The organism is Clostridium sp. MCC344 (assembly GCF_018785365.1).
In the GTDB taxonomy this organism is placed as follows: Bacteria; Bacillota; Clostridia; order Lachnospirales; family Lachnospiraceae; genus Pilosibacter.
On the sequence record NZ_WQPQ01000001.1, the window covers coordinates 1 to 54,883 of the forward strand.

66 protein-coding genes and 10 tRNA genes are annotated in these 54,883 nt (G+C 48.5%); 70 read left to right on the plus strand and 6 right to left on the minus strand.

Annotated features, from left to right (window positions below):
• Positions 1 to 478: 478 nt before the first annotated feature.
• Positions 479 to 1,066 carry an HD domain-containing protein gene (locus tag GPK90_RS00005; RefSeq protein WP_118532433.1) on the minus strand — a complete coding sequence of 196 codons (588 nt, stop codon included), beginning with the start codon at positions 1,064 to 1,066 and terminating at the stop codon, positions 479 to 481.
• A 403-nt stretch (positions 1,067 to 1,469) separates the two neighbouring features.
• On the opposite strand from GPK90_RS00005, the gene GPK90_RS00010 reads away from it, so the two are divergent.
• From GPK90_RS00010 to GPK90_RS00040, 7 genes are all read left to right on the plus strand, one after another.
• Positions 1,470 to 1,542, plus strand: a tRNA-Asn gene (locus GPK90_RS00010).
• Between the two features lie 53 nt (positions 1,543 to 1,595).
• A tRNA-Glu gene (locus tag GPK90_RS00015) sits at positions 1,596 to 1,667 on the plus strand.
• A 7-nt stretch (positions 1,668 to 1,674) separates the two neighbouring features.
• Positions 1,675 to 1,747 (plus strand) — tRNA-Thr (locus GPK90_RS00020).
• Positions 1,748 to 1,764: 17 nt separating this feature from the next.
• Positions 1,765 to 1,838: transfer RNA gene (locus tag GPK90_RS00025), tRNA-Ile, on the plus strand.
• A 42-nt stretch (positions 1,839 to 1,880) separates the two neighbouring features.
• A tRNA-Asp gene (locus tag GPK90_RS00030) sits at positions 1,881 to 1,954 on the plus strand.
• 35 nt (positions 1,955 to 1,989) lie between these two features.
• Positions 1,990 to 2,062: transfer RNA gene (locus GPK90_RS00035), tRNA-Val, on the plus strand.
• Between the two features lie 37 nt (positions 2,063 to 2,099).
• Positions 2,100 to 2,183, plus strand: a tRNA-Leu gene (locus GPK90_RS00040).
• Positions 2,184 to 2,329: 146 nt separating this feature from the next.
• Here GPK90_RS00040 and GPK90_RS00045 read toward each other — a convergent pair.
• Positions 2,330 to 2,566, minus strand: coding sequence for a hypothetical protein (locus GPK90_RS00045; RefSeq protein ID WP_215701811.1), 237 nt, complete (start codon positions 2,564 to 2,566; stop codon positions 2,330 to 2,332).
• Positions 2,567 to 2,574: 8 nt separating this feature from the next.
• Here GPK90_RS00045 and GPK90_RS00050 point away from each other — a divergent pair, with 8 nt between their 5' ends.
• The 55 genes from GPK90_RS00050 to GPK90_RS00320 all read left to right on the plus strand — a co-directional run bounded on the left by GPK90_RS00050 (position 2,575) and on the right by GPK90_RS00320 (position 42,171).
• A complete protein-coding gene (locus GPK90_RS00050) occupies positions 2,575 to 3,144 on the plus strand; it encodes a LysR family transcriptional regulator substrate-binding protein (protein WP_252197309.1) in 570 nt (189 codons plus the stop codon).
• A gap of 129 nt (positions 3,145 to 3,273) precedes the next feature.
• A complete protein-coding gene (locus tag GPK90_RS00055) occupies positions 3,274 to 3,966 on the plus strand; it encodes an AzlC family ABC transporter permease (RefSeq protein WP_215701812.1) in 693 nt (230 codons plus the stop codon).
• Between the two features lie 117 nt (positions 3,967 to 4,083).
• Complete coding sequence (locus GPK90_RS00060) at positions 4,084 to 4,410, plus strand: branched-chain amino acid transporter permease (RefSeq protein ID WP_215701813.1); 327 nt, start codon at positions 4,084 to 4,086, stop codon at positions 4,408 to 4,410.
• A 160-nt stretch (positions 4,411 to 4,570) separates the two neighbouring features.
• Positions 4,571 to 5,053, plus strand: a complete 483-nt coding sequence (locus GPK90_RS00065) for a pyridoxamine 5'-phosphate oxidase family protein (protein ID WP_182426835.1) — start codon at positions 4,571 to 4,573, stop codon at positions 5,051 to 5,053.
• A 181-nt stretch (positions 5,054 to 5,234) separates the two neighbouring features.
• Positions 5,235 to 6,671 (plus strand): M20 family metallopeptidase, encoded by a 1,437-nt coding sequence (locus tag GPK90_RS00070; RefSeq protein ID WP_215701814.1) that lies wholly within the window; start codon positions 5,235 to 5,237, stop codon positions 6,669 to 6,671.
• 203 nt (positions 6,672 to 6,874) lie between these two features.
• A tRNA-Arg gene (locus GPK90_RS00075) sits at positions 6,875 to 6,948 on the plus strand.
• 56 nt (positions 6,949 to 7,004) lie between these two features.
• Positions 7,005 to 7,553 carry a M48 family metallopeptidase gene (locus tag GPK90_RS00080; protein ID WP_215701815.1) on the plus strand — a complete coding sequence of 183 codons (549 nt, stop codon included), beginning with the start codon at positions 7,005 to 7,007 and terminating at the stop codon, positions 7,551 to 7,553.
• 51 nt (positions 7,554 to 7,604) lie between these two features.
• Entirely contained in the window at positions 7,605 to 9,383 is a 1,779-nt protein-coding gene (gene recJ / locus GPK90_RS00085; RefSeq protein ID WP_215701816.1) for a single-stranded-DNA-specific exonuclease RecJ, read from the plus strand.
• Positions 9,384 to 9,456: 73 nt separating this feature from the next.
• Positions 9,457 to 12,162, plus strand: coding sequence for a cation-translocating P-type ATPase (locus tag GPK90_RS00090; RefSeq protein ID WP_215701817.1), 2,706 nt, complete (start codon positions 9,457 to 9,459; stop codon positions 12,160 to 12,162).
• Between the two features lie 199 nt (positions 12,163 to 12,361).
• Complete coding sequence (mscL, locus tag GPK90_RS00095) at positions 12,362 to 12,820, plus strand: large conductance mechanosensitive channel protein MscL (RefSeq protein WP_118532453.1); 459 nt, start codon at positions 12,362 to 12,364, stop codon at positions 12,818 to 12,820.
• Between the two features lie 130 nt (positions 12,821 to 12,950).
• Positions 12,951 to 13,718 carry a tRNA pseudouridine(38-40) synthase TruA gene (gene truA, locus GPK90_RS00100; protein WP_215701818.1) on the plus strand — a complete coding sequence of 256 codons (768 nt, stop codon included), beginning with the start codon at positions 12,951 to 12,953 and terminating at the stop codon, positions 13,716 to 13,718.
• Positions 13,715 to 15,019 (plus strand): anti-sigma-I factor RsgI family protein, encoded by a 1,305-nt coding sequence (locus tag GPK90_RS00105; RefSeq protein ID WP_215701819.1) that lies wholly within the window; start codon positions 13,715 to 13,717, stop codon positions 15,017 to 15,019. The genes truA and GPK90_RS00105 overlap by 4 nt, the downstream gene beginning before the upstream one ends.
• A 148-nt stretch (positions 15,020 to 15,167) precedes the next feature.
• Positions 15,168 to 15,240: transfer RNA gene (locus GPK90_RS00110), tRNA-Gln, on the plus strand.
• 46 nt (positions 15,241 to 15,286) lie between these two features.
• Positions 15,287 to 15,359, plus strand: a tRNA-Gln gene (locus tag GPK90_RS00115).
• Between the two features lie 327 nt (positions 15,360 to 15,686).
• Positions 15,687 to 16,397, plus strand: a complete 711-nt coding sequence (locus tag GPK90_RS00120; RefSeq protein ID WP_215701820.1) for an acyl-[acyl-carrier-protein] thioesterase — start codon at positions 15,687 to 15,689, stop codon at positions 16,395 to 16,397.
• Between the two features lie 132 nt (positions 16,398 to 16,529).
• Entirely contained in the window at positions 16,530 to 17,372 is an 843-nt protein-coding gene (locus GPK90_RS00125; protein WP_118298678.1) for a CvfB family protein, read from the plus strand.
• 21 nt (positions 17,373 to 17,393) lie between these two features.
• Complete coding sequence (locus tag GPK90_RS00130) at positions 17,394 to 17,768, plus strand: RidA family protein (RefSeq protein ID WP_215701821.1); 375 nt, start codon at positions 17,394 to 17,396, stop codon at positions 17,766 to 17,768.
• 343 nt (positions 17,769 to 18,111) lie between these two features.
• Positions 18,112 to 19,209 carry an ABC transporter ATP-binding protein gene (locus GPK90_RS00135; protein ID WP_215701822.1) on the plus strand — a complete coding sequence of 366 codons (1,098 nt, stop codon included), beginning with the start codon at positions 18,112 to 18,114 and terminating at the stop codon, positions 19,207 to 19,209.
• A 221-nt stretch (positions 19,210 to 19,430) separates the two neighbouring features.
• Positions 19,431 to 20,519 (plus strand): PucR family transcriptional regulator, encoded by a 1,089-nt coding sequence (locus tag GPK90_RS00140; RefSeq protein ID WP_215701823.1) that lies wholly within the window; start codon positions 19,431 to 19,433, stop codon positions 20,517 to 20,519.
• Between the two features lie 3 nt (positions 20,520 to 20,522).
• Positions 20,523 to 21,209 (plus strand): cell division ATP-binding protein FtsE, encoded by a 687-nt coding sequence (gene ftsE, locus GPK90_RS00145; protein WP_215701824.1) that lies wholly within the window; start codon positions 20,523 to 20,525, stop codon positions 21,207 to 21,209.
• A complete protein-coding gene (locus GPK90_RS00150; protein WP_215701825.1) occupies positions 21,199 to 22,113 on the plus strand; it encodes a cell division protein FtsX in 915 nt (304 codons plus the stop codon). The genes ftsE and GPK90_RS00150 overlap by 11 nt, the downstream gene beginning before the upstream one ends.
• 13 nt (positions 22,114 to 22,126) lie before the next feature.
• Positions 22,127 to 23,359 (plus strand): murein hydrolase activator EnvC family protein, encoded by a 1,233-nt coding sequence (locus GPK90_RS00155; protein ID WP_215701826.1) that lies wholly within the window; start codon positions 22,127 to 22,129, stop codon positions 23,357 to 23,359.
• Positions 23,360 to 23,500: 141 nt separating this feature from the next.
• Positions 23,501 to 24,898 carry a S41 family peptidase gene (locus GPK90_RS00160; protein ID WP_252197308.1) on the plus strand — a complete coding sequence of 466 codons (1,398 nt, stop codon included), beginning with the start codon at positions 23,501 to 23,503 and terminating at the stop codon, positions 24,896 to 24,898.
• A 503-nt stretch (positions 24,899 to 25,401) separates the two neighbouring features.
• Positions 25,402 to 25,719, plus strand: coding sequence for a 30S ribosomal protein S10 (gene rpsJ, locus GPK90_RS00165; protein WP_015553845.1), 318 nt, complete (start codon positions 25,402 to 25,404; stop codon positions 25,717 to 25,719).
• A gap of 222 nt (positions 25,720 to 25,941) precedes the next feature.
• Positions 25,942 to 26,577 (plus strand): 50S ribosomal protein L3, encoded by a 636-nt coding sequence (gene rplC / locus GPK90_RS00170; protein ID WP_117503172.1) that lies wholly within the window; start codon positions 25,942 to 25,944, stop codon positions 26,575 to 26,577.
• A 27-nt stretch (positions 26,578 to 26,604) separates the two neighbouring features.
• Entirely contained in the window at positions 26,605 to 27,225 is a 621-nt protein-coding gene (rplD, locus tag GPK90_RS00175) for a 50S ribosomal protein L4 (RefSeq protein ID WP_117470152.1), read from the plus strand.
• On the plus strand, positions 27,225 to 27,524 hold the full coding sequence (gene rplW, locus GPK90_RS00180; protein ID WP_117470153.1) for a 50S ribosomal protein L23: 300 nt from the start codon (positions 27,225 to 27,227) through the stop codon (positions 27,522 to 27,524). The genes rplD and rplW overlap by 1 nt, the downstream gene beginning before the upstream one ends.
• A 75-nt stretch (positions 27,525 to 27,599) precedes the next feature.
• Positions 27,600 to 28,445 carry a 50S ribosomal protein L2 gene (gene rplB, locus GPK90_RS00185; RefSeq protein WP_117470154.1) on the plus strand — a complete coding sequence of 282 codons (846 nt, stop codon included), beginning with the start codon at positions 27,600 to 27,602 and terminating at the stop codon, positions 28,443 to 28,445.
• Between the two features lie 18 nt (positions 28,446 to 28,463).
• Positions 28,464 to 28,745 carry a 30S ribosomal protein S19 gene (gene rpsS / locus GPK90_RS00190; RefSeq protein ID WP_015553840.1) on the plus strand — a complete coding sequence of 94 codons (282 nt, stop codon included), beginning with the start codon at positions 28,464 to 28,466 and terminating at the stop codon, positions 28,743 to 28,745.
• Positions 28,746 to 28,774: 29 nt separating this feature from the next.
• Positions 28,775 to 29,161, plus strand: coding sequence for a 50S ribosomal protein L22 (gene rplV, locus GPK90_RS00195; protein ID WP_015553839.1), 387 nt, complete (start codon positions 28,775 to 28,777; stop codon positions 29,159 to 29,161).
• 12 nt (positions 29,162 to 29,173) lie between these two features.
• Positions 29,174 to 29,830: a 30S ribosomal protein S3 gene (rpsC, locus tag GPK90_RS00200; protein WP_015553838.1), complete on the plus strand. Its 657-nt coding sequence runs from the start codon at positions 29,174 to 29,176 to the stop codon at positions 29,828 to 29,830.
• On the plus strand, positions 29,830 to 30,267 hold the full coding sequence (gene rplP, locus GPK90_RS00205) for a 50S ribosomal protein L16 (RefSeq protein ID WP_015553837.1): 438 nt from the start codon (positions 29,830 to 29,832) through the stop codon (positions 30,265 to 30,267). The genes rpsC and rplP overlap by 1 nt, the downstream gene beginning before the upstream one ends.
• The gene (rpmC, locus tag GPK90_RS00210; RefSeq protein WP_021905521.1) at positions 30,257 to 30,466 is read left to right on the plus strand and encodes a 50S ribosomal protein L29; all 210 of its coding nucleotides are present in this window, start codon (positions 30,257 to 30,259) and stop codon (positions 30,464 to 30,466) included. The genes rplP and rpmC overlap by 11 nt, the downstream gene beginning before the upstream one ends.
• A gap of 81 nt (positions 30,467 to 30,547) precedes the next feature.
• Entirely contained in the window at positions 30,548 to 30,829 is a 282-nt protein-coding gene (gene rpsQ / locus GPK90_RS00215; protein WP_330579573.1) for a 30S ribosomal protein S17, read from the plus strand.
• A 25-nt stretch (positions 30,830 to 30,854) separates the two neighbouring features.
• Positions 30,855 to 31,223: a 50S ribosomal protein L14 gene (gene rplN, locus GPK90_RS00220; protein ID WP_118532547.1), complete on the plus strand. Its 369-nt coding sequence runs from the start codon at positions 30,855 to 30,857 to the stop codon at positions 31,221 to 31,223.
• Between the two features lie 14 nt (positions 31,224 to 31,237).
• Entirely contained in the window at positions 31,238 to 31,543 is a 306-nt protein-coding gene (rplX, locus tag GPK90_RS00225) for a 50S ribosomal protein L24 (protein WP_215701828.1), read from the plus strand.
• A gap of 23 nt (positions 31,544 to 31,566) precedes the next feature.
• Positions 31,567 to 32,106: a 50S ribosomal protein L5 gene (rplE, locus tag GPK90_RS00230; RefSeq protein WP_118532551.1), complete on the plus strand. Its 540-nt coding sequence runs from the start codon at positions 31,567 to 31,569 to the stop codon at positions 32,104 to 32,106.
• 15 nt (positions 32,107 to 32,121) lie between these two features.
• Positions 32,122 to 32,307 carry a type Z 30S ribosomal protein S14 gene (locus tag GPK90_RS00235; RefSeq protein ID WP_008396318.1) on the plus strand — a complete coding sequence of 62 codons (186 nt, stop codon included), beginning with the start codon at positions 32,122 to 32,124 and terminating at the stop codon, positions 32,305 to 32,307.
• A 251-nt stretch (positions 32,308 to 32,558) separates the two neighbouring features.
• A complete protein-coding gene (rpsH, locus tag GPK90_RS00240; protein WP_015553834.1) occupies positions 32,559 to 32,960 on the plus strand; it encodes a 30S ribosomal protein S8 in 402 nt (133 codons plus the stop codon).
• Between the two features lie 160 nt (positions 32,961 to 33,120).
• Complete coding sequence (gene rplF, locus GPK90_RS00245; RefSeq protein WP_015553833.1) at positions 33,121 to 33,663, plus strand: 50S ribosomal protein L6; 543 nt, start codon at positions 33,121 to 33,123, stop codon at positions 33,661 to 33,663.
• Between the two features lie 18 nt (positions 33,664 to 33,681).
• A complete protein-coding gene (gene rplR, locus GPK90_RS00250) occupies positions 33,682 to 34,050 on the plus strand; it encodes a 50S ribosomal protein L18 (protein ID WP_015553832.1) in 369 nt (122 codons plus the stop codon).
• A gap of 18 nt (positions 34,051 to 34,068) precedes the next feature.
• On the plus strand, positions 34,069 to 34,578 hold the full coding sequence (rpsE, locus tag GPK90_RS00255) for a 30S ribosomal protein S5 (RefSeq protein ID WP_118321375.1): 510 nt from the start codon (positions 34,069 to 34,071) through the stop codon (positions 34,576 to 34,578).
• A gap of 15 nt (positions 34,579 to 34,593) precedes the next feature.
• Positions 34,594 to 34,776, plus strand: a complete 183-nt coding sequence (gene rpmD, locus GPK90_RS00260; RefSeq protein ID WP_015553830.1) for a 50S ribosomal protein L30 — start codon at positions 34,594 to 34,596, stop codon at positions 34,774 to 34,776.
• Positions 34,777 to 34,801: 25 nt separating this feature from the next.
• A complete protein-coding gene (rplO, locus tag GPK90_RS00265) occupies positions 34,802 to 35,242 on the plus strand; it encodes a 50S ribosomal protein L15 (RefSeq protein WP_118298693.1) in 441 nt (146 codons plus the stop codon).
• Position 35,243: 1 nt separating this feature from the next.
• The gene (gene secY, locus GPK90_RS00270; protein WP_215701829.1) at positions 35,244 to 36,566 is read left to right on the plus strand and encodes a preprotein translocase subunit SecY; all 1,323 of its coding nucleotides are present in this window, start codon (positions 35,244 to 35,246) and stop codon (positions 36,564 to 36,566) included.
• Between the two features lie 107 nt (positions 36,567 to 36,673).
• Complete coding sequence (locus GPK90_RS00275) at positions 36,674 to 37,318, plus strand: adenylate kinase (protein WP_215701830.1); 645 nt, start codon at positions 36,674 to 36,676, stop codon at positions 37,316 to 37,318.
• A 4-nt stretch (positions 37,319 to 37,322) separates the two neighbouring features.
• A complete protein-coding gene (gene map, locus GPK90_RS00280; protein ID WP_118532557.1) occupies positions 37,323 to 38,087 on the plus strand; it encodes a type I methionyl aminopeptidase in 765 nt (254 codons plus the stop codon).
• Positions 38,088 to 38,097: 10 nt separating this feature from the next.
• Positions 38,098 to 38,271, plus strand: a complete 174-nt coding sequence (locus tag GPK90_RS00285; protein WP_182426560.1) for a KOW domain-containing RNA-binding protein — start codon at positions 38,098 to 38,100, stop codon at positions 38,269 to 38,271.
• 5 nt (positions 38,272 to 38,276) lie between these two features.
• Entirely contained in the window at positions 38,277 to 38,495 is a 219-nt protein-coding gene (gene infA, locus GPK90_RS00290) for a translation initiation factor IF-1 (RefSeq protein ID WP_015553825.1), read from the plus strand.
• Positions 38,496 to 38,727: 232 nt separating this feature from the next.
• Positions 38,728 to 38,841: a 50S ribosomal protein L36 gene (gene rpmJ, locus GPK90_RS00295; RefSeq protein ID WP_003022746.1), complete on the plus strand. Its 114-nt coding sequence runs from the start codon at positions 38,728 to 38,730 to the stop codon at positions 38,839 to 38,841.
• A gap of 109 nt (positions 38,842 to 38,950) precedes the next feature.
• Positions 38,951 to 39,319 carry a 30S ribosomal protein S13 gene (gene rpsM, locus GPK90_RS00300; RefSeq protein WP_015553824.1) on the plus strand — a complete coding sequence of 123 codons (369 nt, stop codon included), beginning with the start codon at positions 38,951 to 38,953 and terminating at the stop codon, positions 39,317 to 39,319.
• 87 nt (positions 39,320 to 39,406) lie between these two features.
• Complete coding sequence (gene rpsK, locus GPK90_RS00305) at positions 39,407 to 39,808, plus strand: 30S ribosomal protein S11 (RefSeq protein ID WP_015553823.1); 402 nt, start codon at positions 39,407 to 39,409, stop codon at positions 39,806 to 39,808.
• A 15-nt stretch (positions 39,809 to 39,823) separates the two neighbouring features.
• Positions 39,824 to 40,417: a 30S ribosomal protein S4 gene (gene rpsD / locus GPK90_RS00310; protein WP_015553822.1), complete on the plus strand. Its 594-nt coding sequence runs from the start codon at positions 39,824 to 39,826 to the stop codon at positions 40,415 to 40,417.
• A 110-nt stretch (positions 40,418 to 40,527) separates the two neighbouring features.
• Complete coding sequence (locus GPK90_RS00315) at positions 40,528 to 41,490, plus strand: DNA-directed RNA polymerase subunit alpha (protein WP_118298697.1); 963 nt, start codon at positions 40,528 to 40,530, stop codon at positions 41,488 to 41,490.
• A 144-nt stretch (positions 41,491 to 41,634) separates the two neighbouring features.
• Positions 41,635 to 42,171 (plus strand): bL17 family ribosomal protein, encoded by a 537-nt coding sequence (locus tag GPK90_RS00320; RefSeq protein WP_118532559.1) that lies wholly within the window; start codon positions 41,635 to 41,637, stop codon positions 42,169 to 42,171.
• Between the two features lie 199 nt (positions 42,172 to 42,370).
• Here GPK90_RS00320 and GPK90_RS00325 read toward each other — a convergent pair whose 3' ends face one another.
• Positions 42,371 to 43,114, minus strand: a complete 744-nt coding sequence (locus GPK90_RS00325) for a DUF4190 domain-containing protein (RefSeq protein ID WP_215701831.1) — start codon at positions 43,112 to 43,114, stop codon at positions 42,371 to 42,373.
• Positions 43,115 to 43,310: 196 nt separating this feature from the next.
• Between GPK90_RS00325 and GPK90_RS00330 the strand changes: the two genes are divergently transcribed.
• The 6 genes from GPK90_RS00330 to fliB all read left to right on the plus strand — a co-directional run bounded on the left by GPK90_RS00330 (position 43,311) and on the right by fliB (position 49,750).
• Positions 43,311 to 45,461, plus strand: a complete 2,151-nt coding sequence (locus GPK90_RS00330; protein WP_215701832.1) for a Tex family protein — start codon at positions 43,311 to 43,313, stop codon at positions 45,459 to 45,461.
• Between the two features lie 191 nt (positions 45,462 to 45,652).
• Entirely contained in the window at positions 45,653 to 46,843 is a 1,191-nt protein-coding gene (locus tag GPK90_RS00335) for a MalY/PatB family protein (RefSeq protein ID WP_215701833.1), read from the plus strand.
• The gene (locus tag GPK90_RS00340) at positions 46,840 to 47,334 is read left to right on the plus strand and encodes a YcxB family protein (RefSeq protein WP_021905509.1); all 495 of its coding nucleotides are present in this window, start codon (positions 46,840 to 46,842) and stop codon (positions 47,332 to 47,334) included. Before GPK90_RS00335 ends, GPK90_RS00340 begins: the two co-directional genes overlap by 4 nt.
• On the plus strand, positions 47,331 to 47,756 hold the full coding sequence (gene tsaE / locus GPK90_RS00345; protein ID WP_021905508.1) for a tRNA (adenosine(37)-N6)-threonylcarbamoyltransferase complex ATPase subunit type 1 TsaE: 426 nt from the start codon (positions 47,331 to 47,333) through the stop codon (positions 47,754 to 47,756). Before GPK90_RS00340 ends, tsaE begins: the two co-directional genes overlap by 4 nt.
• Positions 47,757 to 48,464: a tRNA (adenosine(37)-N6)-threonylcarbamoyltransferase complex dimerization subunit type 1 TsaB gene (tsaB, locus tag GPK90_RS00350; RefSeq protein ID WP_215701834.1), complete on the plus strand. Its 708-nt coding sequence runs from the start codon at positions 47,757 to 47,759 to the stop codon at positions 48,462 to 48,464.
• Positions 48,461 to 49,750, plus strand: coding sequence for a flagellin lysine-N-methylase (fliB, locus tag GPK90_RS00355; protein WP_215701835.1), 1,290 nt, complete (start codon positions 48,461 to 48,463; stop codon positions 49,748 to 49,750). The genes tsaB and fliB overlap by 4 nt, the downstream gene beginning before the upstream one ends.
• A 56-nt stretch (positions 49,751 to 49,806) precedes the next feature.
• Here the strand turns inward: fliB and GPK90_RS00360 are convergent, their stop codons facing one another.
• Positions 49,807 to 50,580 carry an IclR family transcriptional regulator gene (locus GPK90_RS00360; RefSeq protein WP_215701836.1) on the minus strand — a complete coding sequence of 258 codons (774 nt, stop codon included), beginning with the start codon at positions 50,578 to 50,580 and terminating at the stop codon, positions 49,807 to 49,809.
• A 190-nt stretch (positions 50,581 to 50,770) separates the two neighbouring features.
• Between GPK90_RS00360 and GPK90_RS00365 the strand changes: the two genes are divergently transcribed.
• The gene (locus GPK90_RS00365) at positions 50,771 to 52,138 is read left to right on the plus strand and encodes a sodium/glutamate symporter family protein (RefSeq protein ID WP_215701837.1); all 1,368 of its coding nucleotides are present in this window, start codon (positions 50,771 to 50,773) and stop codon (positions 52,136 to 52,138) included.
• Between the two features lie 15 nt (positions 52,139 to 52,153).
• The gene (locus GPK90_RS00370) at positions 52,154 to 53,098 is read left to right on the plus strand and encodes an arginase family protein (RefSeq protein ID WP_118298704.1); all 945 of its coding nucleotides are present in this window, start codon (positions 52,154 to 52,156) and stop codon (positions 53,096 to 53,098) included.
• A 30-nt stretch (positions 53,099 to 53,128) separates the two neighbouring features.
• Here GPK90_RS00370 and ymfI read toward each other — a convergent pair whose 3' ends face one another.
• Together ymfI and GPK90_RS00380 are read right to left on the minus strand one after the other, a co-directional pair.
• On the minus strand, positions 53,129 to 53,857 hold the full coding sequence (gene ymfI, locus GPK90_RS00375; protein ID WP_215701838.1) for an elongation factor P 5-aminopentanone reductase: 729 nt from the start codon (positions 53,855 to 53,857) through the stop codon (positions 53,129 to 53,131).
• Positions 53,858 to 54,041: 184 nt separating this feature from the next.
• On the minus strand, positions 54,042 to 54,710 hold the full coding sequence (locus GPK90_RS00380; protein ID WP_118532579.1) for an RraA family protein: 669 nt from the start codon (positions 54,708 to 54,710) through the stop codon (positions 54,042 to 54,044).
• Positions 54,711 to 54,883: the final 173 nt, after the last annotated feature.

The following is a 54,883-nucleotide window of genomic DNA, read 5'->3' on the forward strand; positions in this document are numbered from 1 at the left end:
GTGGAAGTGCAGTAATGCATGGAGCTGACTGTTACTAATCGGTCGAGGGCTTATCCAGGAAGGTCAAGTGAAGATTCGAAAGTTGATGGAATTCAATATGTGGTTTTGAAGGTATGTGTGAGTAGACCAGGCAGAGATGTCTGGTCTTTTTATTTTGCGCGAACAACGAGCTAAAGTCCGCGCCTACGCGAGGCCTTGGCGACTGTCGCGATATGACAAGAGGAAGCTTGCAAAGTGTGTTTTCATTTTTTTATCAGGAAGGTCTTCGATACTTTCTGTTAAATAAAAAAAGCACGATGTGCTAGTGATGTGCACTCGTGCAAAAATGAAGTTTGTCGGAAAAATGAAGATTATTGGAATCGACCGTGTGAGGCATCCATGAGATCAGCGGCATCAATAGACATCCGACAGCAGCAAAAACCACAGAGGCAGAGGGGATGCACTGAGCAGATTTACATGCTGTCTGGATATCTGGAAATTATTTCTGGATAAATCCTTTTTGGATCGCATCCTGGATCATCTGATCGGCAAGCTCGTACAGGCGCTCAGAGCCGAGTTTTGTCTTTGCATGGCGGCCATAAACCTGTGCGGAAGTGGTCTGGTGCTGCTTCCAGTCATCGCCGTTGTTACTGTGGTTTAGGAGGAGCGGCTGGATATTATCCATGGCGTGAGCGTATCTGGACTCTGGAGTTTCGCAGTATTCAAACTCATCAAAGAGTGCGGTGAGATCCTTTTTCTGGTCGTCCGGCAGAATAGAAAAGATCCGTTCCTTTGCGGCATCTTCGCGGGCTTTTTGGGACTTTAATCCTTCTTCGTCGTATGCGAAAGTATCTCCCGCATCGATCTCGACGATATCGTGGATCAGGCACATCAGCATGACTTTTGCAATATCAACGGGTTCATTTGCATATTCGCGCAAAAGATATGCCATGATCGCCATATGCCAGGCATGTTCAGCATCATTTTCACGTCGGCCGTGACCGGAAAGATGCGTCTGGCGGAAAATATTTTTCTCCTTATCGATCTCCAGTGTAAAGTCGAGCTGCTGCTTTAAACGTTCATCCATGATTGATCTCCTCCATATATGTATATAGAATTGCTGTTGGGAATGACCGGTAAACCTGCAATGCTTACCGGTAAGTTCCTTTTATGATATCAGCATATCCGAAAAATGTACAGCATGAAATCATGTACTTTAGTGGGAATGGTTCGCGACCAAAGCAGAGTACAGTAATTCTGAGAAGAATTGGTGAACTTATGCCGATTGAAATTACACATCGGATTTCATGTGTGTTCAGCGTGAATTCCAGGCAGGAGAGGAGCAGCGAGCTGATGATCCGGGGCTGGAAAGCTGCAAAGAGAAAGTGTAGAAATTTTTCAAAAAATATGAAAAAATGGGTTGACAGATGCGAAATCATATTATATAATAGCACTGTTCTTAAGGAACAGCTCAAGAACAAAGGAAATATTCCTCGATAGCTCAGTCGGTAGAGCACGCGGCTGTTAACCGCGCTGTCGTAGGTTCGAGTCCTACTCGGGGAGTTTTTATTTTGCCAGTTTCAATATTGAGCTGCTGGTACAAATAATGAGAACGCGGCCCCATGGTCAAGCGGTTAAGACATCGCCCTTTCACGGCGGTAACAGGGGTCCGAATCCCCTTGGGGTCATTGATGTGCCGATGTGGCTCAATTGGCAGAGCAGCTGATTTGTAATCAGCAGGTTATCGGTTCGAGTCCGATCATCGGCTTTCAGTCCTAAACTTATGGACCTTTAGCTCAGTTGGTTAGAGCAACCGGCTCATAACCGGTCGGTCCCGGGTTCAAGTCCCTGAAGGTCCACTCTACCTGGTAAAAGGTTCATACTATTGATAAAAATATTTTGGCCCGGTGGCTCAGCTGGTTAGAGCGCCGCCCTGTCACGGCGGAGGTCGTGGGTTCGAATCCCATCCGGGTCGCTTCCTTAGAAATAAGGATTTTAAATTTCATATCTGGGATCTTAGCTCAGCTGGGAGAGCATCTGCCTTACAAGCAGAGGGTCATAGGTTCGAGCCCTATAGGTCCCACTCGATGGGAAACCATCATCGACATATTTATATGTCTGCCGGTGTGGCGGAATAGGCAGACGCAAGGGACTTAAAATCCCTCGGGGGCAACCCCGTACCGGTTCAAGTCCGGTCACCGGCATGAAAGAAGCTTGTATTTACAGGCTTCTTTTTTTTTAATAGATCAATCCCTCTTTCCTTTTACACATGGAAAGAGGGATTTTTGTGCATCGGATGAGGGTGTGAGGTTAAAAAGAGACAGGGAGCGTTGTCGGAGACAATCTGTTTTTAACGCATATTCTTAAGCCTGGCGATATCCGCATCGGTGCGGTTTTCGTGAATCGTGATTTCGGAGAGTGCCTCCTCGATCCGCTTAAATTCCTGATCGGTCAGTTCCACATCGGCGAGATATTCGATGATGCGCTCCATCATCGAATATTCACTTTGAACGGCGGTCAGCGGAGTAACGGCGTGAGCACGGCGGATCACGATCAGCACACTCACTGCTTCGTCCGTGTAAAACAATCGTTGACCTGTGGTCGTCTGTCAGCAGGGACTATCCGGGGATCCAGCTTCAGATCGTTCCCTTTGATGACACTTATCCGGAGTGGCTAAATGTGTTAGAAAATCTGGGAAAAGATCTTGATATTGTGGCGGGGATCTATCCATCTACCAGATGGAAGCGCCGCTGCCAGATCTTACCGTTGACGGAGATCCCGCTCTGCTGTGCGGTTTCCAGGCAAAATCCGCTGTCCTCCAGGAAAAAACTCCGTCTGCCGGATCTCTACGGCGAAAATCTTCTGATGGTAGAGCGCGGAGACACGAAATTTATAGATGCACTGAGGGATGAGATCGAAAAAAATCATCCGCAGATCCACATTCAGGATGTTGCATCTTATGGCACCGGAGTATTCAATCAGTGCGACCGGACCAACAGTGTCATGGTCACGATCGGAACCTGGGCAGAGCTTCACCCATCGTTAGTCGCGATTCCCTGTGAATGGGATTACACAGTGCCATATGGGATCGTGTATGCGGAGAATCCATCAGCACTGGTTCTGGAATTTATCGGTATTATGAAGAAATTTTCAAAGATCGGATAGATTATAGTTGCATTTTACAATGGACAGAGTTATAAAAATTACAGAAAATTCCGATAACTGTCATGCCGGCTGATAGAGGGAAAACGGACAGACGTGATTGTGAGATAAAACAGGAACAGGAGAAGAAAGATGACATTTCGGTATGCATGGAAGCGGTCGATCCCGGTCATGGCGGGCTATATCGTCCTGGGAATGGGATTCGGAATGCTGCTCGGGGCAAAAGGATACGGCGTTTTTTGGGCGATCGCCATGAGCGTGTTTATTTACGCCGGATCGATGCAGTATGTGGCGATCGATCTGATAACGGGAGGTGCGTCCCTGATCTCGGCGGCGCTTATGACACTTATGGTCAATGCGCGGCATTTATTCTACGGGATCTCCATGGTGGAACGGTACAAAGATACGAAGCCGTATAAGCCGTATCTGATCTTTGCGCTGACAGATGAGACGTATTCGCTGGTGTGCAGCGGGGATGTGCCGGAAGGCGTGGAGGAGAAAAAATACTTCTTTCTGGTATCGCTGCTGGATCAGATCTACTGGGTATTCGGAACGGTGCTTGGCTCAGTACTCGGAAGCGTGCTGAACATTAATACGGAGGGAATCGACTTTTCCATGACGGCGCTGTTTCTTGTGGTGTTTACCGAACAATGGAAGAGTACAAAGGATCACAGAAGCGCAATTGCCGGAGTGGCAGCATCGGTACTCTGCCTGCTGGTGTTCGGACCGTCCTCGTTCCTGATCCCGTCGATGATCTCGATCACGGTGATCCTGACGGTGATGCGAGGGAGAAGGAGAACAGAAAGTGCTCAGAGAACAGCATGATTCTGATACGCTTCTGAAAAATTTGCATATGAAAGAACGAAAACTCTGACTGGGTGGGAAACATATGAAACTGGTCTGGCAGGAAAATGTCCAGTCAGGAAGGAGAGAGGATAACGGATGATAGATTTGAGAGCGGCAGCGCTGATCGCAGTGTGCGCCGGTGTGACGATGCTTTTGAGGTTTCTGCCGTTTCTGGTGTTTGGCGGCAAGAAGGAGGTTCCGGGATATATCACATATCTGTCCGGAGTTCTTCCGTATGCGATCATGGGAATGCTGGTGGTGTACTGCCTGAAAAATATGAATCTGTTCGCGGGAACGCACGGGATCCCGGAAATTCTGGCGTCTGCTGCTGTTGTCGGACTCCATGTCTGGAAACGGAATACGCTGCTCAGCATCGCGGTTGGGACAGTGTTCTATATGTTTCTGGTCCAGGTGGTATTTTAAACGATCGTATACTGCTTGTGGGATAAAAAAATTTATGATATGATAGTCTCATCTTACGGAAAGTCTGGCGGATCGTGCTTTTTCTGCAATATAGTCTGAATATATCTGAAAGAAGCAGACAGGGAAAGTGCGGTATCCGGCGGCTGGAATGGAGGTCTGGATGAGAAGAAAAGACAGAGAATTGAAGGACATGGCTGATATCGTGTCGATCGCAAAGCGGGAAACTGTGTGTACCGTTGCGTTCCACGATGAGCCATGTCCTTATTTGATTCCGCTGAATTACGGAGCGGAAGTGGAAGACGGGAAGCTGATCCTGTACTTCCATGGAGCGAAAGAGGGAACAAAACTCGACAGGATCAGAGAAAATCCCAATGTCTCATATTGCATTTACGGGGCGAATGTCCTGACGATCAATTATGATACAGCCTGCAAGTCTACGACGAGTTTTGAGAGTATCTGTGGAAACGGAACTGCTTGTCTGGTGGAAGATACCGCGGAAAAGAAAAAAGCGCTGGCAGTCCTCATGAACCAGGTAAGTCCGAAGAAGGCCTTTGATGAGAATTCGTTCGCGGAGCCGATGGTAAATGCAGTTACCGTCTGGAAAATCATAACCGAAACCGTAACAGGGAAGAGACACGAATGACACGAGCGAAAGTGAGCCAGAAACGTGCTTGCACGATTATGGCGAACGGCGAGTGTGCGCATGAACGATAAGTTCATGCGAATCAAGAGAGCGAAAGTGAGCAAGAAACGTGCTTGCACGGTTATGGCGAACGGCAAGTGTGCGAATGAATAAGGCAGACAATAGAAAGGAGTACATACATATGGGAACAGATTTCAGAAAAGAGATCGGAGCGACGATCGATCAGAGAAGCAGCGAATACACAAAGATCAGCGACGCGATCTGGGGCTTTGCGGAGCCGAGATTTCAGGAATATGAGTCCTCAAAACTTCAGCAGGAGTTTTTGAAATCCAGAGGATTCTCTGTCAAATCGGATCTTGCGGGGGAAGAGACCGCATTTATCGCTGAATGGGGAAGCGGAAAGCCGATCCTCGCATTCCTGGGTGAGTTTGATGCACTTTCCAGTCTTCAGCAGGAAGCAGACAACCTGGAACGCTGCCCGATCCCGGGAAAGACGAACGGACATGGCTGCGGTCATCATCTGCTCGGAACAGCTTCCATGGCTGCGGTGGATTCCTTAAAAACGTATATGGAAGAGAACCATATGAGCGGAACGATCCGTTACTATGGCTGCCCGGCAGAAGAGAATGCAGGCGGAAAAGCATATCTGGTCCGCGACGGCTACTTTGATGACTGTGATATCGCGATCACATGGCATCCGTATACCATGAATAAAGCAATGAAGGGCGGTTATCATCTGGCAAACTTCCGTGCATTCTTTACTTTCCATGGAATTTCCTCCCATGCGGCAGGTGCTCCGGAGCTTGGGCGTTCTGCGCTGGACGCAGTTGAGATCATGGATATCGGTGTCAACTATATGAGAGAGCACATGATCGATGCGGCGAGAGTTCATGGCGCTATCACAAACTCCGGCGGAATCGCTCCGAACGTGATCCCGGCGGAAGCCCAGATCCTCTATGCGATCCGCGCACCGAAGGTAACCCAGGTGAAGAAGCTCTATGAACGGATGTGCGACATTGCGAAGGGCGCTGCGCTGATCACAGGAACAACGGTGGATATCAAACAGGTTGCGGCCTATTCCAACCTGATCAATAATGACACTCTTGCGGATCTTGTCCAGGAGAACCTGGAGCATGTTATCCCGGTCGGCTACACAGAGGAAGAGCTTGCCTATGCGAAGAAGTTCCAGGGCGTCATCACGGAACTTGATAAAGAAGGATTAAAAGATCAGGCATCCGCGATCGGAGGAAAAGAGCACCGTCAGGAGCTTTTAGAGAGCCCGATGTGGGATTTCATTGTTGATAAGAATACTTCTTACGGTGGAGGCGGATCCACGGATGTCGGAGATGTCAGCTGGGTCGTTCCGACAGGACAGGTCTACACGAGCTGTTTCCCGGCAGGTACTGCGCTCCACTCCTGGGTAGCGGTTGCCCAAGGTAAATCATCGATCGCCCATAAGGGAATGCTGGCGGCAGCGAAAGTCATGGCTTATGTCGGCGCTGAGCTTCTCCTGAATCCGGAGCTGATCGAAAAAGCAAAGGCAGACTGGAAGGAAGAGCTGGACGGAGAGACATATCCGAATCCGCTTCCGGCAGATCTGAAACCGTCGATCTGGTAAGGAGATCGTACTGCGGGTGATCCTGCATAGGAATTGGATTGTTTGAACCATGATTGCGGTGCGCGGCTGAGCTGTTTTTGCGCATCGCGATCGGTAAAACAAAAAATTGAATAAAAATTTCAAAAAGTGTTGACAGAAACGAAAATATGTAGTAGAATACTTTTCGTTGAGTGAGTTGCGGTTCACCAAGACTTCTCAAATGTGCGTCAGTAGCTCAGCTGGATAGAGCATACGGCTACGGACCGTAGTGTCGGGAGTTCGAATCTTCTCTGGCGCGCTGATTAAGGCATCTGCATTAGCAGATGCCTTTTTTCGTATCATAGGAGACAGCATATGAAGAGAAGGACAGAACATTTTACATATGAACTGATCCGGGCGAAGCGCAGGTCCATGTCCTTAAAAGTGGATCTCGACGGGACGATCACGGTCCGGGCGCCTTACCGGACGCCGGTGCAGACAGCGGACTGGTTTGTCGAGGGACACCGGGACTGGATCGAGGTGCGCCTGAAAGCCGGAGAGCGGATCATGGCGGAGCGTCCGTCCTACACGGATCAAGAACGGGCGGAAGGCAGAAAACGGGCAGCAGAGGCGATCAGAGCCCGATGCAGCCATTATGCTCCGCTCATGGGCGTCTCTTACGGGACGATCACGATCAGGGAGCAGAAGACCCGCTGGGGAAGCTGCAGTGCGAAGGGAAACTTGAATTTTAACTGGAAGCTGGTGCTGATGCCTCCGGAGATCCTGGACTATGTGGTGGTGCACGAGCTAGCCCACAGACTCCAGATGAACCACAGCGCGGCATTCTGGGCGGAAGTCGGGAAAATCCTGCCGGATTACAGGGAACGGCGGCAGTGGCTGAAAGTAAATGGACAGAAATACTGATGGAAAACTTTTATCTGGCAGAAAAACGGTAAAAAATAACGGGAGAAAAACATGGAGGAAAAGAAAGAACTCTGGATGGTGCAGACGAAGCGGGCGGATTTTTCCGGTCTCGCCATGCGGCTGGGAGTCAGCCCGGTCGCGGTGCGGGTCATGAGAAACCGCGGACTGACGGAAGAAGCGGAGATGAGAAAATATCTTTATGGGACGCTGGACGATCTCTATGATCCGCGTCTGATGAAGGGGATGGAGCAGGCGGCGGAGCTGATCGCAAGAAAGCTGAAAGAGGGAAAGCATGTCCGGATCATCGGGGATTACGATATCGACGGCGTGTGCTCGACATATATTTTGTTAAAGGGATTTCAGCGGGCGGCAAAAGAACTATCGCAGCGGTGCTCATTGGAGGCAGGCCGATACAGCGTCGAGAAAGAAAATGATGCTCAGATCGATTACGAGATCCCGGACCGCATCAAGGACGGATATGGGATCAACGAGTCGATTATCCGCCAGGCGTCCGCAGACGGAGTGGATACGCTCGTGACCTGCGACAACGGGATTGCGGCACTCCGTGAGATCAGCATCGCGAAACAGCTGGGAATGACGGTCGTGGTGACGGACCACCACGAAGTTCCGGTCGATGAGTATGGTCAGATCCTGCCTCCGGCGGACGCTGTGGTCGATCCGAAGCAGGACGGGGAGACTTACCCGTTCCACGAGATCTGCGGCGCTGTGGTCGCCTGGAAGCTCATCCGGGTGCTGTATGAGAAGCTTGGGATCCCGGAGAGTGAGTGGATGGACCTGTTGGAATTCGCCGCCATCGCTACGGTGGGGGATGTCATGAAGCTCCAGGACGAGAACCGGCTGATTGTAAAATATGGTCTCAAAAAGATCGGATCGACGAAGAATACCGGACTCCGGAAACTTATAGAAAAAAATAACCTGGATATCGAAAATTTAAGCGCATACCATATCGGCTTTGTGATCGGTCCCTGCTTAAACGCCGGAGGCCGGTTAAAGAGCGCGAAGGTCGCACTGCGGATGCTTTTGGCGGAAGATCCGGAACGGGCCGGCGAGATGGCGGATGAGCTTAAAGAACTCAACGATATGCGGAAGGACATGACCGCGAAAGGGGAGGCGGAAGCGATCGAGCAGGTGGAAAAACAGTACATGGACGATAAGGTACTCGTTGTATTTCTTCCGGAGTGCCATGAATCGTTAGCCGGGATCATCGCCGGAAGACTCCGGGAACATTTCCACAAGCCGTCCTTTGTGCTGACCCGCGGAGAGACCACGGCGAAAGGTTCCGGCCGCTCCATCGAGCAGTATCACATGTACCAGGGACTCTGCAAAGTCTCGGATCTCCTCGTGAAGTTCGGCGGACATCCGATGGCAGCAGGACTTTCCCTGGAAGAAAAGGATATCGATGAGTTCCGGAGGCGGTTAAACGCGGACGCAGAGCTCACGGAGGAAGATTTTGTGCCAAAGATCTGGATCGACGTCCCGATGCCGTTCGAGTATGTGAACGAGAAGATCGTCCAGGAGTTAAAGGACCTGGAGCCGTTCGGACAGGGAAATGAAAAACCGCTGTTCGCGCAGAAAAGTCTGGTGATCCGGAATGCGAGAGTTCTCGGAAAGAACCGGAATGTCGTAAAGCTGAATCTCGTGACGGAGACGGGGCAGCCGGTGGACGGACTTTTGTTTGCCGATGGGGACCGGTTCCTTGAGGAGCAGGCGGGAAGAAATATGATCGATATGATCTACTACCCAGATGTAAATGAATATAATGGAACAAGGACATTGCAGGCCGTGATCAGAAATTATAAATTTCATTGAGAGACGCGGCCGGGTATGTTTTTTCCTCCATCCTCATAAACTTGCTAAAAGCAGGAGAGGATGGGGGGATTTTTTGTTTGAAGAAAAAACAGTCTTTTACGTAAAACGGGAGTTGGATGCCGGGGATCCAGGCGGTCTGTCCGACAGGGAGGCAAAACAGCGGCTGTCCATATATGGAAAAAATGAACTGCAGGAGAAGAAGCCTCCGTCTGTCCTGAAACGGCTGATCGGGCAGTTCATGGATCCGCTGATCTATGTACTGTTAGCTGCCGGTGTGATCTCAGTCCTTTTAGGGGAACAGGGCGACGCGGCGATCATCGCGGCAGTCGTGCTCTTAAATGCGGCGGTGGGAGTGGCACAGGAAGGAAAGGCGCAGAAAGCGCTGGATTCCTTAAAGAAGATGACGAGGCTCACGGCCGTGGTGCGGCGGGACGGGAGAATCCTTGAGGTGGATTCCGCCGTGCTGGTCCCCGGGGATCTCGTGCTGCTCAGTGCCGGGCAGCAGGTTCCGGCAGACCTCCGGCTGATCACTGCGGAGAACTTAAAAACGCAGGAATCGTCACTCACGGGGGAGTCGGTTCCCGTGGAGAAAGACGCAGGATTTCTGGCAGGGGCGCATACCCCGCTGGGGGACCGGAAAAATATGGCGTACATGTCCACATTTGTGACAGCCGGGAGCGGCGAGGGGATCGTCACAGCGACGGGAATGGAGACGGAGATCGGCGGGATCGCAAAGCTGATCCACGAGACGCCGGAGGAGATCACCCCGCTGCAGAAGCGGTTAGGAGACCTCGGAACGATGTTAAGCATCCTGGCGGTGGGACTCTGCGCTGTTTTATTTTTGATGGCGATCTTCCAGAAGCGGGATGCGGGGGAGATGTTCCTGACGGCGATCTCCCTGGCGGTGGCGGCGGTCCCGGAAGGACTTCCGGCGGTCGTCACGATCGTTCTTGCACTCTCAGTCTCCAGGATGGCAAAAGTAAACACGATCGTACGGAGGCTGCCGTCGGTGGAGACGCTTGGAGCTGTCAATGTGGTCTGCTCGGATAAGACGGGTACGCTGACAAAAAACGAGATGACGGTGCAGGCGCTGGACGGGGATCCGGAACTCCTTCTGACGGCATTTCTTCTCTGCAATGATGCAAAATGGGGAAAACGGGAGGTGATCGGGGACCCCACGGAGGCGGCATTTTTACTCTATGCGGACAGAGAAAGCGAAGATCAGAAAAAGACGGACGTCAGAGACAGAAAGAAGAGAGGCCGGGAAAACGAAAGATGGTCAGAGAAGCTGAGAAGGGAGTGGGTCAGGAGCGCAGCGCTGCCGTTTGACTCGGAGCGGAAGCGGATGACGACGGTATGCCGGAGACAGGACAGGATCGTCTCATTCACGAAAGGGGCGCCGGATGTGATCCTGGAACGGTGTGACCACTATAAGGACGAGACGGGGATCCATCCCATGACGGAGCAGCGGAGACAAAAATATGAAAAAAAGGTTTCCGCTTATTCCTCGTCAGGCGGACGCGTCCTAGGGGCAGCCATGAAGAACGGGAATGACATGTCCGAGCGAGGGATGACATTCCTGGGGCTGGCGGTCCTGGAAGATCCGGTGCGCCCGGAGGCCGCGGAGGCGGTAAGGGAATTTCGCCGCGCCGGGGTCACAACGGTGATGATCACGGGGGACCATAAAAATACGGCCCTGGCAGTGGCAAAAAAGCTTGGGATCGCGGATTCCCCGGCCCAGTGCGTGACCGGGGAGGAATTAGACAGGATGGGTGACGACGGGCTTGAGAAACGGATCGGATCGATCCGGGTGTTCGCGCGGGTCTCCTCGGATCACAAAGTCAGGATCGTTCAGGCATTTAAGAAGGCGGACGGGATCGTCGCCATGACCGGGGACGGGGTAAACGACGCTCCGTCTTTAAGGGCGGCTGATGTGGGGATTGCCATGGGAAAGAACGGGACTGATGTGGCAAAACAGGCGGCGGACATCGTTCTGACGGATGACAATTTCGCCACGATCCGGAATGCCATTGAGGAAGGAAGAGAGATCTATGAAAACATCAAAAAGACGGTGATATTTCTGCTCTCTTCGAACTTTGGGGAGATCATGACCATGTTTTTCGCGATCCTGTTTTCGCTGCCAGCCCCGCTCAAGGCAAGCCACATCCTTTGGATCAACCTGATCACGGATTCTCTGCCGGCACTGGCACTGGGGACGGATGTGTGCGACGGAATGGAGCTGATGGAAAAGGAGCCGCGAAGACCGGGAGAGAGCCTGTTTGCCCACGGAGGCGGGATCTGCACGGTGTTTTACGGATTTCTTATCGCACTGATCAGCCTGACCGCTTTTCTGGTCGTTCCGACAGCTCTTCTTGTCGGGAGCGGAAGACCGGCTGCACTTGCCGGGATCAGAAAAGTGCTGGAAGATCCCATGATCCTGGCGCACTGCCAGACGTATGCCTTTACCGTCCTGGGACTGTCCCAACTTTTCCACGCGATCGGGATGCGGGATGTGGAAAAGTCTGTTTTCCGGATGGATCCTGTGAATAACCGGCTGATGATTCTGGCGCTGGCGGTCGGATTCTCCCTGCAGTTTGTGGTGACGGAACAGACGTCGCTCGTTGCGGCGTTCCAGACCGTGCGGCTCACAAAGACAGAATGGGCAAGACTTCTCATCCTCTCCGCCATGCCGCTGTTTGCTCATGAGCTTTTACTCCTGCTGTCGCATTTTGGGAGAGGAACGGGGCAGGACGGAGATCCATCGGGGAAAGTCCGGTGATGGAAACGAGCACTGCAGAGGGACAGAAGCAGGATAAAATGGGGAAAATTTGAGGAAAAGATAAAAAAACAGGAACTGGGTATTCCCAACAAAGAGAAAAATTGGTAGAATAGTGGTGAAAATTGGTCCTGTTCATCTGGCAAAGAAAAGGAACAGGCACAAAAAAATCTGCGAAGAGCAGTCACCAGGAGGTCTTTCAATGAGTAAGCTACTGAAAGAATTCCGTGAATTTGCCGTTCAGGGCAATATGATCGACATGGCAGTCGGCATGATCATCGGTGCTGCATTTAAGGATCTTGTAAATTCCTTAGTCAGCGACATGGTGATGCCTGTGATCGGACTTTTTACGGGAAAGCTGGATTTCAGCAATATGTTTATCTCACTGAACGGAGAGCACTACGCGACTCTGGCTGAGGCGCAGGCGGCAGCAGCTCCGACCGTAAACTACGGTCTGTTTATCACAGAGATCATCAACTTCATTATCATGGCGTTCGTGATCTTCATGGTAGTCAAACAGCTGAACCGCGCAAAGAAAATGTTCGAGAAACCGGCAGCTCCGGCTCCTGCTACGGAGAAGGAATGCCCGTACTGCAAAACAAAAATCAATATCCATGCGACACGCTGTCCGCATTGTACATCCGTGCTGGAAGACAAATAGTCTTTTCCGGGCGGTAACAGGCAGATGAGCCAGAAATTCCCGGCGGATCAAGGAAGAAAATTCTGCCGGGAATTTTTGTTTACCGGGAAAAGCCGGAACGGGTCCGCTTTGAGATCAGGAAGGAACAACAATGAAGAATAATATTCGCATTACGCTGGAATATGACGGAAGCCGGTATGACGGCTGGCAGAAACAGGGAAATACGGAGAATACGATCCAGGGGAAACTGGAGGCAGTGCTTTTAAAAATGGCGGGAGAGGAAGTGGAGGTCCACGGGTCCGGAAGAACAGACGCGGGAGTCCATGCAAAAGGCCAGGTGGCAAATTTCCATGTGGACGCGAAGATCTGCCCGGACGGAGAGACTGCGAAAGAATACTTAAACAGGTATCTGCCGGAGGATATCCGGGTGCTTGAGGCTGATCCCGCACCGGAACGCTTCCACAGCCGTTTGTCCGCCTCCTCAAAAACATACGGATATTATGTGGAGACCGGGGATAAGAAGAATGTGTTTGAGCGAAAATATGTTTACGGATTTGGAAAAAAACTGGATCTGGAGGCCATGAGGCGCGCGGCAGGCTTCCTCATCGGGGAGCATGATTTCAAAAGTTTCTGTGCGAACCGCAGGATGAAAAAGAGCACGGTGCGCCGGATCGATGAGATAAAGATCGTGGAACACGGAACGAAGATCGAACTTCTGTATACAGGAAACGGCTTTCTCTACAACATGGTGCGGATCCTGACGGGAACGCTCCTGGAGATCGGCAGCGGAATGCGGAAACCGGAGGAAATGAAGGTGATCCTGGAGGCAAAGAACCGGGACATGGCGGGGAGAACTGCTCCGCCGGAAGGCTTATTCCTTCTTCACGTGGCTTATGAAGGCGAGAGGAAAACGGTATGATGAATCAGAATGAAGAACATGAGGACATACTCTTTGAGGAGAAGAAAAAGCAGACGGACCGAAGGGAAGCGGGAATGGGAGCTGACGGAGAATTCTCCGCGGAATCCCTGAAAAAGTGGTTTACGAGGGCAGGAGGAGCGCTGGCGGCCTGCGCAGCTGCCGTCTGCCTGATGACGGTCCTGATGGCTGGAAAGAATCAGAAAGAGTCCCTGATCATGGAAGTAAATTCCGATATCCTGATGGAATTTACCATGAACCGGAGGGGTGCAGTGCTGTCGGCATCCGGAAAGATGGCGAGGACAAATGAAACAGTCTCCATGGATGCGTTTGACGGAAAAAGTCTTGGGATCACTGTGGGGAAAATCTTTGACCGGCTCGCTGAGAATAACAGTCTGGGCGAGGACGGAGGAATCCTGATCTCTGTCCGGAGATCTGATCCGGACAGTAAGGCGTCGCCGGAGAAGATCGTAAAAGAAGTTCAGAAGGAGACAGAGTCCGAGCTCCAGAAAAAGGAGTCCAGGGCGAAGGTCTACGTGTTTGAGGCGGATGAGGACGCAGACACGAAAAAACTTGTGACGGAATATGGGATCACGGTGACGAAGGCGGAGTTCTTAAAGCGTCTGTTTGCGGAAAATCCGGAGATCACAGTGCCGGAAAAGGAAGAACTCGCCGGGTATTCCTCGAAACGTCTGGTCCGTGAGATCGAAAAACATGAATATCAGCTGTCGCTGGAGCCGGTGATCGTAAAGACGACGTTTGAGAAGGCCAGCGAGGAGAGTACAGAGGAGGAGACAACTGCTCAGGAGAGCACGGAAGATGTCTTAAAGCAGGAAACAGAGACTACGGATGAGTCTGCTGCGGGCGAAGAGACAGAGACTACGGAGAACGATGGCCTTTCGGAGATGCAGAGACGCCGGAAAGCCCTGGAAGCCGGAGAGAGCGTGGACTGGGTGGACCAGGATACAGGAAGCTACCGGAAAGACGGGGATGACGAGGACGATGAGTCTGAGCGCGATGAATATGGAAGTTCTGAACGGAGACGGAATCGGAATACCTGGGAGTATGGAACTTCTCATGAGACGACCGGCGTTCCGGAAACTTCTCCGGCGGAGACGGTTCCTGCTGTAACTGCAGCGCCGGAAACTGTGCCGCCGGAGACAGCCGCGCCGACAGCCTCGGAGACAACGGCTGCGGTCCCGGAGACCACCGCGGCGTCCGGAATGCTGACACCGGAAACAAAGACTCCGGCATACATGCAGGGCCCTGGTTTCGAAGATCCGGACAATCCGCGGAATCATTAAGACAGGTGAGGGAAAATGTTCATCCACAGGCAGTAATTTTCCGGACTGGAAAGCCTGCAGCAGGATCCAGTAAATAAAAAATAAAAAAATTAAAAAAAATAGTTGACGGATCAGAGTCGTTGCGCTATAATATGTCTCGTTGATGCATTGGGCTATCGCCAAATGGTAAGGCAACGGACTCTGACTCCGTCATTTTCAAGGTTCGAATCCTTGTAGCCCAGTTTATAAACTAAATATTGTCGAAGTGCTTTAAGCACATATTATTATTGGGCTATCGCCAAATGGTAAGGCAACGGACTCTGACTCCGTCATTTTCAAGGTTCGAATCCTTGTAGCCCAGCTGATAAAAGGCTGTTAATCTTTGTGAATGCAAGGCTTAATGGTCTTTTTTGTTACTGTACACCTTTTTCTTGCGCTTGACATCCATTTGTGTTAATGTAAAGGCGAAGCTAACTGTTCAGTAGGTCTGCGCATTTACTGCGCTGACCGTACGAAAACATGGGCTGGCAGGCAAAAATCCCATTGCCGCAGGCAATTTTTAATGGATTTTTGCTCGTGACTGTGAAGGTACTGAACAGTTACAGGCGAAGTCGGAAAAAGAGAGCGTGTTTCGCGGGAATGGATTTTTGAGTCGGAATACGGATCTTGCCGATCGGTGAGGTAGATTATGTATGAATTAAACAGCCGGGTCCGGTACAGCGAGACGGATATTGACGCGAAGCTGTCCCTGACCGGGATCATGAATTATATGCAGGACTGTTCGACAATGCAGTCGGAAGACGCGGGAGTTGGGATCGGATATCTGGAGCAGGAGAAGAAAGCATGGCTGTTATCATCCTGGCAGATCATGATCGAAAGACGCCCGGCGCTGGGTGAAAAGATCCGCGTGGTCACATGGCCGTATGGGGTAAAAGGACTTTACGCCCTGAGAAACTTCGCGATCCTAGATGAAAAGAACGAATATCTCGTGAAGGCAAATTCCTACTGGTTTCTCCTGAATACGGAGACGGGACGCCCGATGCGGATCATGGAGTCGGACACAGCTCCTTACGGGGAGTTCAGCCCGAAACTCGAGATGGAGGATGCGGGAAGAAAGATCCAGGTGCCGAAGGAGATGGGGGAGACGGGCCGGATGGTGGTCATGAAACACCTTCTCGACACGAACCTTCATGTAAACAATGCCCAGTATGTGGACATTGCGAGAGAACTTCTTCCGGCCGGGACGGAAATTTCGGAGATCAGGGCTGAATACAGGAAAGCGGCTGTGCTCGGGGATGAGATCGTGATCAGGAGCGCGCGGGAAGGAAAATCCTATCTTGTATCGCTCTGCAATCCGGACGGCGATGTGTTTGCAAATATCGAGTTGAAAGAGATGTAACCGGATCCTGCTGATGGTTGGCAGGATCATGACAGTGAAAATAAAAAGAGAGGACGCAACGGAAAGATCCTGGTTGCTGTTTGCATGGAACGTGAACAATGCCGGGGATGCAGCTGCGGGAGGACGAAAGACATGATGGAAATCGGAAAAATTCAGAAACTGAAAGTGATCAAAGAGAAGGACTTCGGAATTTATCTCTCTGACGGAGATAAGGCGGATGCCCAGGGCGTCCTTCTCCCGAAGAAGCAGGTACCGGCGGGAACGAAGATCGGGGATGAGCTGGAGGTGTTCCTCTACAAGGATTCTGAGGACCGCCTGATCGCGACGACATCCCGCCCGAAGGTCACTCTGGGTGAGACGGCGGTCCTTGAGGTGAAAGAAGTCTCAAAGATCGGCGCGTTTCTCGATATGGGACTGGAGAAAGATCTCCTGCTCCCGTTTAAGGAGCAGACCCACCAGGTCCGCAAAGGGGAGAAATGCCTGGTTGCCCTCTACGTGGATAAGAGCAAACGTCTCGCGGCGACCATGAAGGCGTACCAGTATCTGAGATGCGATTCCCCGTACCACACCGGAGACGAGGCGGATGGATTTGTATTTGAGATCAATCCGGATATGGGCGCATTCGTTGCGGTGGATGGGATCTACCAGGGAATGATCCCGAAAAAGGAACTGTTTTCCGGCTACAAGGTAGGAGATGAGATCCGTGTCCGTGTGACGAGAGTCCGTGCGGACGGAAAGCTTGACCTCACAACGAGAGACAAGGCGGGAAGCCAGATCTTTTCTGACGCCGATCTTGTCATGAAGGTCATTGAAGAGTTTGACGGAGTCCTGCCGTTTAATGATAAGGCAGCTCCGGAAGTCATCGCGCGCGAGTTCAAACTCAGCAAGAACGCATTCAAGCGTGCGGTGGGACATCTGTTAAAAGAAGGAAAGATCGAGATCACGGAGAAAAGCATCCGGAAAATCGATAAATAAGGAATCATGGAGGAAAATCACATGAAGAAAGTTATCAGCACAACAAACGCACCGGCAGCGATCGGACCGTATTCCCAGGCAATCGAGGCAAATGGTTTTGTATTTGCATCCGGACAGATCCCGGTAAACCCGGAGACAGGTGAGATCCCGGAGGGGATCGAGGCTCAGGCAGAGCAGGTCATGAAAAATGTGAAGAATCTTCTCGAGGCAGCAGGGACATCTGTTGACCAGGTTGTAAAAACAGGCGTATTCATCAAAAACATGGATGATTTCGCAACGATCAACGGCATCTATGCAAAATATTTCGCAAAAGACTGCCCGGCACGTTCCTGCGTGGAGGTTGCAAGACTTCCGAAGGACGTCCTTCTTGAGATGGAAGCGATCGCAGTAAAATAAGAATGATCGCGACAGTCGCCAGGGTCTCGTACAAGCGCGGACTTTGGCTCGTTGTTTGCGTAAATAAAAAAGGCGGAGACTGTGAGTGAAAACAGTCTCCGCCTTTTTGGTAATTTTGATAAGAAATTAACTAACCGTCTGTCTGTTTTTATGGAAAAAGGGCATATTTTTCAAAAAGTCTGAGTGGTCCTATGGAATATGCATGGAAAAAACGCATTTTTTTTGTGGAATAACCATATGGAAAAACATGTACTGTTTGTGTATGATGGATACAATAGATATAACAATAGGTTAAGTCTGCAATCCTGCAGATGAATATATCATACAGATCAGGAGGAAATTGATGTCTGGTTTAGTGTTAAAAAATATCAACAAGACGTTTCCGGGTGACCAGCAGGCAATCCGGGATTTCAATCTGGAAGTGAAGGATAGGGAATTTCTGATCTTGGTGGGACCGACGGCGTGCGGAAAATCGACGCTGCTTCGGATGATCGGCGGACTTGAGGAGATCACTTCAGGCAGCCTGCTGATCGATGGGATCGACATGACGGACGCGGATCCGAAAGAGAGAAACGTCGCGATGCTTTTTAAGAACAGTGTACTCTATCCGGGAATGAGCGTGGAGGAAAATCTCATGTTTTCACTCCGGATGGCAAAAATGAACCCGGCGGAGATCGAGAGAAGAGTGGAAGAGACTGCAAAGATCTTAAATCTTGGGGAGACTCTTGACAAGATGCCGGAAGAACTCTCAGCCGCTGATACATATCGTGTCCTTCTCGGACGTGCCCTGATGCGCCGCCCGGGGATCCTGCTCCTGGACCGCACGATCGCGGAGGCGGATCCGGATGTTCAGGAAGTGATGAGAAAAGAATTTGCAAACATCAACCGTGAGCTCGGGATCACAGTGATCTACGCGACAGACAGCCAGAAAACGGCAATGGCGCTGGGGACAAGGATGATCGTGATGAACGAAGGCGTGATCTGCCAGGAAGACTCCGCACAGAATATCTACAACCACCCGGGCAGCCTGTTTGTTGCCGGATTTTTCGGAACACCGCGGATGAACTTATCCATCGCGAAGGTGACGGAGGAGAACGGCAGTGTTGTCCTGAAGTTTTCATCAGGAACAATCCCGCTCTCAGAGAAAAAAGGAAATTTCCTCAGAGAGCTCGGCTATGTGGGCAAGGAGGTCTTTACAGGTGTCCGCCCGGATAAAGTCGCTCCGGCAAAGAACGGAGAGAACGGTGAGATCACAGGGGAACTCATCGGAGGCGAGGAGATCGATGATGCGCCGTATATCCGCTTCCGTGTCGGTGAGAATGAATTCCTGGCAAAGGCGGAAGGCGGAGAAAATCTCACCGGAAAGAAGATGTCCTTCAAAATTTCCGGCGACAATGTGTACCTCTTCGACAAAGAAACAGAAAAAATCATTGCAGAATAACCAAAATATCAGGCAGGCCGGTCCTTTTACGGGGATCCGGTCTGTTTTTTTAGTGAAAAATACAAAAAAATTCTTTTCTTTTTTGTGATTTTGCATTAGAATAAATGTGAATATGTCCATGCCTGCAACGATTGCCATTCATCCCGAAAGGAACTGCAAACCGTGGAACCTGAGGAGAAAGGTACTGGATCGTCGCGATACTGTGAAAAGGAGAGGACGCTATGATTTCAAATCAGATTTTACAGTCGAATATCGAAGGACTGAAAGAGATTACAAGAATTGACCTTTGCGTCTGTGATGTGGAGGGAAAGGTCCTGGCTTCCACATTCGAGCATGCGGAAGAGTATGAAAGCTCCATACTCGCGTTTGTGGATTCTCCGGCGGACAGCCAGGTGATTTCCGGTTATCAGTTCTTTAAAGTGTTTGATGAGCACCAGCTTGAGTACATCCTGCTCGCAAAAGGCGGCAGCGATGATGTTTATATGGTAGGCAAACTGGCAGCGTTCCAGATCCAGAATCTTCTGGTGGCCTACAAGGAAAGATTCGATAAAGATAACTTCATCAAGAACCTTCTTCTCGACAACCTTCTTCTCGTTGATATCTACAACCGCGCGAAGAAGCTCCATATCGAGACGAATGTAAAACGAGTAGTATATCTGATCGAAACAAAGAATGAAAAAGACAACAATGCTCTGGAGACGATGCGGAGCCTGTTCTCTACAAAGACAAAAGATTTCATCACGGCTGTCGATGAAAAGAATATCATCCTCGTCCGCGAGGTAAAGCCGGGTGAGACTTACGAGGATCTTGAGAAGGTCGCGAACACGATTCTGGATATGCTGAACACGGAGGCAATGTCCAAGGTGCGCATCGCGTTCGGTACGATCGTCGGCGAGATCAAGGATGTCTCCCGCTCCTACAAAGAGGCGAAGATGGCTCTCGACGTCGGAAAGATCTTCTACAACAGCAAGAACGTAGTTGCTTACTCGAACCTTGGTATCGGACGTCTGATCTATCAGCTTCCGCTTCCGCTCTGCCGGATGTTTATCAAGGAGATCTTTGACGGGAAGAACCCGGATGAGTTCGATGAGGAAACACTCACAACGATCAATAAGTTCTTTGAGAACAGCCTGAATGTCTCCGAGACATCAAGACAGCTCTACATCCACAGAAATACGCTTGTTTACCGTCTGGATAAGCTCCAGAAGAGCACCGGCCTGGATCTGCGCGTATTTGAGGACGCGATCACCTTCAAGATCGCCCTGATGGTTGTAAAGTACATGAAGTACATGGAGAATTTGGACTACTAAATTATGATAGAAATTTCAAAACTGACAAAGACCTATGACAGGGGTACGAAAGCCCTGCGGGATGTGAACATCACGATCGATGATGGGGAATTTGTCTTTATAACCGGCCGGAGCGGCTCCGGAAAATCCACATTGATCAAGATCCTCTTGAAGGAAGTGGAGCCGACTTCCGGCCGTGTTGTCGTTAATGACATGGACCTCGTGAAAATGCCGAGAAGATATGTTCCGAAATACCGCAGACGCCTTGGTGTCGTATTCCAGGATTTCCGTCTTTTAAAAGATAAGACAGTTTATGAGAATGTGGCATTTGCCCAGAGAGTGATCGGAGAGTCCAGCCGGACGATCCGGGAATCTGTTCCGCATATGTTGAAGATGGTAGGTCTTTCTTCCAAATATAAGTTTTTCCCGCACCAGCTTTCCGGCGGAGAACAGCAGCGAGTGGCGATCGCCAGGGCTCTGATCAACCGTCCGGAGATCCTGCTTGCCGATGAGCCGACAGGAAACCTGGATCCCCACAATGCGATGGAGATCATGGGACTTCTGGAAAAGATCAACAGGCGTGGGACAACCGTGATCGTTGTCACGCACAGCCATGAGATCGTGGACATGATGAAAAAACGTGTTATTACGATCGACCGTGGTATGGTGATCCGTGATGAGGAGGAAAGTGGGTACCGTTATGAGGATTAGCACATTCTGGTTCTGCATGAAGCAGGGACTGGTGAATATATGCAGAAATATCTGGTTTTCCCTTGCGTCGACCGCGATCATTTCTGCATGTATTTTTTTATTCTGCGTATTTTTTTCTGTGATCACCAACATCGAGTACATGGTCCGCACGGCGGAGACAACGATGGGGATCACGGTATTTTTCGATGAGAACCTGACGGAGGACGAGATCAAAGACATCGGGGCAAAGATCGAGTCGGATAAGTCGGGAATCATAAAAGAGATCAAATTTGTCTCCGCTGAGGAGGCGTGGGACAGCTTTAAGAGCGAGTATTTCGGGGACGAGGAGGCACTTGCGGAAGGATTTGCGGACGATAATCCTCTTGCGGGATCTTCTTCCTATGAGATCCGCTTAAACAACATCACGGATCAGGACGGGATGGTGGCTTACCTGGAAGGACTTTCCGGAGTCCGCAAGGTAAACTATTCCAACAGTGCGGCAACCGGCCTCGCGAGCTTTAATAAGATCCTGGGACTCCTGTTCGGCATCCTGATCGCCATGCTGCTCGCCGTTGCGGTGTTCCTGATTAGCAATACGATCTCTGTCGCCGCTGAATTCCGCAAGAACGAGAACAGGATCATGCGGCTCATCGGAGCGACAAATTTCATGATCCGGGCACCGTTTGTGGTGGAGGGAACGATCCTGGGGCTGATCGGAGCGGCGATCCCGCTGGGAGTCATGCTGTTCGTTTACCGCCAGACCGTGGAATATGTGATGAACCGGTTTGAGCTGCTCTCGGGGATCATCCAGTTCCTGCCGATCGGAACCTTCTATCCGACGATGGCGGCGATCGCCCTCGCACTTGGCGGCGGACTTGGATTTTTCGTAAGTTTCTTTACGATCCGCAGAGAGCTGCGCGTGTAGGAGGGAGAGACAAATGAGAAGATCAGGAAAATTTCTGGCTGCGGCCTTGTCTTTTGCCCTCGTTCTCGCGACGCCGCTTTCCGCCCAGGCGACGAAGAGCGGACTGAGTGACGCGAAGAGCAAAAAAACGGCGTTGGAAGCGGAAAAAAAGAAAACAGAACAGGAATTAAAGAACCTGGAAGGACTGAAAAGCGACACGACCGCCTATGTCAAAAAGCTGGATTCCAGCCTGGAATCCATTGGAAATGAGCTTTCAAAGCTGAATGATGACATCGACGCGAAGGAAAAGCAGATCGATGCGACAAAGCAGGAACTCTCCGAGGCGAAGGAGACGGAGAAAAGCCAGTATGAATCCATGAAGCTCCGGATAAAATATATGTACGAGAAGGGAGACAGCACCTACGTGGATCTTCTCATGGAGGCGGGTTCCCTCTCAGAGCTTTTAAGCAAGGCGGAGTATATCACAAAAATCTCTTCCTATGACCGGCAAAAACTCGATGAGTATGCCGCAACGAAGGAGAAGATCGCAGAGAAAGAGAAAGCTCTGGAAGGAGAGCATGTTGAACTATTAACTCTTCAGGATGAGACGGAGGCAAAACAGGCGTCCGTGGAGAAGCTTCTCGCCGCGAAACAGACGGAGCTCCAGAACTACGAGACGAAGATCGCTTCCGCAGAAGGTCAGATCTCCGAATATGCGAAGGCGATCGAGACGCAGGAAAACCAGATCAAGTCCATCGAGGCGGAAATCAAACGGAAGGAAGAGGAAGCGAGAAAGAAAGCCGAGGAAGAGAAGAAAAAAGCTGCTGCGGCAAACAAGGCGGCACAGACGTATAAAACCGTGAGCCTTGGGGACATTAGCTTTACATGGCCGTGTCCGGCGAGCGGACGGATCACTTCGGGATTCGGAAGCCGGAAATCCCCGACAAAGGGAGCTTCTTCGAACCACCAGGGAATCGATATCAGCGCGCCGACAGGAACTTCCATCGTCGCGGCTGCAGCGGGTGAGGTCGTGATCGCGACTTACAGCTCTTCCGCTGGAAATTATGTGATGATCAGCCATGGAGGCGGCGTCTATACGGTTTATATGCACGCGTCCAGTATTCTGGTATCACAGGGACAAAGTGTGAAAAAGGGACAGACGATCGCGAAAGTCGGCTCAACGGGCTATTCCACCGGATCCCATCTCCATTTCGGAGTCCGGGTGAACGGTTCCTATGTGAATCCGACGAAGTATGTAAGTCCATAGCGGACTTTGACAGAGCTGCGCAGATCATGCGGACAATTCGGATCGTGATAGGCTTTGCTGTACATAATGGATTTCAGACAGCAATGGAAGAGAAAAATCTCCAGACAAAAACAGCTGCAGAAGGATGAAGGAGAGAAGACATTGGAAGAGAAAGAGACGAAAAATAAATTCTGGAAAGGCGTCCTGGTGGGCGCACTTGTGACGGCTTTTGCGGGATTTGCAGTGGTTGGATTTGCAACCGGAATATGGATCATCGGGCGTCGGACTTCGGAGAGTCAGAGCGCACAGACGACCGGAGCGGATGCCAACAAGCTGGATATGAAAAAGATCGAGCCGAAGCTTCAGTACATGGAGGCACTGATCGACAAGTACTTCCTGTTTGATGAGAACATGACGGAGGAAGAACAGAAGAAGAACGGGACAGCGGAGGACTGGATCTATCGTGGGTACATGTATTCTCTGAACGATCCGTATTCTGTGTATTATGATAAGGACGAATATACCAGTCTGAACGAGGAAAATTCCGGTACCTACTGCGGGATCGGCGTTCAGGTCAGCCAGAATGTATATACCGGGATTATCACGGCTGTGAAGGTGTTTAAGGATTCCCCTGCACAGGAAGCCGGAATGCTTCCCGGAGATATCCTCTACAAAGTGGAAGATATCGAGGCGACCGGTGAGGACCTCTCTCTTCTCGTGAGCGATCACATCCGCGGTGAGGAAGGAACGAAGGTCCATCTGACTGTTTACCGTCAGTCCACGGATGAATATGTGGAGATGGATGTGGAGCGGCGCATGGTGGAGAATCCGACCGTGGAGTATGAGATGCTGGAAAACAAAGCCGGATATATCTCACTTTCTTCCTTTGAGGAGGTAAGCTCCGAACAGTTTAAGAAAGCTGTGGATGACCTTACAGCTCAGGGAATGGAAAAGCTGATCGTCGATCTTCGAAACAACGGCGGCGGTGTTGTCCAGGCGGCGAAGGAAATCGCAGATTATCTTCTTCCGGATGGAAAGACCATCGTAAGCTTTAAGGGAAAAGGAATCGATGACAGCACCTACTCTTCCGATGACGGACATGAAGTGGATGTCCCGATCATTCTTCTTGTAAACGGCGAGAGCGCCAGCGCCTCCGAGGTACTGACGGGTGCCTTAAAGGATAACAACTGGGCAACGATCGTCGGAGAGAAGACCTTCGGAAAAGGAATCGCCCAGGGAGTGTTCAATCTCCCGGACGGCAGTGGCCTGAAACTCACAACGGCATACTACTATACCCCGTCCGGTGAGTGCATCCACAAACTCGGCATCGAGCCGGATGTGACAGTCACACTCGACGAGGATCTGAAGTCAAAGATCGAGATCCCGAAGGATGAGGACAATCAGCTGCAGACAGCACTTGAAGTTTTCGATGAAGGCGTCGATGTGGTAAAAGCGAAGATCTCCGCGGAGACCGGGGAGACAGAAGCTGCGAATGATGACTTTGAGGCGAAAGTAAAGGAGAATCTGGAGATCGAGAAAGAGACAGGGGCTGAGAAGTAGGACCTGCGCATTAGATTCTGAGAAATTGATAACGGGGAAAATTGAATATCTACTATATTATATAGAAGAAACAGGATGCTCCCTGAAGCGAAAAGAGGAAAAAGTCACATGAGAATGGATCTGATGCGACCTTTTTCCTCTTTGCTGTTTCAATCTGTGCATGGAAAACTTCGATTTGAACATGCTCCTGCCGATTATCCACAAATTGAAAAAACCCTTAAAAAATAAGCAAAAAAGGCTTGATTTTTAGATTACGATGTGTTATTCTTATCTGGCTGTGACATGATAGCGTAGAAGCGAGAGGTTGCTGCCTGAGAATGGCAGGTGTTCCGTGGAGCGAATGTCAAGTTAGGAAACTGGCGACAAGTCACTGTACCAAATTAACAGCTGCTCAGGGTAAGGGGCAGTAACAACGTGTGAATCGGCATGATACACACGAGACCGTGTACAGTCACCGCTTGTCGTACTTCGATTAAAAGTGCGAAAAGGAGGCGACTTTTTTTATGGCAAGTCAGGTTATGAGAATCACATTAAAGGCTTACGACCATCAGCTGATCGACCAGTCCGCTGGAAAGATCATCGAGACAGTAAAGAAAACAGGAGCACAGGTGAGTGGTCCGGTTCCGCTGCCGACAAAGAAAGAGGTTGTAACAATCTTAAGAGCTGTTCATAAGTACAAAGATTCCAGAGAGCAGTTCGAGCAGAGAACTCATAAGAGACTCATCGATATCGCAAGCCCGAGCCAGAAGACAGTAGATGCACTGTCCAGACTGGAAATGCCGGCTGGTGTTTATATCGACATCAAAATGAAAAACAAATAATTGAAAAATATTTATTTTTCATGCTACTGAAATGTAGCCACTAAAATTAGAAATCCTGAATGGTTCTGATATAAAAGCAACACTACTCATCCTGAAAGGGAATCAACATCATTACAATATGTAATGTCATAGTGTTCCACCTATGTTGGGCTGCTCTAGGATGAACGCACAGAAAATTCTGTTTTGCGTTCCGCTGTAGATTAGTAACAGGAGGTAAAAACAATGAAGAAAGCGATTTTAGCTACAAAAGTCGGAATGACTCAGATCTTCAACGATGAAGGCGTTCTTGTTCCGGTAACTGTTCTTCAGGCTGGTCCGTGTGTAGTAACACAGGTTAAGACAGAGGAGAACGATGGATACAAAGCTGTACAGGTTGGCTTTGTAGATAAGAGAGAGAAACTTGTAAACAAGCCGGTAAAGGGTCACTTCGACAAGGCTGGCGTATCTTACAAGAGATTCGTTAGAGAGTTCCGTTTTGAGAATTCTGAAGAGTATAACGTAAAAGACGAAATCAAAGCTGATATCTTCGCTGCTGGCGATAAGGTTGATGCAACTGCTATCTCCAAAGGTAAAGGTTTCCAGGGCGCTATTAAGAGACTTGGACAGAGCAGAGGACCGATGGCTCATGGTTCTAAATTCCATCGTCATCAGGGTTCCAATGGTTCCGCAACAACTCCGGGCCGCGTATTCAAGGGCAAAGGCATGCCGGGTCAGATGGGTAACAAGAAGATTACCACTCAGAACCTCGAGATTGTCAAGGTTGACGTTGAGAACAACCTGATCCTTGTTAAAGGCGCTGTACCGGGACCGAAGAAGTCCTTAGTAACATTAAAGGAAACAGTAAAGGCTAACAAATAAGCTTTTACAGGAAAGGAGGAAACAGAAATGGCAAACGTATCCGTATACAATATGGAAGGTAAAGAAGTTGGCACAATCGAGCTGAACGACGCTGTATTTGGCGTTGAAGTGAACGAGCATCTCGTACACATGGCTGTTGTTGCACAGCTTGCAAATAAACGTCAGGGAACACAGAAAGCAAAAACACGTTCTGAGGTTTCCGGTGGCGGCAGAAAGCCGTGGAGACAGAAAGGAACAGGTCACGCTAGACAGGGTTCCACAAGATCTCCGCAGTGGACAGGCGGCGGAATGGTATTCGCTCCGACTCCGAGAGATTACACAATCACTCTTAACAAGAAAGAGAAGAGAGCTGCTCTTAAGTCCGCTCTTACAAGCAGAGTAAACGAGAACAAGTTCGTAGTTGTTGACGAGTTAAAGTTCGACGAGATCAAGACAAAGAACTTCAAGGCTGTTATGAACAACCTCAAAGTTTCCAAGGCTCTTGTTGTTCTTGCTGACAACGATCAGAACACAGTTCTTTCCGCAAGAAATATCCCGGAAGTTAAGACTTCCCTTGTTAATACAATCAATGTATTCGACATTCTGAAATACAACACTGTAGTAGCTACTAAGGCTGCTGTAGCATCTATCGAGGAGGTATACGCATAATGGCAAACGTACAGTACTACGACGTAATCCTCAAACCGGTTGTAACTGAGAAGAGCATGAACGCTATGAGCGAGAAGAAATACACATTCCTCGTACATCCGGAAGCAAACAAGACCATGATCAAAGAAGCTGTTGAGAAAATGTTCCCGGGAACAAAGGTTGACAGCGTAAACACAATGAACGCTGACGGTAAGAACCGCAGACGTGGCATGGTAGTAGGCAAGACTGCTAAGACAAAGAAAGCAATCGTTAAGCTTACAGCAGACAGCAAAGATATCGAAATCTTCCAGGGTCTGTAATTTTTGAAACTATGCGGCAACCAAAGCCGCGATACGAAAAATAGAAACGCCAGAAGGCGTTGAAAGGAGTCAGAAATGGGAATCAAAACCTATAACCCATATACACCTTCCAGAAGAAATATGACAGGTTCTGATTTCTCCGAGATCACAAAGACAACTCCGGAGAAGTCCTTAGTAGTTTCTTTAAAGAAGAACGCTGGTCGTAACAACCAGGGTAAGATCACCGTTAGACATCAGGGCGGTGGAAACAGACAGAAATATAGAATGGTTGACTTCAAGAGAAATTCCAAAGACGGAATTCAGGCAACTGTAATCGGTATCGAGTACGATCCGAACAGAAGCGCTAACATCGCTTTAATCTGCTACGCAGATGGTGAGAAGTCCTACATCCTTGCACCGCAGGGCCTTACAAACGGCATGAAGGTTATGAGCGGCGAGCACGCAGAGGCTAAGGTCGGCAACTGCTTACCGTTATCCTTAATTCCGGTTGGTGCACAGGTTCACAATATCGAGCTTTTCCCGGGCAAGGGCGGCCAGATGGTTCGTTCTGCAGGAAACGCTGCACAGTTAATGGCTAAAGAAGGAAAATACGCTACACTTCGTTTACCGTCCGGCGAGATGAGAATGGTTCCGATCGAGTGCCGCGCAACAATCGGTGTTGTAGGCAACGGCGACCATAACCTTGTTAAGATTGGTAAAGCAGGTAGAAAACGTCACATGGGTATCCGCCCGACAGTCCGTGGTTCCGTTATGAACCCGAATGACCATCCGCATGGTGGTGGTGAAGGTAAGACTGGTATCGGCCGTCCGGGTCCGTGCACACCGTGGGGCAAGCCTGCTCTTGGTCTTAAGACTAGAAAGAAAAACAAACAGTCTAACAAGTTAATCGTAAGAAGAAGAAATGGTAAGGCGATTTCATAATCGATAGGAGGTAAAACGATGGCTCGTTCACTTAAAAAAGGACCATTTGCAGACGCTAGCTTACTGAAGAAGGTAGACGCTATGAACGAGGCAGGACAGAAACAGGTTATCAAGACCTGGTCCCGCCGTTCTACAATCTTCCCGCAGATGGTTGGTCATACAATCGCTGTACATGACGGCAGAAAGCATGTACCGGTATACGTAACAGAAGATATGGTTGGTCACAAACTTGGTGAGTTCGTTGCTACAAGAACTTACAGAGGCCACGGCAAAGACGAGAAAAAGTCCGGACGTAAATAATAGATACGCTTTGAAAGGAGGTTCCAGTAATGGCTAAGGGACATAGAAGTCAGATTAAGAGAGAGAGAAATGCCCAGAAGGATACAAGACCGTCTGCAAAGCTGTCTTACGCAAGAGTATCCGTTCAGAAGGCTTGTTTCGTATTAGATGCCATCAGAGGCAAAGATGTTCAGACAGCACTTGGTATTGTAACTTACAATCCTAGATATGCTTCCAGCTTAATCGAGAAATTATTAAAATCTGCAATCGCAAACGCTGAGAACAACAACGGAATGAACGCAGAGAACCTGTATGTGGAGGAGTGCTACGCATCTCAGGGACCGATTATGAAGAGAGTAAAACCGAGAGCACAGGGTAGAGCTTACAGAATCGAAAAGAGAATGAGCCACATCACTATCGTGCTGAACGAGAAATAATAGGAGGCAGTTATGGGACAGAAAGTTAATCCACACGGCATGAGAGTCGGCGTTATCAAAGACTGGGATTCCAGATGGTACGCTGAAGCTGATTTCGCTGACAACCTCATCGAGGATCACAAAATCAGAACTTACCTGAAGAAGAGATTATACAGCGCCGGCGTTTCCAAGATCGAAATCGAGCGCGCATCTGATAGAGTAAAAATTATCGTTTTCACAGCAAAACCGGGCGTAGTTATCGGTAAGGGCGGATCTGAGATCGAGAAGGTCAAAGCTGAAGTTCAGAAGATGACTGCTAAGAAGGTATTTGTAGACATCAAGGAAGTTAAGAGACCGGACCGTGAAGCTCAGCTCGTTGCAGAGTCCATCGCTCAGCAGCTTGAGAACCGTGTTTCCTTCCGTCGTGCTATGAAGTCCACAATGTCCAGATCCATGAAGGCTGGCGTTCTTGGTATCAAGACAGCAGTTGGCGGACGTCTTGGCGGTGCTGATATCGCACGTACAGAGTTCTACAGCGAGGGAACAATCCCGCTTCAGACATTAAGAGCAGATATTGACTATGGTTTCGCAGAGGCAGATACAACTTACGGCAAACTTGGCGTTAAAGTTTGGATCTACAAAGGCGAGGTTCTTCCGACTAAGGGAAATAAGGAAGGGAGCGATAAATAATGTTAATGCCGAAAAGAGTAAAGCGCCGCAAACAGTTCCGTGGAACTATGGCCGGTAAAGCTTTAAGAGGAAATACAATCTCCAACGGTGAGTATGGCCTTGTTGCCCTTGAGCCGTGCTGGATCAAATCTAATCAGATCGAGGCAGCCCGTGTTGCCATGACTCGTTATATCAAACGTGGTGGTAAAGTTTGGATCAAGATCTTCCCGGACAAACCGGTAACAGCTAAACCGGCTGAGACTCGTATGGGTTCCGGTAAGGGCGCTCTTGAGTACTGGGTAGCAGTAGTTAAACCGGGCCGTGTTATGTTCGAAATCGCTGGCGTTCCGGAGGAAACAGCAAAGGAAGCTCTTCGTCTTGCTATGCACAAACTCCCGTGTAAGTGTAAAATTGCTTCCAAGGCAGATTTAGAAGGCGGTGATAACAGTGAAAACTAATAAGTATGTAGAAGAATTAAAAGCGAAAACCGCTGCAGAGTTAAATGAAGAATTAGTTGCAGCAAAGAAGGAGCTCTTCAACCTGAGATTCCAGAACGCAACCAACCAGTTAGATAACACAAGCAGAATCAAAGAGGTTCGCAAGAACATCGCAAGAATTCAGACTGTTATCACAGAGAAGGCAAGAGTTGCTAACTAATCCCGTATCGGTGAAGAACCCCCAAGGCATACTTGCGGGTTGAACAGCTGTCGTTATGACACACGCCGATGCGTGTAACAAATCGATTTTGAAAGGAGATTATCCGTCGTGGAAAGAAATCTTAGAAAAACACGTACTGGTAAGGTAGTTAGCAACAAGATGGACAAGACAATCGTCGTTGCTATCGAGAACCACGTAAAACATCCGTTAATCGGAAAGATCGTTAAAAAGACATATAAATTAAAAGCTCATGATGAGAAAAATGAGTGCAATATCGGCGATACAGTTAAAGTGATGGAGACAAGACCGTTATCCAAGGATAAGAGATGGAGACTTGTTGAAATCGTCGAGAAAGCAAGATAATTGATTCGAGGAAGGAGTAACAGGCATGATTCAGCAGGAATCCAGATTAAAGGTTGCCGATAATACAGGTGCAAGAGAACTGCTTTGTATCCGCGTTATGGGCGGTTCTACAAGAAGATATGCTAACATCGGTGATGTAATCGTAGCCTCCGTTAAAGAAGCAACACCAGGCGGCGTTGTAAAGAAGGGCGATGTAGTCAAAGCCGTTGTAGTTCGTTCTGTAAAAGGCGCACGTCGTAAAGACGGTTCTTATATTAAATTTGATGAGAACGCAGCAGTTATCATCAAAGATGACAAGACTCCAAAAGGAACCCGTATTTTTGGGCCGGTTGCAAGAGAGCTTCGTGAGAAACAGTTCATGAAGATCGTATCTCTGGCTCCGGAAGTATTATAAGGAGGTGCCAGATAATGCATAAAATCAAAAAAGATGATATGGTAAAGATCATCGCAGGTAAAGATAAAGATAAAACCGGTAAGGTTCTGAGTGTAGACAGCAAGAAGAACGAAGTTGTTGTTGAAGGCTGCAACATGGTAACAAAGCATACCAAACCGAGCCAGACAAACCAGAATGGCGGAATCGTTCATCAGGAAGCTCCGATCGACATCTCCAACGTAATGCTGTTCGTTGACGGAAAAGCTACAAGAATTGGCTTTGAAGTTAAAGACGGTAAGAAAGTCCGCGTTGCTAAGGCAACCGGTAAAGTAATTGACTAATAGCAGAGAGGAGGAAACACAAGTTGGCTAGATTAAAAGAAATGTACCAGAACGAGATCGTTGAAGCAATGATCAAGAAATTTGGTTATAAGAATATCATGGAAGTGCCGAAGCTCGACAAGATCGTTATCAACATGGGCGTAGGCGAAGCAAAAGACAACGCGAAAGTCCTTGACTCTGCAGTTCGTGACCTTGAGATCATCTCCGGTCAGAAGGCAGTTCTTACAAAGGCTAAGAAGTCTGTCGCAAACTTCAAACTCAGAGAGGGCATGGCTATTGGATGCAAAGTTACTCTTCGCGGCGAGAAGATGTACGAGTTCGCTGATCGTCTGATCAACCTCGCTCTTCCGCGTGTACGTGACTTCCGCGGCGTAAACGCTAACGCGTTCGACGGCAGAGGTAACTACGCACTCGGCATCAAGGAACAGTTAATTTTCCCGGAAATTGAATATGATAAAGTTGACAAGGTTAGAGGTATGGACATCATCTTCGTTACTACCGCTAAGACTGACGAGGAAGCTCGTGAACTTTTAACATTATTCAACATGCCGTTTGCAAAGTAATTAGGAGGAGTAACCATGGCAAAGACTTCAATGAAGATTAAACAGCAGCGTCCGGCAAAGTTCTCCACAAGAGAATACAACCGCTGCAGAATCTGTGGTCGTCCACATGCATATCTGAGAAAATATGGCATTTGCCGTATCTGCTTCCGTGAGCTCGCTTACAAGGGCGAGATCCCGGGCGTAAAGAAGGCAAGCTGGTAGGATTTAGCTGCTTAAAAGGCGTCAGAAGTCAGGTGGGAAACGGCGAGTTCCCCCGCCTGACCGTGCAGTGAAGCGCCTGGCAAGCTGACTGGTCCCGTTCTTCGACCACAGGGAAAAGAACTTCCCTATTCATCGTAACAACGCCTATACGGAAAACTTGTTTTCCCCAGGCCGAACAACATTCCTGTGCAGCGCGAATGATTCGCGAACCACAGTGATAAACCAACAACCCATTAGGAGGAAATATAATCATGACTATGAGCGATCCGATTGCAGATATGCTTACAAGAATTCGTAACGCAAACACTGCTAAACACGATACAGTAGATGTTCCGGCTTCCAAGATGAAATTAGCTATCGCTGATATCCTTGTAAGAGAAGGCTACATCAAGAAATATGACATCGTTGAGGACGGTGCATTCCAGACAATCCGCATCTCCTTAAAGTATGGCGCAGACAAGAACGAGAAGATCATCTCCGGTATCAAGAAGATCTCCAAGCCGGGCTTACGTGTATACGCTGGCAAGGAAGATATGCCGAAGGTACTTGGCGGACTTGGTATCGCTATCGTATCCACAAACCAGGGAATCATCACTGACAAGCAGGCTAGACAGCTTGGTGTCGGCGGAGAAGTTCTCGCGTTCGTTTGGTAATTATTGATGTTATCGCACCCCGCCTGCAAAGCCGGATTTAAGATCTGGAAGGGCGGAGTTTGCGTGCGTCTGGAGATAACTTCAGACTATATATAACATAGAAACTGAAAACAGAGAGTGTTAAAGCACTTTCCGAGAATCTAAGTAGGAGGTAAAAGGCATGTCACGTATTGGTAGAATGCCGGTAGCGATTCCAGCAGGCGTAACTGTAACAATCGCAGAGAACAACAATGTGACCGTTAAAGGTCCGAAGGGAACACTGGTAAGAGATTTACCGGTAGAGATGGAAATCAAAGAAGAAGATGGACACATCGTCGTAACAAGACCGAATGATTTAAAGAAGATGAAATCTTTACACGGTCTTACAAGAACGCTAATCCATAACATGATCCAGGGTGTTACTGAAGGCTACGAGAAGAAGCTTGAGGTAAACGGTGTTGGTTACAGAGCTCAGAAGCAGGGCAAGAAGCTCACACTTTCCCTTGGTTACTCCCATCCGGTAGAGATGGAAGATCCGGAAGGTATCGAGACTGTTCTTGATGGACAGAACATCATCATCGTTAAGGGCATCAGCAAAGAGAAAGTCGGCCAGTATGCAGCTGAAATCAGAGAGAAGAGAAGACCGGAGCCGTATAAGGGCAAAGGTATCAAGTACGCTGATGAGGTTATCAGACGCAAAGTTGGTAAGACTGGTAAGAAATAATTTAAGGAGAGTGTAAAAATGGTTAGCAAGCAGTCAAGAAGCGAAATCCGCAGAAAAAAACACTATAGATTACGCAATCGCTTTGCTGGTACAGCAGAGAGACCGCGTTTAGCAGTGTTCAGAAGCAATAATCATATGTATGCTCAGATCATCGACGATTCCGTTGGACATACTTTAGTATCTGCTTCTACTCTTGAGAAAGAGATCAAAGCAGAGTTAGAGAACACAGATACCGTTGATGCAGCTGCATATATCGGAACCGTAGTAGCTAAGAGAGCAATCGAGAAAGGCATCAAAGAGGTCGTTTTCGATAGAGGCGGTTTCATTTATCAGGGTAAGATTCAGGCATTAGCAGATGCAGCCCGCGAGGCTGGTCTCGTATTCTAATAGAGAGGAGAAAACAGCATGAAGCGTACAATCATTGACGCAAGTCAGTTAGAGTTAAATGACAAAGTTGTTGCCATTAAGCGCGTATCCAAGACTGTTAAAGGTGGACGTACCATGAGATTTTCCGCTCTGGTAGTAGTAGGAGACGGCAATGGTCACGTAGGCGCAGGCCTTGGTAAAGCAGGTGAGGTTCCGGAAGCTATCCGTAAGGGTAAAGAGGCTGCTATGAAGAACCTTGTAGAGATCCCGATGGATGAGAACAATAGTATCCCGCATGACTTCCTTGGAGAGTTCGGAAGTGCTTCCGTACTTCTTAAGAGAGCTCCGGAAGGTACTGGTATCATCGCTGGTGGTCCGGTTCGTTCCGTAGTAGAGCTTGCAGGCATCAAGAACATCCGTACAAAGTCTTTAGGTTCCAACAACAAGACAAACGTAGTTCTCGCAACAATCGAGGGTCTTACAAAATTAAAGACGCCGGAAGAGGTTGCTAAGAACCGCGGCAAATCTGTTGAAGACGTTGTTTGCTAATAGGAGGATAATAAAATGGCAGAGAAGTTAAAAATCACATTAGTAAAATCCCCTATCGGCGCTGTTCCGAAGCAGAGAGCAACAATCGAGGCACTTGGTTTAAAGAAGATGCACAAGACTGTTGAGATGCCGGATAATGGTGCAGTTAGAGGCATGATCCAGAATGTCAGACATCTGGTAAAAGTTGAAGAGATCTAATAGATATAAGTAAGGAGGTGCAGTGATGAACTTATCTAATTTACATCCTGCTGAAGGATCTAAACACAGTGATAGTTTCAGAAGAGGTCGTGGACACGCTTCTGGAAATGGTAAGACAGCTGGTAAGGGACATAAGGGCCAGAAGGCACGTTCCGGCGCACCGAGACCTGGTTTCGAGGGCGGCCAGATGCCGTTATACAGACGTCTTCCGAAGAGAGGATTTACAAACATCAACTCCAAGGAGATCGTTGGAATTAATGTAAGCGCATTAGAGAGATTTGAGAATGACTCCGTAGTATCCGTTGAGACATTACTGGAGACAGGTGTGATCAAAAACCCGCAGGACGGCGTTAAGATTCTTGGTAACGGAGAGTTAACAAAGAAACTTGTCGTTAAAGCCAATGCTTTCAGTGAAGGCGCAAAAGCTAAAATTGAGGCAGTAGGTGGAACCTGCGAGGTGATCTAATATGCTAAAATCCTTACAGAAGGCATTTAAGGTGAAAGAAGTCCGCGACAGACTTCTTTACACCTTCATGATGCTTGTAGTCATCCGAATCGGCTGTTGTCTTCCGATTCCGGGCGTTGATCCCAGCTATCTGCATGATTTCTTTTCCAATCTCCAGTCATCTGGAATGGGATTTTTCAATGCGATCACAGGAGGATCTTTCTCCTCCATGTCGATCTTTGCGCTGAGCATCACCCCGTATATCACATCGTCCATCATCATGCAGTTGCTTACCATTGCAATTCCGAAACTTGAGGAAATGCAGAAGGATGGTGAGGACGGAAGAAAGAAGATCGCAGAGTACACCAGATATCTTACCGTTGGCCTGGCTCTTTTCGAGTCCTGTGCAATGGCAGTTGGCCTTGGCGGTAAAGGACTTCTTCTCGAAGATCACCGCAATGTCTGGGGATACCTCACGGTTGTAGCAGCTATGACCGCAGGTTCCGCTCTTCTGATGTGGATTGGCGAGAGGATTACAGACAATGGAGTCGGAAACGGTATTTCCATCGTACTTCTGATCAATATCGTATCTGGTACTCCACAGGATATGATGACATTATATGAGCGATTTATGGCAGGCAAATCAGTTGCAGTTGCAACAGTAGCATGCATTATTGTACTGGCGATCATCATTGCGATCTTTGTCTTCGTTATCATCTTAAATGATGCGGAGCGCAGAATTCCGGTACAGTACAGCAAGAAGATGCAGGGCCGCAGAATGATCGGCGGACAGTCTACCTACATTCCGTTGAAGGTAAACACCGCAAACGTTATTCCGGTCATCTTTGCTTCTTCCATCATGTCCATGCCGGTCATGATCGCTCAGTTCTTCCACGTAGATTATTCAACCATCGGTGGAAAGATCCTGTTAGCGCTGAGCTCATCCAACTGGTTTAAACCGGAAGCTCCGGCTTACTCCATTGGTTTGCTCGTATATATCGTATTAGTCGTACTGTTCGCGTATTTCTATACGTCCATTACGTTTAACCCGCTGGAAGTTGCTAATAATATGAAGAAATCCGGCGGCTTTATCCCGGGCATCCGCCCAGGTAAGCCAACTTCGGACTACCTTAACAATATCTTAAACTATATTGTATTTATTGGAGCCTGCGGTCTGGTGATCGTGTGCATTATCCCGATCGTCGCATCCGGTCTCTTCTCCGTTGGTAATCTTTCCTTCGGCGGCACATCCCTGATCATTATTGCAGGTGTTATCCTCGAGACGATCAAGGCTGTGGAGTCTTTAATGCTTGTAAGAAATTACAAGGGATTCTTAAATGACTGATTTGACAGAGAAATAGCAGCAGCTGCGTGCTGAAAATCGGAGCGGGCGGAAAGATGCTTTTCGCCCGCTTTTTCGGTTTTTTAGGACGAGTGGAGGAAATAACAATTATGAAGATCATTATGTTGGGCGCGCCGGGTGCCGGAAAAGGAACCCAGGCACAGAGAATCGCGGAAAAGTACGGAATCCCGCACATTTCTACCGGAGATATCTTCCGGGCTAATATCAAGAACGGAACAGAACTTGGAAAGAAAGCGAAAGCATTCATGGACCAGGGACTTCTTGTTCCGGATGAACTGACTGTTGACCTTGTTATGGACAGGATCAGCCAGCCGGACTGCAAAGAGGGATACATCCTCGATGGATTCCCACGTACGATCCCGCAGGCAGAGGCTCTCACAGAGGCTCTTGCGAAAAAGGGAGAGGCGATCGATTTCGCGATCGATGTCGACGTACCGGATGAGAAGATCGTTACCCGTATGGCAGGCCGCCGTGCATGCGTAAAGTGCGGAATGACCTATCACATCGTATATGCTGCTCCGAAGAAGGAAGGCATCTGCGATAAGTGCGGCGCTGAACTCGTCTTAAGAGATGATGATAAGCCGGAGACTGTTACAAAACGTCTGGCTGTTTACCATGAGCAGACACGTCTGCTCATCAGCTTCTATGCGGATAGGCACGTTCTCTACACTGTAGACGGAACACAGAATATGGAACAGGTATTTGAGGCTATCACAAAGATTTTAGGAGCTTAAAAGAATGGCAGTAACAATTAAATCGCCGAGAGAGATCGAACTGATGCGAAAAGCCGGAGAAATTCTGGCGCAGGTACACGAGGAGCTGCATGCAGCCGTTCATCCGGGAATGTCCACGATGGACATCGACAAGCTGGGAGAGCGCCTGATCCGCAGCCATGGATGCATTCCGTCCTTTAAGAATTATAATGGATATCCGGCATCCATCTGCGTGTCCGTAAACGATGAGATCGTACATGGTATCCCGAATAAGCACCGCATTTTAAAGGAAGGCGATATCGTCAGCCTTGACGCGGGAACGATCTATAAAGGATACCATTCCGACGCAGCCCGCACCTGGGCAGTAGGAAACGTCTCCCCGGAAGCACAGAAACTGATGGATGTGACAAAACAGTGCTTTTACGAAGGTATTAAATTTGCAAAAGCAGGCAATCATCTGAATGACATCTCCACGGCAATCCAGGCATATGCCGAGAAATTCGGCTATGGCGTTGTCCGCGAGCTGGTTGGACATGGAATTGGTACCCACCTTCATGAAGATCCGGAGGTCCCGAACTTCGCAACGAAGAGAAAGGGGATCCTTCTGCAGCCGGGCATGACACTGGCGATCGAGCCGATGATCAATGCAGGTACACCGGATGTAATCTGGATGGACGATGACTGGACCGTTGTTACAGCAGATCATGCCCTGTCCGCTCACTATGAGAATACGATCCTCATCACCGAGGGCGAGCCGGAGATCCTCTCCCTGCGTCCGGGCCTTGAATAGGAGGCCCCGCATGGAGATGACCCCGGGATTCCTGGCGAGATCACTTGCCGGAAATGACAAGGATAAAATCTATGTCATAACGGAGGACCTTGGAACATACGTTTCTCTGCTTGCAGAGAACGGCCGGGTCCTCCGGAAAAATAAAAAACATGTCCAGATCATTAAGAAAGCAAACAGGAGGTAAATTTTATGTCTAAGGCTGACGTAATCGAGATCGAAGGCGTTGTTGTAGAGAAACTGCCGAATGCCATGTTCCAGGTTGAACTTGAAAATGGCCACAAGGTTTTAGCAACCATCAGCGGAAAACTGCGTATGAACTACATCCGTATTCTTCCGGGAGACAAGGTAACATTAGAGATGTCCCCATACGATTTATCCAAGGGACGTATCATTTGGAGAGATAAATAGTATCTTTGAGGACGGGCAGAAAAAAGTTGAAGAAAACCAGCAAAAATGCTTGATTTTCCTGTAAGGAAGTGTTATAATGCTCAAGCGAACTTTGTTGGAACGCTTGTATTATGCCCATTTTCAGGTGCTTTTTATACAGGTATAGCAACCCGTAATGCCGTTTCCAGATGGCACGGAATCGGTGTGTTTCCGGCAGTAAGGGAAGCGGACTACGAAGGAAAGGAGAATTACTGTGAAAGTAAGATCATCAGTAAAACCGATTTGCGAGAAGTGCAAGGTTATTAAGAGAAAAGGCAGTATCAGAATTATCTGTGAAAATCCTAAGCACAAACAGAGACAGGGCTGATGCCGCATATTTGCCTGTATTTTTTCGCGCGGCTTTGACATGAAACGCGAGAGTGCGTTGTCGTGTCGGCAATAACTATTTCTACAATATTTAAATGGAGGTACCACTCATGGCTCGTATTTCAGGTGTTGATTTACCAAGGGAAAAACGTGTCGAAATCGGCTTAACTTATATCTACGGTATCGGTAGAGCAAGTGCAGACCGTATTCTTGCTGCGGCTGGTGTAAATCCTGACACTCGTGTAAAGGATTTAACCGATGACGAAGTAAAGAACATTGCAGCAGTAATCGCTGAGACTCAGACTGTTGAAGGTGACTTACGTCGTGAGATCGCTTTAAACATCAAGAGACTTCAGGAGATCGGATGCTACAGAGGTATTCGTCACAGAAAGAGTCTTCCTTGCCGTGGTCAGAAGACCAAGACAAACGCAAGAACATGCAAGGGTCCGAGAAAGACTGTTGCAAACAAGAAGAAATAATAATCAGTAACAAATGTTATGAATCACGTTGCATGTTTTAAAGACAGGAAACAGGGTTCAGTAAATGAGAAAGTAGGTTAGTTTAAAATGGCTAAAAAAGTGTCCACTGCTAAAAAAGTGACAAAAAAGCGTGTAAAGAAAAACGTTGAACGCGGACAGGCGCACATCCAGTCATCTTTTAACAACACAATCGTGACATTAACAGATGCACAGGGTAATGCCTTATCTTGGGCAAGTGCAGGCGGTCTGGGATTTAGAGGTTCAAGGAAATCTACTCCATATGCAGCACAGATGGCTGCAGAAACTGCAACTAAGGCAGCTCTTGTACATGGTTTAAAATCCGTAGACGTTATGGTTAAAGGACCGGGATCAGGCCGTGAGGCTGCTATCCGTGCCCTTCAGGCATGTGGTCTTGAAGTAACAAGCATTAAGGACGTAACACCGGTTCCGCACAACGGATGCCGTCCGCCAAAGCGTAGAAGAGTCTAATTAGGAGGAAATAAAATGGCAGTTGATAGAGTTCCTGTTCTTAAAAGATGCAGATCCCTTGACCTTGATCCCATTTATTTAGGAATAGATAAAAAATCCAACAGAGAATCTAAGAGAGCAAACAAGAAGATCAGTGAGTATGGTCTTCAGTTAAGAGAAAAACAGAAAGCTAAGTTCATCTATGGCGTTCTGGAGAAGCCGTTCCGTAACTACTACGATAAGGCTGAGCGTTTAAACGGACAGACAGGTGAAAACCTTATGATCCTTCTTGAGCGCAGACTTGACAACGTTATCTTCCGTCTTGGTTTCGCAAGAACAAGAAAGGAAGCCAGACAGATCGTTGACCACAAGCACGTTCTTGTAAACGGTAAGTGCGTAAACATCCCGTCCTACCTTGTAAAGGCTGGCGATGTTGTTGAGATCAGAGAAAAGAACAAAGGCGACAACCACTACAAGCTGGTTCTCGAGACCACAGCTGGCCGTCTTGTTCCGGCATGGTTAGAGTCTGACCATGAGAACTTAAAGGGCGAGATCAAAACTCTTCCGACAAGAGAAGAAATCGACGTTCCTGTAAACGAGATGCTCATCGTCGAGTTATACTCCAAATAATTCACCGGAGCCGTTTTTACAAAGTATCTGGCCATTTTTCGGCCGGATGCTTTGTGTTCTAAAATGCTCCGTGGCATTTGTCAAAGCATACCCAAAAGGAGGGGCTTTTTGTGTTCGATTTTGAGAAACCAAACATTGAGATTGCTGAGATTTCCGAAGATAAAAGATACGGAAAGTTTGTCGTAGAACCGCTTGAGAGGGGTTACGGCACAACTCTGGGAAATTCCCTGAGAAGAATCATGCTTTCTTCTTTACCGGGTTCTGCTGTCAGCCAGGTGAAAATTGATGGTGTACTTCATGAGTTCAGCTCCATCTCCGGCGTTAAGGAAGATGTAACTGAGATCATCATGAACATCAAGAGCTTAGCAATTAAGAACAACAGCGATACAAACGAGCCGAAGACTGCGTACATCGAGTTCGAGGGCGAGGGCGTGATCCACGCATCTGACATTCAGACAGATGCTGACATCGAGATCCTCAACCCGGATCAGGTGATCGCAACATTAAGCGGCGGTGCAGACAGCAAGTTCTACATGGAACTTACGATCACCAACGGCCGTGGCTACGTGAGCGCTGATAAGAACAAGAGCGACGATCTTCCGATCGGAGTTCTCGCTGTAGATTCCATTTACACACCGGTTGAGCGTGTCAACATGTCCGTTGAGAACACCCGTGTTGGTCAGCAGACAGACTACGATAAGCTCACACTTGAGATCTACACAAACGGAACACTTGATCCGGACGAGGCAGTCAGCCTTGCTGCTAAAGTTTTAAGCGAGCATCTGAATCTCTTCATCGACCTCTCTGAGAATGCAAAGACTGCAGAGGTTATGGTTGAAAAGGAGAACAACGAGAAAGAGAAAGTTCTTGAGATGAACATTGACGAGCTGGAGTTATCCGTTCGTTCCTACAACTGTCTCAAGAGAGCCGGTATCAATACCGTTGAAGAGCTTTGCAGCCGTACATCTGAGGATATGATGAAGGTTAGAAACCTTGGTCGTAAGTCCCTCGAGGAAGTACTTGCAAAGTTAAAAGAACTGGGCTTACAGCTCAATTCAAGTGACGAACAGTAAAATTTAGTTGTGATACACACCCGGATGGTAAGTCCAAAGAAGCACGGACGGGCGTAGAGCGACTCATTATGGAGAAAAAGGCGGCAGTCCAGTAAGTCCAAAGATGCGTGGGCGGCTGTTCCACAAATGGAGGAGAATTAAATCATGGCAGGTTATAGAAAACTCGGAAGAACTTCCAGTCAGAGAAAAGCATTACTTAGAATCCAGGCTACAAACCTTTTATATCATGGAAAGATCGTTACAACTGAGGCTAGAGCTAAAGAAGTAAGAAAGATCGTTGAGAGCCTGATCGCTCTTGCAGTAAAAGAGAAAGATAACTTCGAGACTGTAAAAGTTACTGCTAAAGTTGCCCGCAAGGACGCTAACGGCAAGAGAGTAAAAGAAGTTGTTGACGGTAAGAAAGTTACTGTATACGACGAAGTTGAGAAGGAAATCAAGAAGGACATGCCGTCCAGACTTCATGCAAGAAGACAGATGGTAAAAGCTCTTTATGACGTAACAGAAGTTCCGACAGCAGCAGCTGGTAAGAAGAAAAACACAAAGAAAGTTGATCTTACAAACAAGCTGTTCAACGAGATCGCTCCGAAGTACGCTTCCCGTAACGGTGGTTACACAAGAATCATCAAGATCGGTCAGCGTAAGGGCGACGGTGCTATGGCAGTTCTGATCGAGCTCGTTTAATTCTGTATAGCAATTAGCCGTACGGCAGAACTTAAGACCGGTGGAATACGTTTTATGCGTGTTCTGCCGGTTTTTTTGCGTCATATGGAAAAAAGGAAAGCCACTGTTCTTCTTCCGCGATCTTTTTGTGATCGATGGAAGGGAACAGTGGCTTTTCGATTGCCATAAAAGGTGATCAACCGGCTTTTGAAACAAAAGATTAATTGATCCCGAACTGCTGCTGAAACTGTTCAAAGAACTGGTTGAAAGCTGCCGCGTTGGCCGGGTCCTTCATCAAGTTGGTGATCGTCAGAGCATAAAAGAATTCACCGACACCGAGGAGAATGGCGATCACACCGAGAATGATGCCTGCGATGGCTGTTCCGCGGAATGCCTGCCCGCGTTTGGAGATGATCGCGAAACAGATCGCGCCGACTCCGCAGATGATCGCAACCGGGAATGCGAAACAGCAGAGCGTCAGGATCGCGAAGATACCGCTGATCAGGGACATCGCTGCGAATGAGTTTTTCTCGCGTCTTGGGCGCTGCGGCTGATCCTGCCAGTAGGGCGGCTGCCCGTTATGCTGAGGAGGGATCTGCTGGTTGTTTGGGTTCTGCCAGTAAGGATTCTGTCCGTTGTTCTGAGGAGGGATCTGCTGGTTATTTGGGTTCTGCCAGTAAGGATTCTGTCCGTTGTTCTGAGGAGGGATCTGCTGGTTGTTTGGGTTCTGCCAGTAAGGATTCTGTCCGTTGTTCTGAGGAGGGATCTGCTGGTTATTTGGGTTCTGCCAGTAAGGATCCTGTCCATTATTCTGAGGAGGCATCTGCCTATTGTCCGGGGACTGCTGGTTTGTATCCTGTCCGTCTGCCGGGGATGAAATCTGCTGACCGGTCTGTTCTGCAGGAGCTGTTTCAGTGGTTTGGTCTTTATATTCAGATGAATTCTGATCGTCGTAATCTGTCATGAAAATTCCTCCTAAATGTATGTGAAACTTGTCCGCGCCGCGGAAAAATGACACGGAACAGTTACCGTATAGTTTAACATGAAACGCCGCGCATGTCCACATTTAAGTTGCATAAGAGGATGGATTGAATTATAATGGAGATTGACATCTCCGGCAGCCTGGAGCCGTCCGGGGAAGAACCAGAAGGAGAAACAACATGGACATTTTAGGCGTACTGACAGCGGAATTAGGGGTAAAACGGAGCCAGATCGAGGCAGCCGTAAATCTGATCGACGAGGGAAACACGATTCCGTTTATTGCCAGATACCGGAAAGAAGTAACCGGTTCCTTAAACGATGAGGTATTAAGGAACCTGGATGAACGATTAAAATATCTGCGCGGACTGGAAGAACGTAAGACCCAGGTCCTCGCGGCGATCGAAGATCAGGGAAAACTTACCGCTGATCTGAAGAAAAAGATCGAGGATGCTGAGACGATGGTGGCGGTCGAGGACTTATATCTTCCGTTCCGCCCGAAGAGAAAGACGAGAGCAAGCGTTGCAAAGGAAAGAGGACTTGAGCCGCTTGCCGATACGATTATGCTGCAGATGGCGAAGGAGCCGATCGAGACTCTTGCGGCCCCGTATGTATCAGAGGAAAAAGGTGTTGCGAACGTGAAAGCAGCGATCGACGGCGCAAAGGATATCCTCGCGGAGCGGATCTCCGAGGTTGCGAAATACCGCGCCTATATCCGAAACGTGACGAAGGAAGAGGGATCGATCGTCTCCGAGGCAAAGGATGAGAAGACAGAATCTGTCTATGAGATGTACTATCACCACGAGGAGCTCGTGAGAAAGTGTGCAGGACACAGGATCCTCGCCTTAAACCGCGGCGAGAAGGAAAAGATCCTGACTGTAAAGATCGTGGCTCCGGAGGAGAAAATCCTGCGCTATCTGAACAAGATGGTGATCACGAGAGAAAACCCGGTGACAACTCCGATCCTGCAGGAAGTGATCGCGGACAGCTATAACCGTCTGATCGCTCCGGCGATCGAGCGTGAGGTCAGAAATCTTATGACGGAAAAGGCGGAGGACGGCGCGATCCAGGTATTCGGAAAGAACCTGGAACAGCTTCTCATGCAGCCTCCGATCGCCGGACGCGTTGTTCTTGGATGGGACCCGGCGTTCCGTACCGGCTGTAAGCTGGCTGTCGTTGATGCGACCGGAAAAGTCCTCGATACCGTTGTGATCTATCCGACCGCACCGCAGAATAAGGTCGAGGACGCGAAAAAGACCTTAAAGAAGCTGATCGAGAAATATCAGATCTCCCTGATCTCCGTCGGAAACGGAACTGCTTCCAGAGAGTCTGAGCAGATCATCGCGGAGTTTATCAAGGAGATCCCGGAACACGTCCAGTATGTGATCGTAAACGAGGCGGGAGCTTCCGTATATTCTGCCAGTAAGCTTGCGACAGAGGAATTCCCGAAATTTGATGTAGGTCAGAGAAGTGCTGTCTCCATCGCGAGACGTCTCCAGGACCCGCTTGCAGAGCTTGTAAAGATCGATCCGAAGGCCATCGGCGTCGGTCAGTATCAGCATGATATGAACCAGAAACACCTCGGTGAGGCGCTCGGGAATGTTGTGGAGGACTGCGTAAACAAGGTTGGAGTTGATCTGAACACAGCATCGGCATCCCTTTTGGAGTACATCTCCGGCGTGTCAAAGACGATCGCGAAAAATATTGTCGCTTACCGTGAGGAGAACGGTGCATTCACAAACCGCCGCCAGCTCTTAAAGGTCGCAAAGCTCGGCCCGAAGGCGTTCGAGCAGTGCGCCGGATTTATGAGAATTGCCGGTGGGGATAATCCACTTGACGGAACGTCTGTGCATCCAGAGTCCTACAAGGCGGCGATGGAATTGTTAAAACGTGTCCATGTAGAGCCGGAGGAGATCACAAAAGGCGGAGCTGCCGGGATCTCAAAGAAGATCATGGATTATAAAAAGCTCTCAGAGGAACTGGAAGTTGGTGAGGAGACCTTAAAGGATATCGTAAAGGAACTGGAAAAACCGGCGAGAGACCCGCGTGAGGAGATGCAGAAACCGATCCTCAGAACGGATGTCCTCGATATGAAGGACTTAAAACCGGGAATGATCTTAAAAGGAACCGTCAGAAACGTCATTGATTTCGGCGCTTTCGTAGATATCGGTGTCCATCAGGACGGTCTTGTGCACATTTCCCAGCTTTCCAAGAAGTACATCAAGCATCCGCTTGAGGCGGTCAGCGTAGGGGATATCGTTGAGGTGAAGGTTCTCGGAGTGGATATGGCGAAGAAAAGAATTTCCTTATCTATGATATTGGACGAGGAATAAATTCTAAATTGTCGATATGAAGGAATATTTAATTGGCGGAAAAGTCCTGAAATCCCTGCGGCAGGAAGAAACTGATTTTAGCGTAGGAATGCCAGAGATATAAGGCTTTTAAGGAGACGAACCAGATAAAAAGGAATACACGGGACAGACGGAGAATATTCCGGCGAGCCGAAGAAATGGAGGAGTCAGTCATGAAGTATAATTTTGATGAAGTGATCGACCGTAAGGGAACCCATGCAATGAAAGTTGAACGTCTGCCGAAGGGAGCTGACAAAGATTCCCTCGCCCTCTGGGTGGCAGATATGGACTTTGCCTGCGCAGAACCGATCTTAAAGGCTCTCCATGAGCGGATCGACCGGAAGATCTTTGGCTATACCATGTACGATGCGGACGAGTGCATGGATGCTGTGACAGGCTGGATGAAGAAGCGCTATGGCTGGGAGGAGAGCAGAGAGAATCTGTTCTTCTGTCCGGGCGTTGTGGCTGCCTATGCAGCGCTCATCAACCTCCTCACGGAACCGGGGGACGGGATCGTCCTCCAGTGCCCAATCTACTATCCATTTACGAATAAGGCCAACAGCAACGGCCGCATTCCGGTGGACAATGCGCTGATCTATGAGAACGGTGCTTACCGGATCGACTTTGAGGATCTCGATAAGAAGATGGAGGACCCGGCAAACAAGGTTCTCGTGGTGTGCAGTCCGCATAACCCGACAGGCCGTGTCTGGACGGAGGACGAGCTTAAAAAGACGGTTGAGATCTGTAAAAAGTACGACAAATGGATCATCTGCGATGAGATCCACTGCGACCTGATCCGCCGTGGCGTGACGTTCATACCGATCATGAATGTGGCTCCGGAGTATGCGGACCGGATCGTTGTCTGCACGGCGCCGAGCAAGACCTTCAATCTTGCCGGAATGAAGACCTCCAATATCGTGATCCACAATAAGGAACTTCAGAAAAAATGGAAAGACTATGTGAATGGCAGCCTGTCCATGGATGGCGCTTCCGCTCTGGGCATGACGGCGATGATCGCGGCCTACACAGAGGGGGAAGAGTGGCTGGAGCAGCTGAAGGACTATCTGGATGGAAACTTCGCGTATATCGACGAATATTTAAAGAAATATCTTCCGAAGGCTCATCTCGTCAAGGCGGAGGGAACCTACCTCGCGTGGCTTGATCTCAACGGATACGTTGACCGGGATGAGAAAAAACTGGAAGAACTGATGCAGAAGAAAGCAAAGGTCGCTCTGGATGAGGGATATATCTTCGGTGAGGAGGGACGCGGATTTGAGCGCATCAACGTCGCTTCCCCGCGCAGCGTCATCGAGGAGTGTATGAACCGGATCCGGACGGCATTTGAAGAGGAAAAACTGGTATGAAAATTCAGGTAAAAATGACAGCGAGAGATATTTTTGATTTCTCCATGTACAGCGCGTATTCGGGATTTGCCGGGATCTTTACATTCGTGTTTCTGATCCTGGTCATCGGGATCCTCGGATACGCATGGAGCTCGGTGGCAGTGATGCAGAGAGTCATGCTTTTGGGCTGTATCATCCTTTTTGTGTTTGTCCAGCCGATCATGATCTGGATGAAGGCAAAGGCGCATGCGAAAACGACCGGATATTCAACGCCGATCAATCTTGACGTTTCGGATGAGCAGATCGGGGTCGAACAGGCCGGTGTGACCGGAGAGTTGAAATGGGATCAGATCTGGAAAGTCGTTCGGATCCCGAATATGTATATCATCAAGGTCGGACCGACAAACGGATATCTTGTGCCATTCCGGTCCATTGAAGGGAGAAAGCAGGAGTTTGTTGATTTCTGCAAGCGGAATCTTCCGCCGAAGAAGACGAAAGGATTAAAGGCATGATAAAGGAAACAAATGCACCGGAGGAGACCTTCGCCTTTGGAAAAATGCTTGGGGAACAGGCAAAGCCGGGCGAAGTGATCTGTCTGAACGGCGATCTTGGCGTCGGAAAAACAGTTTTTACGAAGGGCTTTGCTGAGGGACTCGGAATCACGGAGCCGGTAAACAGCCCGACCTTCACGATCGTCCAGCAGTATGACAGCGGAAGAATGCCGCTGTACCATTTCGATGTGTACCGGATCGGTGACATCAGCGAGATGGATGAAGTCGGATACGAAGACTGCTTCTACGGGGATGGTGTGACGCTCATCGAGTGGTCCAACATGATCGAGGAGATCCTGCCGGAACATGTGAAGACCGTCACGATCGAAAAGAACCTGGAGAAAGGTTTTGATTACAGAAAGATCACGGTGGAGGACAAATAGATGCGGATTTTAGGAATTGAGAGCTCCTCACTGGTGGCATCGACGGCCATCTATGAGGATGGGATCACGATGGCGGAATATACGGTGGATTTCAAGATGACCCATTCACAGACTCTGCTGCCGATGATCGATGAGATGGTAAAACTTGTCGGGATCGATCTGAACACGATCGATGCGATCGCGGTGTCAGGCGGTCCGGGATCCTTTACGGGACTCAGGATCGGCTCTGCGACTGCGAAGGGACTTGGACTGGCATTAAATAAGCCGCTGATCCATGTTCCGACGCTTGACGCGACAGCGTACAACCTGTTCGGTGCATCCGGACTGATCTGTCCGATCATGGATGCGAGAAGAAACCAGGTCTACACGGGAATCTATCGCTTTGAGAAGAAATTTGAGACCGTGATGGATCAGGATGCGATGGATATGGGCGAGCTGATCGGGAAGTTAAATGGAATGGGAGAGCGCGTGATCTTCTTAGGTGACGGTGTGCCGGTCTACGAGAAGCAGATATCGGAAAAAATGACTGTGCCTTACGATCTTGCCCCGGCCCATGTAAACCGACAGAGAGCCGCTTCTGTGGCCGCTCTGGGCGCTGTCTACTTCGCGGAAGGAAAGACAGAGACCGCGATGGAGCATAAGCCGGACTATCTGAGAAAATCCCAGGCAGAGCGGGAGCGTGAGGAGAGAGAGGCAAAGAACGCTTGATCATTCATTATCCAGGTTATTATAAAAAGTTTCGCTGTCTTGCGGGGGAATGTCCGGATACTTGCTGTATCGGATGGGAGATCACCGTGGACAGGGAGACGGAAAAAACATATCAGAAACTCCGGAAGGGGAAAAGTGAGCTGGCAGAGCGCCTGAGAAGATCAGTCCGCCGCCGTCTCATTATCCCGGACGGAGACAGATGCCCGTTCCTTGCTGGGGACGGGCTTTGTGATCTCTGCAGAGAATACGGGGAAGCGGCGATGACGAGGACCTGCAGGCGCTATCCGAGACATGTGGAGGATTTTGGAGATATCCACGAGGTGGAGCTTTTATGTTCCTGCCCGGAGGCGGCGAGACTGATCCTGTCGGAGAATTTCCGGCTTATCACGAGGAACATGCCGGAGCGAAAAGGAAATACGGACGGGATCGATGAGGAGCGCCTGGCGCTTTGGTTTTCCGTCAGGGAGCAGGCGTTCGCGATGGCGGGAGACCGCAGAATGCCACTTTGGGCTCGCATGAGGCGGATCCTGGCATTTTGTCATGACGTGCAGGGAAGACTGAGAAGAGAAGATACGGCTGGCGTGGAGACGCTTGTGGAGCGGGCGAAAGAAAGCGTGCCGGGAAGATTGAAAGAAGCCGATCACAGGAAAAAAGATTGGAAAAAAACTAACGATGTATACACACCAGGGAAGGCAGACATGCATAACCTGGAAGAGCGTTTTTCTCTCATGGCGGATTTTTTCGCCGAGTTTGCATCCCTCTCCCCGATCGGACACGGATTCCCGGAACTTTTGGAGCGCAGCAGGACGTTTTTGTATCATTCGGAGGACAGCCGCAGCCGGTATGAGGAACGGCAGCAGGAGTTCCGCCGGAATATGCCGGAGGCGGAAGTCTGTACGGAACGGCTCCTGTTCTATTTCCTGTATTCGTTTGTGATGCCGGGGTTCTACGATGGGGATCTTTATATGAAAGCGAAGATGGCCGTGTTCGGTGCTGTGGCAGCAGAAGAGCTGGAGATGGCGGAGTATTTCAGAGATCCCGGGAAGTATGGGAAGAGAACCGGAGAGGGCAGAGGGAAAGATGCAGAGCCTGTAACGTCTCTGGAAAATGATGAAATGGTCACAGAAAGATCTGCGAAAGAACGGATTTCAGCACTCTCCCGCACCGCGTATCTCTTTGTGAGACAGATAGAAAATTCAGCGGAAAACAGGGATCTGCTGGAACAATTATTAAAACAGCCGGAATTTGGGATCCGGCGGATTATAGAAACGAAAAGTTGGTTTTAATAGCTAAGAAAAGGTCCATGCAAGTATCGAGACAGATATTTGCATGGACCTTTTTACTATAGAGGAAGCGAAGAAATCTCGCGAGAAATTTTTTTGAGTTTTTCTGTCATCTTATTTAAAAGTTCTTCCTGAGCTCTTTGAACTGGAATACTTACACATATGGCTGCGATCGGACGTCCGGTATATTTATAAATTGGAACAGCTATATTTACGACACCTTCTTCATATTCTTCCTGTTCCAGGCAGATTCCGGAAGTATGTATTTTTTCCAATTTTTCTTTTAATGAGGAAAAATCAGAATCGCTGAGTGAAGAATGTCCCTCTGAAATCAAAATCTCTTTCAATACATCACTGGAAAGACTGGATAAGAAGATATAGCCAGAAGCAGTGTGCATCAAAGGAAGCCATTTTCCGACAGCAACAGAAACACGCACTGGATGAGTGGATTCAACGTAGCTGGTACATAGAACCTGAGTGAGACCATTGATTTTTGAGTAGTGATAGACTCCGACCGTTTCATTAAACTCGGAAACCAATTGCTCAAGGTATGGCTGGCAAATGGTGGTGAGATTAATATTCTGATATGCCTTTGATGCGAGTTCGAAGACCTTTCCGCCTGTTTTATATGAAAGCGTATCAGGGCTTTGTTCCAGATACCCGCGTGCTTCCAGGGTTTTAATCAAATGAAAAGCAGTTGTTTTATTGAGATGACAATGTTCGGTAATTGTTGAAAGCTTTTGACCATTCCCACTGAAAACTGCGAATTCCAGGATATCAAGAGCGCGATGAACCGACTGAATTGTTTTTACGTTTTTTTCCAAATTATCCATAAGAATACCTCCGGATTAATCATAACATATCACAGAATGTTTTACAATATAAAACATAATAAAAAATAAGTTCCTATTGTGAAAAAATATTTGACAGACAGAAAAAGTGTTCTTATAATAAAAATGAGCTCAATTATAAAACCTGGTTTTATATTATAAAACACAAAGCAACTAATAAAGGAGGAAGATTATGACAGGATCACAGATTGATGTATTATTGAAAACAATGGCATTAGTTGGTACCTTGCTGTTGATTGGCACTTTTTTGCGTGCAAAAGTTAGTTTGTTTCAAAACCTTTTTCTTCCGGCTTGTGTGATCGGCGGGATTATCGGACTGATTTTAGGGCCGAGAATGCTGGGAGTGTTGCCGATTTCAGACGAGATCATGACAACTGCCTCTAATATGCCAGGTCGTTTTTTTGCACTGATCATTGCGGCATTACCGATGTGCAGTCAGAAATTAAAAAAGGGTGAATTGTTTCAACGGATCGATGCAATCAAGCTGGGAATTATCATTTCTTTGATCAGTGCGTTACAATTTGCAATTGGATTTCTAACCAATATTGTTTTTACAAAGCTTGGTCTTGAGATGTACTCCGGATATGGACTGGAAATGATGCTCGGCTTTTGCGGAGGACATGGAACAGCGGCTACAGTCGGAGGAATCCTGCAGAATCTTGGTCAGGACTATTGGGAAGTTGCCCAGGGTATGGCGATGACGTTTTCTACGATCGGTATGGTCGGTGGAATCATGATCGGAATCACGGTAATCAATATCGTCTCCAGAAAAGGATTAACCAATTATGTCAAAGATCCAGGTGCGCTTCCGAAAGAGATGAAAACAGGATTATACAGTACAGTAGATGAATGTCCTTCAGCAGGCCGCATTACAACTGCAGGAGGAAGCATTGATACACTTGGACTGCATTTAGCACTTATTTTCCTCTCTGTTGGTGCTGGATATGTCATTAACTACATGATCAATAAGTATCAAATCCCTGGTCTGACGTATTTAAGCTCATGGTTCTGGATGTTAATGTCGATGTATGTGATCTGGTTTGCAGTGCGCAAGTTAAATTGCGAACAGTATTTTGATGCAAATATAAAAAGCAGAATTCAGGGATGTGTCACAGATTTTATTGTAACAGCGGCTATTTTCAGTATGCCGATCGAAATGATCGCTGAATATTGGCTGCCGCTGCTTACAACTTCTGTTTTAGGATTTGTTGTGACAGTGAGTGTACTTTTATTCCTTGATAAAATGTATCTGAGCAAAGACTGGATCGAAAAATCGATGGGACCGTTGGGAATGCTCACTGGTGATTTTATTACCGGCGTTTTATTAACGAGAATGGTCGATCCGGACTTCAAGTCAGAGGCAATGGGAGATTTCTCTATTGCATATTCAATCAATACATTTTATTGTGTTGCAATGCTCGCAATTCTGTTCCCATTTGTTGTGAAACGCGGAGCGATGGCAGCGATGATCTTTACGGTAATTCATGCGGTTATTTTTATGGTAGCTTTATGTCTTGTCAATCTGAAAAAGAAGGGGTAAGGTGGGATTAGAAATATGAGAAAACTAAATGGATTATCAATTATCGAAAATGAATATTGCTATAACGAATGGAGATTCGATACGAGCACCAAAGAAAGAAAACGGATCCTGTCATCGATACGGGAGTACAGAGATCCAAGGGATACTACTTATTATAAAGAGTCTGGAACTTACCAAAAAGCGGGAGTTGATTATAAAGTCTTCAAAACAGACTTTGAAAGAAGGGAAAAATGTGAGCCCTATGAAGGAGTATTGAAAAATCTTTCGGATTTGGTTTGCAAAGAAATAAAAGAAGGAAACGGAATTCTGATGTCCAGTGGATACTGCGCGCATGCGCCTGCGATTGCCGGAGGAATTGAACGTGCAGTTGGTCCGGATAAGAAAATCGGAGTGATATGGATCGATGCTCATGCAGACAATCGAATTGCAGAAACTACAGAATCGTTAGATATCAGATTGGTTGGCGTTCCTGTTTCTGTCATGGTGGGACAGACAGCTGAAGATTATAGAAAAAAAGTTTGTGGTTTAACAGTCCCGATTGCAGGAGAGCATATCCTGGTTAGTGATGGTCGAATGAACATCCCGGAATTTGATGAGAATCTGAAAAATGCTGGTAGTAAAAAAGTTTCTGGAGAAATATTTGATGATCCGGAAAAATGGAAAGAAGAAATACAAAAACTTGCGGATCAGACAGATCTTTTATATTTGTCTGTGGATGCAGATATTCTTGCAGCTGAATGGATTCCAGCTTATGCGAAATATGTTCCGGACGGACATAGCTTAGAGACCGTGAAACAGAATGTACAGATCGTGATGGAAACAGGGAAAGTGATCGCATTTTCATTATTTTGCGTGGATTTTGACCGGTACGATATGGGAGGAGAAAAGACCTATAGCAGTGGAAAAGAAATTTTAGAGGCAGGATTGACATCCTGGAAACAGCTGCCGGATCTTGTATAAAAATAAGAAAGTTAAAACAATGGGGGCGGATTAGATCCAGCCCCCATCCATTTTAATGATCTGACCGGTCAGGTAATCCGGTGCTTCTACGAGTTTCATGACGAGATCTGCGACTTCCTCTGGCTTTCCCATGCGGCCGGTGGGAATCTCGTCTAAGAGCATCTCATGCTCCTCATCAGATAAAAATCCGTTCATCTCCGTATCAATGGCCCCGCAGGCGATAGCGTTCACCTGAATGCCGGAGGGGGCGAGCTCCTTGGCGAGGGCCATGGTGAGACCGTTGACGCCGCCTTTTGTGGCAGAGTAGGCCGCTTCGCAGGAGGCCCCGCAGACACCCCAGACGGAAGAGATATTGATGATCTTTCCGCTGTGGTTGTGGATCATTCCCGGAATCGCAAACTTCGCGCAGTGGAAGACGGAGGACAGGTTCGCGGAGAGAATCCGGTTCCAGTCTTCAAAGCTCAAGTCCTGTAAGAGCCCGATGATGGAGATCCCGGCGTTGTTTACGAGGACATCCACATGACCGAAGCGGGACTTGATCTCCTGAAACAGGCGCTTACAGTCTTCCGGATTTCCGACATCCGCCTGTACCGCCAGGCACTCTGAACCGAGCGTCTCCACTTCTTTTTTCACTTCTTCCATCCGTTCTGTGCTTCGGGCACAGTTGATCACGACATGGTATCCGCAGGAAGCAAATTTTAAAGCCACCGCCCGCCCGATCCCGCGGGAGGAGCCGGTGACGAGAACTGTTTTTTTCATAGAGAGACACCTCATTTTTTATTTCTCCCTTTCATGTGTGGGAGAGATGTATAATTGCTCTTCAATCGAAGAGGGGAAAGTCGTCCGGCTTTCCGATGTGCGAAGTATAACATATCAGGTTAAATCATACAATGGTAACGATGAAAATCCCCCCCGAAATATTTCGGAGGGATTTTGTGTAAGTTTATTTCTGCTGTCTCGCCTCATTCAGGCTCATTCCGCCGCGGACGAGGTCTTCGATCCGGTCTTCCTTTGCTTTGATCTTTTTGGCTTCTTCGAGAACTTCCTTTAAATGTGCACTTGGAACGACGGCAACGCCGGTGCGGTCCATAAGGATGAGGTCTTCCGGGCAGATCTGGACGCCGCCGATGAATACCGGGACATCGGTGTCAACCGTCTCCATGAAACGGGCGCTTTTTACCGGGCTTGTGCTGCCCAGATAGACCGGGAATTTCAGGTCTGCGATCTCGTCGATGTCGCGGAGACTTCCGTTTGTGAGTTCCCCCATAACGCCGCGCATCTGGGCTCTTGTGGCTAACATGGCGCCGCCTGTGGCGATATCGGTAAGACCGGTCGCCTCGATGACGAGAAGATCGCCGTATTCGGTCTGGGTGTCGATGATGGATGCCTGTTTTGTCAGCGCTTTTCCGTCGAATGCAGTCTTTCTGCGCATCTGGCGGATCGTCTTCGCAAAGCCTGCAGTACGCGGCTGGTAGACATCCAGAGCGTGAAGTCCGAGTACAACTCCGGAGCGGAGTCCGAGATTGTCCATGGCATCGGAGATGTTTGCAGTCGGAAATTTTTTGTAGTTTTCGATCCAGTAGGTTCGTTCTTCTTTATTGAACATGGTCATTTGTATCACAGCGTTTCTGCATTCATACAGCTGTGATTCTCCTTTCTAAATAATGATAGATCATTTCCGGAAGAATCATTTGAATTCTTCCCAGGCGGTCATAATTTAATTTTAGTATATCAGAAAAACAGCAGGGATTTTATGAATTTGGCGCAATTCATCATGCCAAAATG

Excerpts from the sequence above, each read along its gene's own strand:
- GPK90_RS00005 (WP_118532433.1), bottom strand. The coding sequence starts at position 1,066 with ATGGATGAACGTTTAAAGCAGCAGCTCGACTTTACACTGGAGATCGAT.
- GPK90_RS00055 (WP_215701812.1), top strand. The coding sequence starts at position 3,274 with ATGACATTTCGGTATGCATGGAAGCGGTCGATCCCGGTCATGGCGGGC.
- GPK90_RS00060 (WP_215701813.1), top strand. The coding sequence starts at position 4,084 with ATGATAGATTTGAGAGCGGCAGCGCTGATCGCAGTGTGCGCCGGTGTG.
- GPK90_RS00065 (WP_182426835.1), top strand. The coding sequence starts at position 4,571 with ATGAGAAGAAAAGACAGAGAATTGAAGGACATGGCTGATATCGTGTCG.
- GPK90_RS00070 (WP_215701814.1), top strand. The coding sequence starts at position 5,235 with ATGGGAACAGATTTCAGAAAAGAGATCGGAGCGACGATCGATCAGAGA.
- GPK90_RS00080 (WP_215701815.1), top strand. The coding sequence starts at position 7,005 with ATGAAGAGAAGGACAGAACATTTTACATATGAACTGATCCGGGCGAAG.
- recJ (WP_215701816.1), top strand. The coding sequence starts at position 7,605 with ATGGAGGAAAAGAAAGAACTCTGGATGGTGCAGACGAAGCGGGCGGAT.
- mscL (WP_118532453.1), top strand. The coding sequence starts at position 12,362 with ATGAGTAAGCTACTGAAAGAATTCCGTGAATTTGCCGTTCAGGGCAAT.
- truA (WP_215701818.1), top strand. The coding sequence starts at position 12,951 with ATGAAGAATAATATTCGCATTACGCTGGAATATGACGGAAGCCGGTAT.
- GPK90_RS00105 (WP_215701819.1), top strand. The coding sequence starts at position 13,715 with ATGATGAATCAGAATGAAGAACATGAGGACATACTCTTTGAGGAGAAG.
- GPK90_RS00120 (WP_215701820.1), top strand. The coding sequence starts at position 15,687 with ATGTATGAATTAAACAGCCGGGTCCGGTACAGCGAGACGGATATTGAC.
- GPK90_RS00125 (WP_118298678.1), top strand. The coding sequence starts at position 16,530 with ATGATGGAAATCGGAAAAATTCAGAAACTGAAAGTGATCAAAGAGAAG.
- GPK90_RS00130 (WP_215701821.1), top strand. The coding sequence starts at position 17,394 with ATGAAGAAAGTTATCAGCACAACAAACGCACCGGCAGCGATCGGACCG.
- GPK90_RS00135 (WP_215701822.1), top strand. The coding sequence starts at position 18,112 with ATGTCTGGTTTAGTGTTAAAAAATATCAACAAGACGTTTCCGGGTGAC.
- GPK90_RS00140 (WP_215701823.1), top strand. The coding sequence starts at position 19,431 with ATGATTTCAAATCAGATTTTACAGTCGAATATCGAAGGACTGAAAGAG.
- ftsE (WP_215701824.1), top strand. The coding sequence starts at position 20,523 with ATGATAGAAATTTCAAAACTGACAAAGACCTATGACAGGGGTACGAAA.
- GPK90_RS00150 (WP_215701825.1), top strand. The coding sequence starts at position 21,199 with ATGAGGATTAGCACATTCTGGTTCTGCATGAAGCAGGGACTGGTGAAT.
- GPK90_RS00155 (WP_215701826.1), top strand. The coding sequence starts at position 22,127 with ATGAGAAGATCAGGAAAATTTCTGGCTGCGGCCTTGTCTTTTGCCCTC.
- rpsJ (WP_015553845.1), top strand. The coding sequence starts at position 25,402 with ATGGCAAGTCAGGTTATGAGAATCACATTAAAGGCTTACGACCATCAG.
- rplC (WP_117503172.1), top strand. The coding sequence starts at position 25,942 with ATGAAGAAAGCGATTTTAGCTACAAAAGTCGGAATGACTCAGATCTTC.
- rplD (WP_117470152.1), top strand. The coding sequence starts at position 26,605 with ATGGCAAACGTATCCGTATACAATATGGAAGGTAAAGAAGTTGGCACA.
- rplW (WP_117470153.1), top strand. The coding sequence starts at position 27,225 with ATGGCAAACGTACAGTACTACGACGTAATCCTCAAACCGGTTGTAACT.
- rplB (WP_117470154.1), top strand. The coding sequence starts at position 27,600 with ATGGGAATCAAAACCTATAACCCATATACACCTTCCAGAAGAAATATG.
- rpsS (WP_015553840.1), top strand. The coding sequence starts at position 28,464 with ATGGCTCGTTCACTTAAAAAAGGACCATTTGCAGACGCTAGCTTACTG.
- rplV (WP_015553839.1), top strand. The coding sequence starts at position 28,775 with ATGGCTAAGGGACATAGAAGTCAGATTAAGAGAGAGAGAAATGCCCAG.
- rpsC (WP_015553838.1), top strand. The coding sequence starts at position 29,174 with ATGGGACAGAAAGTTAATCCACACGGCATGAGAGTCGGCGTTATCAAA.
- rplP (WP_015553837.1), top strand. The coding sequence starts at position 29,830 with ATGTTAATGCCGAAAAGAGTAAAGCGCCGCAAACAGTTCCGTGGAACT.
- rplN (WP_118532547.1), top strand. The coding sequence starts at position 30,855 with ATGATTCAGCAGGAATCCAGATTAAAGGTTGCCGATAATACAGGTGCA.
- rplX (WP_215701828.1), top strand. The coding sequence starts at position 31,238 with ATGCATAAAATCAAAAAAGATGATATGGTAAAGATCATCGCAGGTAAA.
- GPK90_RS00235 (WP_008396318.1), top strand. The coding sequence starts at position 32,122 with ATGGCAAAGACTTCAATGAAGATTAAACAGCAGCGTCCGGCAAAGTTC.
- rpsH (WP_015553834.1), top strand. The coding sequence starts at position 32,559 with ATGACTATGAGCGATCCGATTGCAGATATGCTTACAAGAATTCGTAAC.
- rplF (WP_015553833.1), top strand. The coding sequence starts at position 33,121 with ATGTCACGTATTGGTAGAATGCCGGTAGCGATTCCAGCAGGCGTAACT.
- rplR (WP_015553832.1), top strand. The coding sequence starts at position 33,682 with ATGGTTAGCAAGCAGTCAAGAAGCGAAATCCGCAGAAAAAAACACTAT.
- rpsE (WP_118321375.1), top strand. The coding sequence starts at position 34,069 with ATGAAGCGTACAATCATTGACGCAAGTCAGTTAGAGTTAAATGACAAA.
- rpmD (WP_015553830.1), top strand. The coding sequence starts at position 34,594 with ATGGCAGAGAAGTTAAAAATCACATTAGTAAAATCCCCTATCGGCGCT.
- rplO (WP_118298693.1), top strand. The coding sequence starts at position 34,802 with ATGAACTTATCTAATTTACATCCTGCTGAAGGATCTAAACACAGTGAT.
- secY (WP_215701829.1), top strand. The coding sequence starts at position 35,244 with ATGCTAAAATCCTTACAGAAGGCATTTAAGGTGAAAGAAGTCCGCGAC.
- GPK90_RS00275 (WP_215701830.1), top strand. The coding sequence starts at position 36,674 with ATGAAGATCATTATGTTGGGCGCGCCGGGTGCCGGAAAAGGAACCCAG.
- map (WP_118532557.1), top strand. The coding sequence starts at position 37,323 with ATGGCAGTAACAATTAAATCGCCGAGAGAGATCGAACTGATGCGAAAA.
- GPK90_RS00285 (WP_182426560.1), top strand. The coding sequence starts at position 38,098 with ATGGAGATGACCCCGGGATTCCTGGCGAGATCACTTGCCGGAAATGAC.
- infA (WP_015553825.1), top strand. The coding sequence starts at position 38,277 with ATGTCTAAGGCTGACGTAATCGAGATCGAAGGCGTTGTTGTAGAGAAA.
- rpsM (WP_015553824.1), top strand. The coding sequence starts at position 38,951 with ATGGCTCGTATTTCAGGTGTTGATTTACCAAGGGAAAAACGTGTCGAA.
- rpsK (WP_015553823.1), top strand. The coding sequence starts at position 39,407 with ATGGCTAAAAAAGTGTCCACTGCTAAAAAAGTGACAAAAAAGCGTGTA.
- rpsD (WP_015553822.1), top strand. The coding sequence starts at position 39,824 with ATGGCAGTTGATAGAGTTCCTGTTCTTAAAAGATGCAGATCCCTTGAC.
- GPK90_RS00320 (WP_118532559.1), top strand. The coding sequence starts at position 41,635 with ATGGCAGGTTATAGAAAACTCGGAAGAACTTCCAGTCAGAGAAAAGCA.
- GPK90_RS00325 (WP_215701831.1), bottom strand. The coding sequence starts at position 43,114 with ATGACAGATTACGACGATCAGAATTCATCTGAATATAAAGACCAAACC.
- GPK90_RS00330 (WP_215701832.1), top strand. The coding sequence starts at position 43,311 with ATGGACATTTTAGGCGTACTGACAGCGGAATTAGGGGTAAAACGGAGC.
- GPK90_RS00335 (WP_215701833.1), top strand. The coding sequence starts at position 45,653 with ATGAAGTATAATTTTGATGAAGTGATCGACCGTAAGGGAACCCATGCA.
- GPK90_RS00340 (WP_021905509.1), top strand. The coding sequence starts at position 46,840 with ATGAAAATTCAGGTAAAAATGACAGCGAGAGATATTTTTGATTTCTCC.
- tsaE (WP_021905508.1), top strand. The coding sequence starts at position 47,331 with ATGATAAAGGAAACAAATGCACCGGAGGAGACCTTCGCCTTTGGAAAA.
- tsaB (WP_215701834.1), top strand. The coding sequence starts at position 47,757 with ATGCGGATTTTAGGAATTGAGAGCTCCTCACTGGTGGCATCGACGGCC.
- GPK90_RS00360 (WP_215701836.1), bottom strand. The coding sequence starts at position 50,580 with ATGGATAATTTGGAAAAAAACGTAAAAACAATTCAGTCGGTTCATCGC.
- GPK90_RS00365 (WP_215701837.1), top strand. The coding sequence starts at position 50,771 with ATGACAGGATCACAGATTGATGTATTATTGAAAACAATGGCATTAGTT.
- GPK90_RS00370 (WP_118298704.1), top strand. The coding sequence starts at position 52,154 with ATGAGAAAACTAAATGGATTATCAATTATCGAAAATGAATATTGCTAT.
- ymfI (WP_215701838.1), bottom strand. The coding sequence starts at position 53,857 with ATGAAAAAAACAGTTCTCGTCACCGGCTCCTCCCGCGGGATCGGGCGG.
- GPK90_RS00380 (WP_118532579.1), bottom strand. The coding sequence starts at position 54,710 with ATGACCATGTTCAATAAAGAAGAACGAACCTACTGGATCGAAAACTAC.